Genomic DNA, 57671 nt, shown 5'->3' with positions numbered 1-57671 from the left:
CCGCCGCGTACCGCAGGCTGCGGGCGGTCGTCACGGAGCTCGAGGAACTGACCACCCGGGCCCGCGAACGGGCCCAGGAGGCGGACCTGCTGCGCTTCGGGCTCGACGAGGTGGCGGGTGTGGAGCCGCTGCCGGGCGAGGACACCGATCTCGCCGCCGAGGCCGAGCGGCTGGGCCACGCCGAAGCGCTCGCCTCCGCCGCCGCCCTCGCGCACACCGCGCTGGTAGGTGACCCGGAGGACCCCGAAGGCGTGGACGCGACGACGCTGGTCGCCGGGGCCGGCCGGGCACTGGACGCCGTGCGCTCCCACGACCCGGCGCTCGCCGCGCTCGCCGAACGCATCGGGGAGATCGGCATTCTGCTCTCCGACGTGTCGGGGGAGCTGGCAGGGTACGCCGACCGTCTCGACGCCGATCCGCTGCGGCTGGGCGCCGTGGAGGAGCGGCGGGCCGCGCTGACCCAGCTCACCCGTAAGTACGGCGAGGACATCTCAGCCGTGCTGGCCTGGGCCGAGAAGGGCGCGGCGCGCCTCACCGAGCTGGAGGGCGACGACGAGCGGATCGGTGAGCTGACGGCGGAGCGCGACGCGCTGCGGGCCGAGCTGTCTCTGCTCGCCCAGGCACTCACCGACGCCCGGACCGAAGCGGCCGACCGATTCGCCGACGCGGTGACGGAGGAGCTCGCTTCGCTCGCCATGCCGCACGCCCGGGTCTCGATCGATGTCCGCCAGACCGAGGACCCGGAGGGCATCGAGGTCGGCGGCCGGCTGGTCGGGTACGGCCCGCTGGGCGTGGACGAAGTCGAACTGCTGCTCGCACCGCATCCCGGTACCGCCCCGCGGCCGATCGCCAAGGGAGCGTCGGGCGGTGAACTCTCGCGCGTCATGCTGGCCGTCGAGGTGGTCTTCGCGGGGGCCGACCCCGTACCGACCTACCTCTTCGACGAGGTCGACGCCGGGGTGGGCGGCAAGGCCGCCGTCGAGGTCGGCCGCCGGCTGGCCAAGCTGGCCAGGTCCGCCCAGGTGGTGGTCGTCACGCACCTGCCGCAGGTGGCCGCGTTCGCCGACCGGCAACTGCTGGTGGAGAAGACCCACGACGGTTCGGTCACGCGCAGCGGCGTCACCGTCCTGGAGGGTGAGGACCGGGTGCGGGAGCTGTCCCGCATGCTGGCGGGCCAGGAGGACTCGGAGACGGCGCGTGCGCACGCGGAAGAACTCCTTGCCACGGCCCGGGGGGACGCGGGCTGAGCGCCCGGCCCGGTGGCCTCGATCGCCGGGCCCGCCACGCACACCGCGGACTGTAGCGGCCCCGGGACCCGGGGCGGGCCCCCGCGCCCCTAGGGTGGCCGTATGAGCAGACACGGCGCCCGCACCACCGCATTCCTCGCCGCCTACGCCGCGACCCGTACCGTCGCGACCGCGCTGCGGCGCCGGCCCCCCGGCGGCTCCGAGCGCTGGCAGCGGACGAACTACGCGGGCCGAGTCGTCGACCTCTGCGCGGGACCGGCCACCACGCTCGGCGCGGCCGCCGGGACCCTCCCTGCCGGAGCCCGTGGAGCCGCCGCGCTCGCGGTGCTCGTCGCCGGTGCCTGCGGCGGATACGACGACATCGTCGGCGCGGGCGACCCCCGCCGTGGGTTCCGGGCGCATCTGTCCGCGTTGCGGCAGGGCGAGATCACCAGCGGCGCGGTGAAACTGTTCGGCATCGGCGCGGCCGGTCTGGCCGTCGGTGCGGTACTCAAGGAACGGCCCGTCGACCGGCTGCTCGCCGGAATCGTCGTGGCCGGCAGCGCCCACCTCGTCAATCTGCTGGATATGCGCCCCGGACGAGCCACCATCGCCGTGCTCGGGCTGGCCGGCCCCGGCCTGCTGCGGCGCGTCCCGGGCGGTGCGGCCGCCGCCGCCCCGATGGGGGCGGCGGCGGCCGTGGTCATCGACGACCTGGGCGAGCAGACCATGCTCGGGGACGCGGGAGCACACGCGCTGGGGGCTGCCCTCGGAGTGGCCATCGTCGCGGGGAACGGCCGGGCGGGACTCGCCGCCCACGCGGCAGCTCTGGTCACCGCGGCAGCGTACGGTGACAAGGTGAGCCGCGCGGCGGCGAGTTGAGTTGCGGCCCGGTCCGCGACAGTTCGACCCAGCACCGCGTAACCAGTGGACTGCTCACCCAGACGAGTGACACCCCTCGGCGTTGACTCGACCGCGTCGGCCCTCACCCTCCGGGAGAGCGCCGGAACGCGCGTGCGGGCTGGCATCCTGGGGCGCGACATCCCGCCCGACGCCGACTCAGGAGCTCCGGTCAGTGAGCAGTACCCAGGTCCCGCCGTACGGCCGATCGCCGCTGCGTGCCGTCCAGGTACTGGGCGGAGGCAGCGCGGGCAGCAGCGCCCACGTCCGGTCGATCGCCGGGGGACTCGTCGAGCGGGGCGTCCAGGTCACCGTGTGTGCTCCCGTCGAGTTGGAGCAGTCCTACGGCTTCGGCGGCGCCGGTGCGCATTTCCTGCCGGTGCCCCGGAGCAGCGACCCGGCAAGCGTCGCCGCGCTGCGCTCCGCCTGCGCCGGGGCCGACGTCGTCCACGCGCACGGGCTGAACGCCGCCGTCCGCACCGCGCTCGCGCTGAGCGGGCAGCGGCTGCCGTTGGTCGTCACCTGGCACACCCGCTCGCACAGCGAGGGCGTGCGATGCCACCTGTTGCGGCTGCTGGAGCGAAGGGCGGTCCGGGCGGCCACCGTGGTGCTGGGCGCCTCATCCGATCTGGTGGACCGGGCCCGTAACCGGGGGGCGCGCGACGCGCGTCTCGCGCCGGTCGCTGTCCCCGCACCCCGAGCGGCGGCCGGCCGGGACGGGAGCAAGGTGCGCGCGGAACTCGGCGCCGTGGGACGGCCCTTGCTGATGGCCGTGGGCAGCCTGGAGCCGCACCGTGGATACCGGACGCTGCTCGACGCGGCCCGGCTCTGGCAGCGACTCGACCCGGCGCCGCTGCTGGTCATCGCGGGCGAGGGCCGGGAGCGGGCGGCATTGCAGCACCGGATCGAGACCGAGTCGCTTGCCGTCCGCCTGATCGGCAGGTGCGAGGAGGTCACCGAACTGCTCGCCGCGGCGGATCTCGCCCTCCTGCCCAGCCGCTGGGAGGCGCGCTCCCTGCTGGCGCAGGAAGCTCTGCGTCTCGGTGTACCGCTGGTCGCCACCGCCGTCGGCGGAACACCGGAACTGGTCGGTGACGCGGCCGAACTCGTCCCGTACGGTGACCCGTCGGCGCTGGCCGCCCGGGTGACCGCACTGCTAGCCGACCCCGCACGCCGCCGCTCGCTCGCTGCGGCCGGCCGTATCCAGGCGTCGAGTTGGCCGACCGAGGACGAGACCGTCGCTCAGGTACTGAGCGTGTATGACGAGTTGCTGCAGTCGGCTGTCACGCGCTGACGCGTCAGGAGGTGTGCCGACGGGCCCGCAGGGCCAGGCTCAGCGCCAGCACGGTCTGCGGATCCTCCAGATCGGTGCCCAGCAACTCGGCGATCCGGGCCAGTCGGTTGTACAGCGTCTGCCGGTTGAGATGCAGCTCGCGTGCCGTCTCCGCCTTGCGGCCTGCATGCGCCAGATAGCTCTCCAGGGTCGGCAGCAGCGCGGGCCGCGAGGTGCGGTCGTGCTCGCGCAGCGGACCGATCGCCCGGTCCACGAACGCCGCCAGATCGGGTTGGTCCCGCAGCCGCCACAGCAGCAGATCGATGTCGAGGCGGCGCGCGTCGTACCAGGGCCGGTCGGGGAGCCCCTGGGCCGCCGTCGCGGTCTCCGCCGCGTGCCGCAGCCCCGCCGAAGCCGCGGCCCAGCCGCCCGCCTCGCCGACCACCACAACCGGTGCATGGCCACCGGCCCGCTCCAGGCCGGCCCGCTCCACACCGGCCCGCAGCGCCACCGCGACCCGGTCGGCCACCGCGGCACGTTTGGATTCAGTACAGCCGGATTCGGTACGGAGTCCGACGAGGAGCGGCACCCGGCCCTCCACCGGACGGACACCGAGCAGGACCGGCACGCCCACCGCGCCGAGCTCCTCGAGGACGGCGCGGGCCAGCACCGCCCAGTTGCCCGACGGCGACAGCTCGGCGGCCAGCCGCATCACCACCGGCAGCAGCGGCCCGTCGCCGGGCTTGAAGCCCAGCACCCGGGCCTGGGCCGGCGCGTCCTGCGCGGTGATCCGGCCCTCCGCGAGGTCGGTGAGGAAATCGCCCCGGCCGCGGGCTGCGAGCTCCTCCTCCTGGCGGGCCTGCATCAGCACGACGGCGAGGATGTCCGCCGCCTGCTCGGCCGCCATCCTGTGCACCGGCTCCGGCGGCGCCGACACCGGCAGCAGCGCCAGCCTGGCCCGGACGGAGCCCGGACCGGACCCGCCGCCCGGCACCTCGACCAGCACGGCACCGGCCGGCCGGTGCCCGCGCAGCCCTTCCCACACCTGCAGCGGCTCACCCTCCCCCGCGGCGTAGAGCAACTGTCCGTCGGGCGTCTCGAGAAAGACCGGATTCCGGGCGAAATCCGCCAGCACGGAGAGCACCTGGGGCACCCCACCGCCGTCGAGCAGCGCCCGGGTGCACCTGCGGTGCACCTCTTCGGCCTGCTGCAGGAGGGCGTAGTGACCGTTGACGATTTCGGTGTGCACCTCCTCCGTCACCGAGACGAAGGGCACCTCACGGTGCAGCTGGACCAGCGGTAGCCCGGCCGACTGCGCGGTCTCCACCAGCGGGGCGGGCAGTCGGCTGAAGCGCGGACCCAGCTCCACCACGAGCGCCGCGATCCCGCGCTCGGCGAGCCTGCGCACGAACGCCCGCTGCTCGGCGGGCCGGGTACCGAGCGCCAGACCCGTGGTGAGTAGCAGTTCACCGCCCTTGAGCAGTGCGGCGATGTTCGGCGCCTCACCGGCGTGCACCCAGCGCACCGTACGGTTCAGCCGGTCGGCGCCCGCCAGTACCTCGGGCAGACCGGCACGCAGCCCCGGTAGCTCGAGCGCCCGTCGCACCGTGATCCCGCCCTGGTTCTCCACAGTCCGACGCTACAGGGCCCCGGAGGCTGCCCGGAAGCGTCCGGCCGCAGGTCAGCCCCCGTACGCCCCGGATGCGGTCAGCCGCAGAGCCGTGTCGATCAGCGGCACATGGCTGAACGCCTGCGGGAAGTTGCCCACCTGCCGCTGAAGCCTCGGGTCCCATTCCTCGGCGAGCAGGCCCAGATCGTTGCGGAGCGACAGCAGCTTCTCGAAGAGCCTGCGCGCCTCATCGACCCGGCCGATCATCGCCAGATCGTCGGCGAGCCAGAAGGAGCAGGCCAGGAAGGCACCCTCGTCACCCTCCAGGCCGTCGACCCCGGCCGCGGTGCCGGCCGTCGGATAGCGCAGCACGAATCCGTCGCTGGTGGACAGCTCGCGCTGGATGGCCTCGACGGTGCCGATGACCCGCTTGTCGTCCGGCGGCAGAAAGCCCATCTGCGGGATGAGCAGCAGGGAAGCGTCCAGCTCCGTCGACCCGTACGACTGGGTGAAGGTGTTGCGCTCCTTGTCGTAGCCCTTCTCGCAGACATCGCGGTGGATCTCCTCGCGCAGGGCGCGCCAGCGCTCGAGCGGGCCTTCGGCGTCGCCGGACTCGATCAGCTTGATGGTCCGGTCGACGGCGACCCAGGCCATCACCTTGGAGTGCACGAAGTGGCGGCGGGGCCCGCGCACCTCCCAGATCCCCTCGTCGGGCTGGTTCCAGTGCCCCTCGAGGTAGTGGATCAGCTTGAGCTGCAGGAGCGAGGCGTAGTCGCTGCGGGCCAGGCCCGACATGTGGGCGAGGTGCAACGCCTCGGTCACTTCGCCGTAGACGTCCAGTTGCAGTTGGCCCGCCGCCCCGTTGCCGACCCGGACCGGGGTGGAACTCTCGTAGCCGGGCAGCCAGTCGAGCTCCGCCTCGCCCAGTTCCCGCTCGCCGGCGATCCCGTACATGATCTGCAGGTTCTCCGGGTCACCGGCGACCGCCCGCAGCAGCCACTCGCGCCAGGCACGGGCTTCCTCGCGGTAGCCGGTGCGCAGCAGCGAGGAGAGAGTGATCGCGGCGTCGCGCAGCCAGGTGTAGCGGTAGTCCCAGTTGCGGCTGCCGCCGATGTCCTCGGGCAGCGAGGTGGTCGGCGCGGCGACGATTCCGCCGGTCGGTGCGTAGGTGAGCGCCTTGAGGGTGATCAGCGAACGGACCACGGCTTCCCGGTAGGGGCCGTGGTAGGTGCACTGCTCGACCCACTCACGCCAGAAGTCCTCGGTCGCCGCCAGGGCGTTCTCCGGCTCCGGAAGCGCGGGCGGTTCCTTGTGCGAGGCCTCCCAGCTGATGGTGAAGGCGACGCGCTCCCCGGGGCCGACGGTGAAGTCGGAGTAGGTGGTGAGGTCCTCGCCGAAGGTGTCCACCGTGGTGTCGAGCCAGACCGAGTCGGGGCCGGCGACCGCGACCGTACGGCCGTCGACCTTGTGCACCCACGGGGTCACCCGGCCGTAGCTGAAACGCTCCCGCAGGGCGGAGCGCATCGGGACCCGTCCGGTGACGCCCTCGACGATCCGGATCAGTTGCGGGGCGCCGTCGCGGGGCGGCATGAAATCCGTCACACGGACGGTGCCGCGCGGCGTGTCCCACTCCGATTCGAGGATCAGCGAGTCCCCGCGGTAGCGGCGCCGGTCGGCGTCCGGAGGGCATGCCGAAGAGGCATGTGCCGGCCCCAGGCGCCAGAAACCGTTTTCCTCGGTTCCCAGCAGCCCGGCAAAGACGGCGTGTGAGTCGAAGCGGGGCAGGCACAGCCAATCGGCCGTGCCGTCCCGGCAGACCAGGGCGGCGGTCTGCATGTCTCCGATGAGTGCGTAATCCTCGATGCGCCCGGCCACGTGCAATCTCCAGTCGAACGGCCACGTCGCCCCTGGGGGCGCTTGCGTTGCAGTCAAGGGATCGTTGACGAGCGCTTGTTCCGGGAACGGGCGGGGTGGTGCCGGTTTCCGGCCGTCTCGGCAGCGAGTGTCCGAGCAGGATACGACGCACCCTAGTGATCTGCATGACCGGTCCGGCAACCTGGCTGGGCCGAACGAGTGAGCGTCGGGTGAGTGATATGTGACCTCCCGGTGAACGCGGTGGCTCGCGTGCCCGGACGCAGCCTCCCGCTGCCGCTGATACCCTGGTGGCCCGTGGCCCGGTGGCTCTCATGCCCCCGAACCGCAGCGGCGGCACCCCCGGAGTCCTCCGGAGCCTCGTGCCGGCACGCACCTCAGATCGCGACCACGGGAGCCCCCTCTTGGCCATGCAGACCGCTGCTTTCCGAAACAGCACCGCCACGACGACCAAGCACATTTTCGTCACTGGGGGTGTCGCCTCCTCCCTCGGCAAGGGTCTGACCGCCTCCAGCCTCGGTGCGCTCCTCAAGGCCCGCGGTCTGCGGGTCACCATGCAGAAGCTCGACCCGTACCTGAACGTCGATCCCGGCACGATGAACCCCTTCCAGCATGGTGAGGTCTTCGTCACCAACGACGGTGCCGAGACCGATCTGGACATCGGACACTACGAGCGGTTCCTCGACGTCGACCTGGACGGCTCCGCCAACGTCACTACAGGACAGGTGTACTCCACGGTCATCGCCAAGGAGCGGCGCGGCGAGTACCTCGGCGACACCGTGCAGGTCATCCCGCACATCACCAACGAGATCAAGCACCGCATCCGCCGGATGGCCACCGACGACGTCGACGTCGTCATCACCGAGGTCGGCGGCACGGTCGGCGACATCGAATCGCTGCCCTTCCTGGAGACCGTCCGGCAGGTCCGCCACGAGGTCGGCCGGGACAACGTCTTCGTCGTGCACATCTCGCTGCTGCCCTACATCGGCCCCTCCGGCGAGCTGAAGACCAAGCCCACCCAGCACTCGGTGGCAGCGCTGCGCAACATCGGTATCCAGCCGGACGCCATCGTGCTGCGCGCCGACCGTGACGTTCCGACCGCCATCAAGCGCAAGATTTCGCTGATGTGCGATGTCGACGAGGACGCCGTGGTGGCCTGTGTGGACGCCAAGTCGATCTACGACATTCCCAAGGTGCTGCACACCGAGGGCCTGGACGCCTATGTCGTGCGCAAGCTCGATCTGCCGTTCCGCGATGTCGACTGGACCACCTGGGACGATCTGCTCGATCGGGTGCACAACCCCGATCACGAGGTCACCGTCGCCCTGGTCGGCAAGTACATCGACCTGCCCGACGCGTATCTCTCGGTCACCGAGGCGATCCGCGCGGGCGGCTTTGCCAACAAGGCGCGGGTCAAGGTCAAGTGGGTGACGTCCGACGACTGCAAGACGCCGGCCGCCGCCCGGCAGCAGCTCGGTGACGTCGACGCCATCTGCATCCCCGGCGGTTTCGGCGAGCGCGGCGTGACCGGGAAGGTCGGCGCGATCCAGTACGCCAGGGAGAACCGCATCCCGCTGCTCGGCCTCTGCCTCGGTCTGCAGTGCATCGTCATCGAGGCCGCGCGGAACGTCGCCGGCATCCCCGACGCCAACTCCACCGAGTTCGACGCGGCCACCGCGCACCCGGTGATCTCCACCATGGAGGAGCAGCTGGCGTACGTCGAGGGCGCCGGTGACCTCGGCGGCACCATGCGTCTCGGCCTCTACCCGGCGAAGCTCGCCGAAGGCTCGGTGGTCCGGGAGGCGTACGCGGACGAGCCCTACGTCGAGGAGCGCCACCGCCACCGCTACGAGGTCAACAACACCTACCGCGCGGAGCTGGAGAAGAAGGCCGGCCTGGTCTTCTCCGGTACGTCTCCCGACAACAAGCTCGTCGAGTACGTCGAGTACCCCCGCGAGGTGCACCCCTACCTGGTGGCCACCCAGGCCCACCCGGAGCTGCGCTCCCGGCCCACCCGGCCGCATCCGCTCTTCGCGGGGCTGGTGAAGGCCGCGGTGCAGCGCAAGACCGGCGAGTAGCCGCCGGCGATACAGCGATACGGTTGACCGGGGTGGGAGTCCCACAGGACTCCTGCCCCGGTTTCTTTTGTGGAGAGGACGCTTTCATGGCCAGCAGGGACGCCATCAAGGACACCGCCGAGGAATGGCAGGTGGTCGCGACCGCCACCCCCTTCACCGGCAACAAGACCAGCGTCCGCACCGACGACGTGGTCATGCCGGACGGCGCGGTCGTCCACCGCGACTACCAGGTGCACCCCGGTTCGGTCGCCGTCCTGGCACTCGACGAGGCGGGCCGTGTCCTGGTGCTGCGCCAGTACCGGCATCCCGTGCGCCACAAGCTCTGGGAGATCCCGGCGGGCCTGCTCGACGTCCCGGGCGAGAACCCGCTGCACGCCGCGCAGCGCGAGCTGTACGAGGAGGCGCACGTCAAGGCCGAGGACTGGCGGGTGCTGGCCGACGTCTACACCACGCCGGGCGGGTGCGACGAGGCCGTACGGATCTTCCTGGCGCGGGGCGTCTCCGACATCGAGGGCGAGCGTTTCGAGGTCGCCGAGGAGGAGGCCGACATGGAGCTCGCGCGGGTCGAGCTGAAGGATCTCGTACGAGGTGTACTGGCCGGCGAGTTGCACAACACGTGCCTGGCCGTAGGAGTCCTGGCACTGACCGCAGCGCTGAATGGCGAGGGCCTCGACGGGCTCCGCCCGGCGGACGCGCCCTGGCCGGCCCGCCCGTTCGAGGCCTAGCGGTGGTTCGGCGGACCGAGGCAGGGCGGTCCCAGGATCGGCGGGTCCGGTGATCCGCCGATCCGCCAGTCGGATGATCGGCTGATCCGAGTGGCGGATTCGGCCCCAACGGTCCGCCGGACCCGTCTGGCTACCTGAACTACGCTCGGCACTGTCCGGTCCGGGCCCCCGGCGGACTGGTGCGCTGGCGGACGGAGCGAGGCCCGTGACGGATCAGGCGGTGGAGTCGGTCGGCCGGGCCGCGACCTCGAAGGCCGCGCCGGCAACGGGGCAGTTCCTGGGCCGGCGGCGGGAGTTGAAGGCGCTGCGGGCCGACATCGAGCGCGCGGGCCTGGACACCATGGCCGGCCGCAAGGGTGCCGGGCCCCGGGTCCTGCTGATCGCCGGACGGCCCGGTTCGGGCCGCAGCGCCCTGGCCGGGGAACTGGCCGGGCAGCTCGCAGCCGACTACCCGGACGGTTTGCTGCGGGCGCGGCTCAGTACCCCCGGTGGCGACGCGGTCAGCACCGCGGAGACGGCCCGTGAGCTGCTGCACGGGCTCGGTGTACCGGCCCCTCCGGGAGCAGCCGAGGAGGAGCTCACCGAGCTGGTGCGCGCCGCCCTGGCAGAACGCCGGGCGCTGCTGCTCCTCGACGACGCGACCGACGCCGAACAGGTCGAGCCGTTGCTGCCCGACGCGTCCGCTTCGCTGGTGCTGGCCACCTCGACCGGCCCGCTGACCGGTCTCCCCGATGTCCGCCCCTGCACGCTCGGCGGCCTCGACACCGGCTCCGCGGTCGAGCTGCTCAGGCGCTTCGCCGGCACGGTGCGCGTCACCGTGGACCCGCGGACCGCCGAGACACTGGCCGAGGAGTGCGGAGGCCAGCCCGCCGCGCTCGTCCTGGTAGGGGGCTGGCTCGCAGCCCGGCCCAAGGCGTCGGTCGCCGATGTCACCAAGCAGCTGTGGATCCTGCCCGACGGCGCGGAGGAGCCGCGGACCGTCTCCAGGCCGCTGGCCCGCGCCTTCCGGTTCGTCCACGGCTCGCTGCCGCAGCCCGCCGCGCGGATTCTGCGCCTGCTGTCCCTGGCACCCGCCGGACTCGCCGACGCGCACACCGCTTCCGCCCTGGCGGGCTGTTCGATCCCGGCGGCGCAGGCCGCACTGGAGGAGTTCGCCGCACTGGGACTGCTGCGGGCGCACGGCCCGCAGTTCGAGGTGCCGGGCTGCCTGATGCCCCTGCTCGGCGCCCTGGTGACGAGCCAGGATCGTCCGGCCGAGGTGGAGTTGGCCCGCGCCCGGATGCTGGAGCGGACCGTCCGGCTGCTGCAGTCCTGCTGGGCGATCACCGAACCGGACGGATCGGTCGTCCGCAGGAAGCTCGCCGGGCTGCCGCGCTCGCTGCGGTTCACCAGTGCCCCGGCCGCCGCCGCATGGCTGCGGCAGATGCTGCCCGCACTGCTCGCGTCGGCTCGGCTGGCTGCCGCCGACGGAGAGCTCGACACCCTGGCCAGGCGGCTGGTGGCCGCGCTGGTGAGGGCGCTCGCGGCCCACCGGGGCACGGACGCCGCGGCGCCCGAGCGGTACGCACTCCACCAGCTGCTCCTCAAGATCGCCGAGCGGCGCGGGCTGCACCGGGAACGGGCCGCCGCGCTGCTCGATCTGGGCGATCTGGACGCCGGCGCCGGCCGTATCCAGCAGGCGCTGGCCCGGTACAGGGCCGCGCTGGACGCCGGGCGGTCCGCCCGTGACCCGTACACGACGGGCCGGGCGACGGAATCCGTCGGCGGCGCCCACCAGGAACTGGGCGACCTGCAGCGGGCCGCCGACTGGTACGGCAGGGCCCTGGCACATCGGCAGTCGCGCGGCGAACAGGCGGACGAGTCGCGGCTGCACGGTCGGCTCGGGACCGTCCAGGCCCGGGCCGGACAGTACGTCGATGCGCTGCGGAGCTGGCGGGCGGCCGTGGCCGGGCACCGCCGGCTCGGAGACCTCGCCGGCCAGGCCCGGGCGCTGGGCGAGCTCGCCGGGGTGCAGGAGTCCGGAGGGCAGCCGGACGAGTCGCTGCGCACCCGCACGGAGGCGGTGGAGTGCGCCCGCCGGGCGGTTGACGTGCGGCTTCAGGCGGCGCTGGAGCTGCGGCTGGCCGATGCCCTGGACCGGCGCGGGGACGCCGCGGCGGCTCGGCTGCACAGGGGTTCGGCCGAGAGACTGCTGGTCGATTTGAAATCTGCCTACGAAATCCGTGGTGTATCTGCGGAAGATTGATGCTTTGAAAGGCTAGACAGGGAGAAGTCCTTCATTAGACTGGGTTCGTCGCGTGTATCCGTGGTGCCTCCAGCTGTGCTGGGCATGTTCGGGTATGTCTGGCATTGCCCGAGTTATCCTCCTGAGCCAAGGACCGTGATCTACGTGAAGGTCGGCATCCCCCGCGAAGTCAAGAACAACGAGTTCCGGGTGGCGATCACCCCCTCCGGTGTGCACGAGCTGGTGCGCCACGGTCACCAGGTCGTCATCGAACAGAACGCCGGCGTCGGATCGGCGATCCCGGACGAGGAGTACGTGGCGGCGGGCGCCCGGATTCTCCCCACCGCGGACGAGGTCTGGGCCACCGCCGACCTGCTGCTCAAGGTGAAGGAGCCGATCGCGGAGGAGTACCACCGGCTCCGCAAGGACCAGACGCTCTTCACCTACCTGCACCTCGCCGCGTCACGCGAGTGCACGGACGCCCTGCTCGCCTCCGGCACCACCGCCATCGCGTACGAGACGGTCGAGACCGCCAACCGTCAGCTGCCGCTGCTCGCCCCGATGTCCGAGGTGGCCGGCCGGCTCGCTCCGCAGGTCGGCGCCTACCACCTGATGCGTTCGGTGGGCGGCCGCGGGGTGCTGCCCGGCGGTGTGCCCGGCACCGCGCCGGGCAGGGCGGTGGTCATCGGCGGCGGTGTCTCCGGCTGGAACGCCACTCAGATCGCCGTCGGCATGGGCTTCCACGTCACCCTGCTCGACAAGGACATCAACAAGCTCCGCGAGGCGGACAAGGTCTTCGGTACGAAGGTGCAGACCATTGTCTCCAATGCCTACGAACTGGAGAAGGCGGTCGTCGAGGCGGACCTCGTCATCGGTGCCGTTCTCATTCCCGGAGCCAAGGCGCCGAAGCTCGTCAGCAACGCGCTGGTCGCCAAGATGAAGCCCGGAAGTGTACTTGTCGACATTGCGATTGATCAGGGTGGCTGCTTCGAGGACTCCCACCCGACCACGCACGCCGAGCCGACCTTCCAGATCCACAACTCGGTGTTCTACTGCGTGGCGAATATGCCGGGAGCGGTGCCGAGCACGTCCACCTATGCACTGACCAACGCCACCCTGCCGTACATCGTGGAGCTGGCGAACCGCGGCTGGGCGGACGCGCTGCGCCGGGATTCCGCGCTCGCGCTGGGCCTCAACACCCATGACGGGCAGGTCGTTTACGGCTCGGTGGCCGAGGCGCACGACCTTCCGCACACCGAACTGAGCACGCTGCTCGGCTGACGCGTCAACACGCGCCGTCAATCTCGCGCAACCGGCCGGACCTTGCTCCCAGAGGTCCGGCCGGAGTCGCTTACGTCCTCTTTGTTCCGCTCGCTCAACTCGCCGCGAACATAACGCTTCAGGCGATTCGTACACCCGCGAATCGTGCTCTGTGCCCCCTGTGCGCCCTTGACAGAGGGGTGTTCGGTTGCCGACACATGGGGTCGGGTCCGGCGGATTGTGTTGCTGCGAAGCGGTGACACGCCATAGAGTCGCCCATCGTCGGCATGATGCCACGCTGACCTATCGATAAAGTTTCCTGGTCACGTCCAAGGAGGTAAGACGACTTGTGAATGAGTCGACATTTACTCCCGGGGGTGGTCACCCAGGAGCGCCTGCTCGGAGCCATGGCCCTGCGGGGCGCGAGGCTGTCGGCTCCGTCGCTGTCCGCGCCTTCGCAACACAAGAGCACATGACGACAGCCCACCAGAGTATGGACGGCCAACACGTGAACGCCAGGGCCGGCGACCGGAGTGGCGATACGACCACCCATCTCGCCGTCTACAACGAGGTACCCGAGGGTCATTTCTACGACCCGGACGCCGAGTACGAGCCCGACCCGGAGTACGCGGCCACGCTCGCCCCGGACGCTGCCCGCCAGCGCCGCGAGCGGATCGGCCCGACCGGACGGCCGCTGCCGTACTTCCCGATCCCAGGACCGCTGACCGACCACGGGCCGGCCAAGATCATCGCGATGTGCAACCAGAAGGGCGGCGTCGGCAAGACCACGTCGACCATCAACCTGGGTGCCGCGCTCGCGGAGTACGGACGACGGGTCCTGCTCGTCGACTTCGACCCGCAGGGCGCGTTGTCCGTGGGTCTCGGCGTGAATCCGATGGAGCTCGACCTCACCGTCTACAACCTGCTCATGGAGCGGGGCATGGCGGCGGACGAGGTGCTGCTGAAGACCGCGGTTCCCAACATGGACCTGCTGCCGAGCAACATCGACCTGTCGGCCGCGGAAGTGCAGTTGGTCAGCGAGGTGGCCCGGGAGTCCACGCTGCAGCGGGCACTCAAGCCGCTGATGCAGGACTACGACTACATCGTGATCGACTGCCAGCCGTCGCTCGGTCTGCTGACCGTCAACGCGCTGACCGCGGCGCACAAGGTGATCGTGCCGCTGGAGTGCGAGTTCTTCGCGCTCCGCGGGGTGGCGTTGCTGACCGAGACCATCGAGAAGGTCCAGGAGCGGCTCAACCCCGAGCTCGAACTCGACGGCATCCTCGCCACGATGTACGACTCCCGCACGGTGCACAGCCGTGAGGTGCTCGCACGCGTGGTCGAAGCCTTCGACGACCACGTGTACCACACGGTCATCGGGCGGACCGTGCGCTTCCCGGAGACGACCGTCGCCGGCGAACCCATCACGACCTACGCCTCCAACTCGGTCGGCGCGGCCGCTTATCGTCAGCTCGCCAGGGAGGTGCTCGCCCGGTGTCACGCCGAGTGAGTCTGCCGGGCGCCGACGAACTGTTCCGTACCACCGGAGGAACGGCACTCCAGTCGTCGTCCCCGAGGCGTCCGGTCAACGGCGAGCAGCCCCGGGTACCCGCGCCCGCGGGGGAGAGCGATTCGGTGGCCTCCGCCGCCGAACGCGCCGAGCCGCAGGCCGCCGAGCACTCCACCGCGGGGGCGGAGGCGCCGGAGTCCCGCACCAGGAACAGCGAGGCGGAAGCCGCCGCGGGCGGCCGCCGGGCGCAAGAGGGGCGCACAGCCCCGGCGCCCGCCCCGCAGACCGGACAGCAGCAGCGCCGCCGTGGTGGCGGCCGGGGGGCCAACCGGCGTCCCACCGGTCGGGAACGCCACGACGAGAAGATCACCGTGTACGTCTCGGCCGAGGAGTTGATGGACCTCGAGCACGCCCGGCTGGTGCTGCGCGGGGAACACGGCCTCGCCGTGGACCGCGGGCGTATCGTCCGGGAGGCGGTCGCCGTGGTCCTGGCGGACCTGGAGTCACGCGGTGACGCCAGCATTCTGGTGCGGCGGCTGCGCGGGCGCTGAGCGGCTGCGCGCCGGTGACCCCGCCGCGCCCGTACCTCCGTACCCTGGACCCGATGCCCACCGACGACTCCGCTCAGCCCCGCCGCCGCGCCCTCGGGCGTGGCCCGGGCGCAGCTCCCGTGGCGTCGGGGGCACCGGTGGCGCACCCGACGCCGGAACGGCCGGCCCCGGCGCCGGAACCCGTACCGGCAGTACCGGCCGCACCCGCACCGGCCCCGGAACCCGTACCGGCAGTACTTCCACCCCTACCCGAACCCGCGCCGGACACCGCACCGGCTCCGGTCCCGGTGGAAGACACCGCAGATGGCCGGTTCAAGGTCCGACTGGCCAATTTCGAGGGCCCTTTCGATCTGCTGCTGCAGCTGATCTCCAAACACAAGCTGGACGTCACCGAGATCGCGCTGTCCAAGGTCACCGACGAGTTCATGGTGCACATCCGTGCCATGGGTGCCGACTGGGACCTCGACCAGACCACCGAGTTCCTGGTGGTGGCCGCCACGCTTCTCGACCTGAAGGCCGCACGGCTGCTGCCCGCCGCCGAGATCGAGGACGAGGAGGACCTCGCCCTGCTGGAGGCGCGCGACCTGCTCTTCGCCCGGCTGCTCCAGTACCGCGCCTACAAGCAGATCGCGGAGATCTTCAGTGAGCGGCTGGAGGCCGAGGGCCGGCGTTACCCGCGGACCGTGGGCCTGGAGCCGCACCATGCGGCGCTGCTGCCCGACGTCGTCATCCGTATCGGAGCCGAAGGCTTCGCGAAACTCGCCGTCAAGGCGATGCAGCCCCGGGCCCGGCCGCAGATCTATGTGGACCACATCCATGCGCCGCTGGTCTCCGTGCAGGAGCAGGCGGAGATCGTGATGGCACGGCTGCGGGAAGGTGGTGACGTGAGTTTCCGCACGCTCACCGAGGACGCGGCCGACACACTCACGGTGGTGGCGCGCTTCCTCGCCCTGCTGGAGCTGTACCGGGAGAAGGCCATCTCCCTGGACCAGCAGGAGGCGCTCGGCGAGCTGCTGGTGCGGTGGACCGGGGGAGACGGAGCGAAGCCGGCCGTCACCGACGAATTCGATCAGTTCGACCACCTGGTGGAGGAGAAGGCGTGAGTGATCTCAAGCCCGCGCTGGAGGCGGTCCTGATGGTCGTCGACGAGCCGGCCACCGAAGAACACCTGGCCAAGGTGCTCGACCGGCCCCGGCGCGAGGTCGCCGACGCGCTGCGCGCGCTGTCCGACGAGTACACCGTCCAGGGGCGCGGCTTCGACCTGCGTCTGGTGGCGGGCGGCTGGCGGTTCTACACCCGTCCCGAGTACGCCGAAGCGGTCGAGGGATTCGTCCTGGACGGGCAGCAGGCGCGGCTCACCCAGGCCGCTCTGGAGACGCTCGCGGTGGTCGCGTACCGCCAGCCGGTGAGCCGTTCCCGGGTCTCCGCGGTCCGCGGGGTGAACTGCGACGGGGTCATGCGGACCCTGCTGCAGCGCGGTCTGGTCGATGAGGCGGGCGCGGAACCCGAAACAGGTGCGATCCTGTACAGGACGACGAACTACTTTCTGGAGCGAATGGGCCTGCGAGGCCTGGACGAGCTCCCGGAGCTCGCGCCCTTCCTTCCCGAGGCGGAAGCGATCGAGGCCGAGACACAGGAAGGTGTGCCGTCGTTCGATCCGGATGCACCGGACGGTCCGGACACCGACGCAGACGACAAGACGGAACTTTGATGCGAAGCAACGGCAGGAACAGCGGAAGCGGCAACCGGGACAACCGGGGTGCGGGCGGGAAGACCCCGTCCTCCCGGCCCAGGTCCGGCGGAGCGCGCGGCGACAAGCAGGAGGAGCGTCCGCGCCGGCCCCGCCCCGAGGAGCGCCGTTACGACGTCGGCACCGGTTCGTCCGAGGAGCAGGGCCGCAAGTCCGGCGGCGGCAGCCGCGGCGCTTCGGCGCGCGGTGGCGCCAAGGGCGGCCCGAAGAGCCCGAAGAGCGGGGGCGCCCCGCGCCGTGGCCCGCACGGGCAGCGGGAGACCTCCAGGCCGCGCGAGCTCGACGCCAAGATCGAGGAGCGCAACCGGGAGCGGCACAACAAGCCGCAGGTGAAGACCCCCAAGACCTTCCCCGGTGCCGAGGAGGAGGGCGAGCGCCTGCAGAAGGTGCTGGCCAGGGCCGGTATGGGATCGCGGCGCGCCTGCGAGGAACTGATCGACCAGGCCAGGGTCGAGATCAACGGTGAGATCGTCATGGAGCAGGGCCGGCGGGTCCTGCCGAAGGACGAGATCAAAGTGGACGGCCTGACCGTCGCCACCCAGTCGTATCTCTTCTTCGCGCTGAACAAGCCGGCCGGCGTCGTCTCCTCGATGGAGGACCCGGACGGGCGTCAGAACCTCGGTGACTACGTCACCAACCGGGAGACCCGGCTGTTCCACGTGGGCCGTCTCGACACGGAGACCGAGGGCATCATCCTGCTCACCAATCACGGCGAGCTGGCTCACCGGCTGACCCACCCCCGGTACGGCGTCAAGAAGACCTACCTCGCCGCGATCCAGGGCCCGCTGCCGCGCGACCTCGGCAAGCGGCTCAAGGACGGCATCGAGCTGGAGGACGGATACGCCCGCGCCGACCACTTCCGGGTCGTCGAGAACACCGGGAAGAACTACCTGGTCGAGGTGACCCTGCACGAGGGCCGCAAGCACATCGTTCGCCGGATGCTCGCGGAGGCCGGGTTCCCGGTCGAGAAGCTGGTCCGGGTCAGCTTCGGCCCGATCCCGCTGGGCGACCAGAAGTCGGGCTGGCTGCGCCGCCTGACCAACACCGAGGTCGGCATGCTGATGAAGGAAGTCGGCCTGTAGGCCCGCACCCGCAGGCCCGGCCCCCGCTTTCGCGGGGGCCGGGTTTTTTGCTTGTGGCGGCCCCTCGCCTCCTTTATAGTCATAGTGACCATAAAGGAGGCGGGCGTGAGTCTCGCAGACGTACTCGACCCGTTGCAGCAGCCACTGGTGACCGTCCTGAACACCCCGGTGAGCTGGACGGAGGTGCTCGGCTTCGGCAGCGGTGCGCTCTGTGTCCGGCTCGTCGCCCGGCAGCACATCGCCAACTGGCCGATCGGCATCGCCAACAACGCCTTCTTCATCCTGCTGTTCCTGCAGGCAGGCCTGTACGCCGACGCAGGCCTCCAGTTCGTCTTCATCGCCCTCGCCGCCTACGGCTGGTGGACCTGGACCCACGGGGGTGGACCAGGCCCCGAGCTGCCGGTGCGGCGTACCGACCGCACCGAGTGGGGCCGGCTGCTCGCGGCGGGGGCGGTGGGGACTCTCGGCCTGTGGGCCCTGCTGGCAGGTGCGACCGACTCGACCGTCCCCTTCTGGGACGCCCTGACGACCGCGCTGTCGCTGATGGCCACCTACGGCCAGTGCAAGAAGCTCGTCGAGTCCTGGTGGCTCTGGATCGCGGCGGACGTGGTGTACATCCCGCTGTACGCGTACAAGGACCTCTATCTGACCTCGCTGCTCTACGTCGGGTTCCTCGCGCTGTGCGTCGTGGGTCTGCGCAACTGGCGGGGCGACGAGGCACGGCAGTCGGCCGGGGTGCCGGCATGAAGAAGCACGGACACGGCCTGGTCCTCGGCAAGTTCTATCCGCCGCACGCCGGGCACCACCATCTCGTCCGGACCGCACAGGACCGCTGCGAGCAGCTGACCGTCCTGGTCTGTGCCGCCGCCGTCGAGTCGCTCTCCCTCGCGGACCGGATGGCCTGGATGCGTGAAGTGCACCCGCAGGTACGGGTGGTGGGTGCCGTCGACGACATCCCGATGGACACCGGCGACCCCTTGATCTGGGACGCGCACATGGCGGTCTTCCGCGGCGCGGTGCCCGAGCGCGTGGACGCCGTGTACACCTCCGAGCGGTACGGGGACGAGCTGGCCCGCCGGTTCGGCGCGGAGCACGTGCCGGTGGACCCGGACCGTACGGTCTTCCCGGTGTCCGGGACCGCTGTGCGCAGGGCCCCGGCGGACTGCTGGGACTTCCTGGAGCCGCCGGTGCGCGCCGGACTCGTCCGCCGGGTCGTGGTGCTGGGCGCGGAGTCGACCGGGACGACCACTCTGGCCCGGGCCCTGACCGAGACGTACCGGCGCCGGGGTGGGGTGTGGGCGCAGACCCGGTATGTGGCCGAGTACGGGCGGGAGTTCAGCGAGCAGAAGCTGGCAGACCTACGGGCCGTACGACCGGACGCCGACTGGCAGCAGGTCACCTTCCGAACGGAGGACTTCCCGCTGATCGCCCAGGGCCAGGCCGAGCGGGAGAACGCGGCGGCCCGCACCGGATCGCCCGTGCTGTTCTGCGACACCGACGCCTTCGCCACCACTCTCTGGCACGAGCGCTACCTGGGCGGACGCAGCGAGCAGGTCGCCGCACTCGCCGCACGGGGCAGACAGCACCTGTGGCTGCTCACCGACCATGTGGGCGTCAGTTTCGAGGACGACGGGCTGCGCGACGGCGCGCATCTGCGGCCCTGGATGACAGGCAGGTTCCGCGAGGAACTCACCCGCGCCGGGCGGCCGTTCCGCATGCTCAGCGGCTCGCACCGACAGCGGCTCGATACCGCGGTCGCCGCCGTGGACGCGCTGCTGACCGACGGCTGGAACCTCGCCGACCCGCTCCCGGAACGCCATCGGGAGGCCACCGGATGACGGGCGGCGCGATGCACGGCTATGACCCGCACGCCTTCGAGCCGTTCGCCGTCACCGTCGACCTCGCCGTCTTCACCGTCAGGGACGCCGAACTGCAGGTGCTGCTGATCCGGCGCGGCCAGGAGCCCTACCGGGGCGCCTGGGCGCTCCCCGGCGGATTCGTCCTGCCGACGGAGTCCGCCGAGGAAGCCGCCGGGCGCGAACTCGCCGAGGAGACCGGGCTGTCCGACGCGACCCTGGCCCACCACCACCTGGAGCAGCTGCGGACCTACAGCCGGCCGGACCGCGACCCCAGGATGCGGGTCGTCTCGGTCGCCTACACCGCGCTCGTACCGGACCTGCCGGAACCGCAGGGCGGCGGCGACGCGGCGCACGCCCAGTGGATGCCGGTGGACAGCGCGCGCGAACTCGCCTTCGACCACGCACGGATCCTCACCGACGCGCACCACCGGATCGGCGCCAAGATCGAGTACTCCTGTCTCGCCACCTCCTTCTGCCCGCCCGAATTCACCCTCGGCGAGCTGCGGCAGGTGTACGAGACGGTCTGGGGCACCGCACTCGACCGCCCCAACTTCCGGCGCAAAGTCCTTGCCACACCGGGCTTCGTGCAGGCCGTGGCCGGCGCCGCGCGCCTGACCGGCGGCCGGGGCAAACCGGCCGCCCTCTACCGGGCGGGCCCTGCCACCGCCCTGCACCCACCTCTGCTGCGCCCGGAAGGACGAACCGAATGAGCCCCACGAGCAAGCCCGTCACCACCACGGAACGCGCCGCGACAGGCGCGCTGATCGGACTCGCCCTCGGAGACGCACTCGGTTTCCCGACCGAGTTCAACGACGTCCCCACGATTCTGGCCAAGTGCGGCCCCTGGCGGGAGATGGAGCTGCCCAGGCCCGCCTTGGTCACGGACGACACCCAGATGACGCTCGCGCTGGGCAAGGGGCTGCGGACCGCGACGGAAGCCGGACCGCCGGCGCCGGCGACCCTGGTGCCGCCGGTACGCGCGGAGTTCGTGACGTGGTACCACTCGCCGGAGAACAACCGGGCCCCCGGCAACACCTGCCTGACCGCCTGTGAACTGCTGGACAGCGACCGGCCCTGGCAGCAGGCGAGCCGGATCGGCTCCAAGGGCTGCGGTGCCAACATGCGGGTCGCGCCGATCGGTCTGATACCCGGCCTCAGCGAGGAACAGCGCGCCGGAGCGGCGCAGCTGCAGTCCGCCCTCACCCACGGCCACCCGACAGCCCTGGCCGCGAGCGATCTGACGGCCCGGGCGGTGTTCCTGCTGGCCCAGGGCACCGAGCCGACCGGGCTGGTGGGGCAACTGCGTTCGTACGCACTCGAGAACCGCACCCGTTACCACGAGCGCTGGCTGGGCGATCTGTGGACGCACTCCCAGGACGCGACCCCCGACGCCTTCATGGCGCGAGGCTGGGACGACTGCCTGGCCGCCCTCGACCGGCTCGTCGGCGCCCTCCGCGCTCCGTCCCCCGAGACGGACCCCTGCCTGGCGACGGGCGACGGCTGGATCGCCGAAGAGGCCCTGGCCACAGCGCTGCTGTGCTTCCTGCTCTTCCCGGACGAACCGGTCACGGCGCTGCGTCGGGCGGCCTGCACCCGGGGCGACTCCGACTCGATCGCCTGCCTGGCGGGCGCGTTCGCCGGCGCCCACCTGGGGCCTGGCGGCTGGCCGGAGGAATGGGCAGAACGCATCGAGTACCGGGACGAACTGCTGGCACTCGGCACGCTCTGGGACGCTTGAGCCCTTTCGACGTCGGGTGCGCGGCCTCAGTCCACGACGCGCTCCACGACTTCGCCGTACGGACCCGGCCGGCGTGCTGACCTCTGCCGGGTCCGGAAAAGGAAGTCATCGATCCGCGCACGGTCCGGCTCCGGCGGAAGCGCGGTCCGGGCGGCCGCCTCGTCGCACTCATCGGCGAGGCGGGCCATCCGGCGCTCGATCTCCGGCCACGGCACCTCGCCGCGTTTCACCGCGAGCAGCCGCTCCCGGTCATCGCCGACGTCGATCACCAGGGAACCGGTCCGCAGCAGGTCCCAGCAGCCGGCCATCAGCCGCAGCAGATGCATGGCGTGCTTCCAGCGCGGGGCGCCGTACTGCCGTACATCGGCCGTCAGCTTTTTGCGCTGGCCCAGCGCGTACCGGGTGAAGGTGCGGTGAACGGTCCGGGAGAGGAACGCGTCGCGCAGCGCCAGCAGCTCCCGGCCGGTGGCGTCGACGTGCTCGATGAGCGGGGAGTGCAAGCACTCCAGGATGTTCGGGTTGGCCCGCAGGGCCAGCTCGCAGAAGCGCTCCAGTTCCCAGGAGAACTGCTCGTCGGCCGGTCCCTCCACATGGGTCGGCGGCTTGTCGAAACTCCAGAACGACGGGGTCGGCGCGAGGAAGACACCACGGCGGTCGGTGTCACTGGAGTCGGTGGCCAGACCGAAGGCGCGCGAACCCATCACGCAGGAGTAGACGGTGTGGTCGCGCACCAGCGCTTCCGGGGTGAGTCGCATGCGCGAGAGGCTACGCGAGCCGCCCGGCCGTCTCGGAGGGCGGTCGCAGACGCCGCACAGCTGGTCGGCTGACTACTCTGAACCGAGCAGCGCAGCACAGAACAAGGAGCACGACGTGGCGGTACGAGCGGTCCGGGGCGCGGTCCAGCTGGAGCGGGACGAGGCCGGACACCTGGAGGAGCAGGTCGGCGCCCTGCTCACGGCTGTACTGGAACGCAACGACCTCACCCCGGACGACCTGATCAGCGTCTGGTTCACCGCCACCCCCGACCTGCACAGCGCCTTCCCGGCGGCCGCGGCCCGCAAGCTCGGCATGGTCGACGTCCCGCTGATCTGCGCGCAGGAACTCGACATCGCCGGCGCCATGCCGCGCGTCGTGCGGGTACTGGCGCACATCGAGAGCGACCGGCCCAAGGCCGACATCGCGCATGTCTACCTCGGTGCGGCCGGGGCGCTGCGCAAGGACATCGCCCAGTGAGGACCGCCCTCGTCATCGGAACCGGCCTGGTCGGTACCTCCGCGGCGCTGGCACTGGCCGGGCGGGGGATCACCGTGCACCTCGTCGACCACGACGCGGCCCAGGCACGGACCGCGGCCGCGCTCGGCGCCGGCACCGACGAGCCGCTCGAAGGGCGGGCGGACCTGGCCGTCGTCGCCGTGCCGCCCGCCCACGTCGCCAGGACACTGGCCGACGCGATGCGCAGGGGCGTGGCCCGGGCCTACCTGGACGTCGCCAGCGTCAAGGGCGGACCGCGCAGGGAACTGGAAGCCGTGGGCTGCGACCTGGCTCCCTACATCGGTACCCACCCGATGGCCGGGAAGGAGCGCTCCGGCCCGCTGGCCGCGACCGCGGACCTCTTCGAGGGCCGGCCCTGGGTGCTCACCCCGACCCGGGACACCGACACCGAGGTGCTCAATCTGGCGCTGGAGCTGGTGGCGCTCTGCCGGGCGGTACCGGTGGTGATGGACGCCGACGCACACGACCGGGCTGTGGCACTGGTCTCGCACACTCCGCAGCTGATCTCCTCGATGGTCGCCGCCCGCCTCGAGGAGGCGGACGAAACCGCCGTGCGACTGTGCGGCCAGGGCATCAGGGACGTCACCAGGATCGCCGCGTCGGACCCGCGGATGTGGATCGAGATCCTCTCGGCGAACCCGGGCCCGGTCGCTGACGTGCTGGCCGGTATCGCCGATGACCTGGACGAGACGGTCCGGTCGCTGCGGGCGCTGCAGTCCTCGGACGAGCAGAAGCGGCGCAGCGGTGCCGGCGGCATCGAGGACGTACTGAAGCGGGGCAACGCAGGCCGGGTGCGGGTGCCGGGCAAGCACGGTGCGGCGCCCGCTTCGTACGAGGTGGTGGCCGTCCTGATCAGCGACCGGCCCGGCGAGCTGGCCCGGATCTTCGCGGATGCAGGCCGGGCCGGGGTCAACATCGAGGACGTGCGGATCGAGCACGCGACGGGCCAGCAGGCGGGCCTGGTCCAGCTGATGGTGGAGCCGAGCGCGGCCTCCGTGCTCTCGGCGTCGCTGAGGGAGCGGGGCTGGTCGCTGCGGCAGTAGCGGGGGCTGCGCCGGACGGCGTAACGGGGTGGTCGGTCCAGCCAGTAACCTTGGGCTGGGCGCATCGGCGTCCCAGCCAGACTCCCCGTGAAGCAGGAAGGTGTCCGTCACCGTGGAAACCGCCGCCCGGATCGCCCCGGCAGCAGTGATCGTCGCCATCGACGGCCCCTCCGGCACGGGCAAGTCCAGCACCTCGAAGGCCGTGGCCGCCGCGCTCGGGCTGAGCTACCTGGACACCGGCGCCCAGTACCGGGCGATCACCTGGTGGATGATCAGCAACGGCATCGACGTCCAGGACGCGGCAGCCGTCGCGGTGGCCTCGGCCAAGCCGTCGATCGTCTCGGGTACCGACCCGCTGTCCCCGGCCATCACGGTCGACGGGGTCGACGCCTCCGGGCCGATCCGCACCCAGGAGGTCACTGCCAAGGTCAGCGCGGTCAGCGCGGTTCCCGAGGTGCGGGCCCGGATCACCGAGCTGCAGCGTTCCATCGCCGCCGCGGCGGCCGACGGCATCGTGGTCGAGGGACGCGACATAGGCACCACGGTCCTTCCCGACGCTGACCTGAAGGTCTTTCTCACCGCCTCTCCGGAGGCCCGGGCGGCCCGCCGCAACGGCGAGCTCAAGGGCAAGGAAGCCGCTGACCTGGCCGCCACCAAGGACGCGCTGATCAAGAGGGACACGGCCGATTCCAGCCGCAAGACCTCGCCGCTCGCCAAGGCGGACGACGCGGTCGAGGTGGACACCACGGAACTGACCCTGCAGCAGGTCATCGAGTGCGTCGTCACCCTCGTCGAGGAGAAGCAGGCCGCCAAGTGACGGCACCCGCGCTACGTGGCGCCGCCGTAGGGCGGGGTATCGGCATCGGGCTGATGTACGGGCTCTGGCGGCCCCGCGTCCTCGGTGCCTGGCGGGTCCCGGCGAGCGGCCCGGTCATCCTGGCGGTGAACCACGCGCACAACATCGACGGGCCCATGGTGATGGGGACGGCGCCCCGGCCGGTGCATTTCCTGATCAAGAAGGAGGCGTTCGCCGGCCCCCTCGACCCGTTCCTGCGCGGGATCGGTCAGGTGAAGGTGGACCGTACGATCGCCGACCGGGCAGCGATCACCCAGGCGCTCGGCGTGCTCGCCGACGGCGGGGTCCTCGGGATCTTCCCCGAGGGCACCCGAGGCGAGGGCGATTTCGCCTCACTGCGGGCGGGGCTCGCGTACTTCGCGGTACGCGGCGGTGCGCCCATCGTGCCCGTCGCCGTACTCGGCAGCCGGGAGCGCCGCGGCGGACGGTCGGCGCGGAGCCCGCTGCCGCCGCTGCGCAGCAGGATCGACGTCGTCTTCGGGGATGCCTTCGACGCGGGGGACCCGCACGGGCGGCGTACCCGCAAGGCGCTGGACGACGCCACGGTACGGATCCAGCAGCGGCTGACCGGCCACCTGGAAAGTGCCAGGCGCCTCACCGGGCGCTGAGTGAGACTTGAGTAGTGGACCGCGCAACCGCGGTCCATCGATGACGTACAAGAGGAACGGACTTCATGAACGACCAGCACGACCACGGAGCACTCGGCGACGCCGAGTACGCGGAGTTCATGGAGCTCGCCGCGGAAGAGGGCTTCGACGTCGAAGACGTCGAAGGCGCTCTCGAAGAGGCCTCGCACGGCCCCCTGCCCGTCCTCGCCGTCGTCGGCCGGCCGAATGTCGGCAAGTCGACCCTGGTGAACCGCATCATCGGCCGCCGTGAGGCCGTGGTGCAGGACAAGCCGGGCGTCACCCGCGACCGGGTCACCTACGAGGCCGAGTGGGCCGGACGCCGGTTCAAGGTCGTAGACACCGGTGGCTGGGAGCAAGACGTACTGGGCCTCGACGCCTCCGTCGCGGCCCAGGCCGAGTACGCGATCGAGGCATCCGACGCGGTGGTCTTCGTCGTCGACTCGACGGTCGGCGCCACCGACACCGACGAAGCCGTCGTCAAGCTGCTGCGCCGGGCCGGCAAGCCCGTCGTGCTCTGCGCCAACAAGGTCGACGGCCAGAGCGGCGAGGCGGACGCCACCGCGCTCTGGTCGCTGGGCCTCGGCGAACCGCACCCGGTCTCCTCACTGCACGGCCGGGGCACCGGCGACATGCTGGACGCGGTGCTCGAAGCGCTCCCCGAAGCGCCGGCCCAGACCTTCGGCAGCACCGTCGGCGGCCCGCGCAGGATCGCGCTCATCGGCCGGCCGAACGTCGGCAAATCGTCCCTGCTGAACAAGGTGGCGAAAGAGGACCGGGTGGTCGTCAACGAGATGGCGGGGACCACCCGGGACCCGGTCGACGAGCTGATCGAGCTCGGCGGCGTCGTCTGGAAGTTCATCGACACGGCCGGTATCCGCCGCCGCGTGCACCTCCAGGAGGGCGCGGACTACTACGCGTCGCTGCGTACCGCCGCCGCCGTCGAGAAGGCGGAGGTCGCCGTCGTGCTCATCGACGCGACCGAATCCATCAGCGTGCAGGACCAGCGCATCGTCACGATGGCCGTCGAGGCGGGCCGGGCGATGGTCCTCGCGTTCAACAAGTGGGACAACCTCGACGAGGAGCGCCGGTACTACCTGGAGCGCGAGATCGAGACCGAGCTGGGCCAGGTCGCCTGGGCACCCCGGGTGAACATCTCCGCGCGCACCGGACGGCACATGGAGAGGCTGGTCCCGGCGATCGAGACCGCCATCGAGGGCTGGGAGACCCGGATCCCGACCGGCAGGCTGAATGCCTTCCTGGGCGAGATCGTGGCCGCGCACCCGCACCCGGTCCGCGGCGGCAAGCAGCCGCGGATCCTCTTCGGAACGCAGGCCGGCACGATGCCGCCGCGTTTCGTGCTGTTCGCCTCGGGCTTCCTGGAGGCGGGGTACCGGCGCTTCATCGAGCGCCGGCTGCGCGAGGAGTTCGGCTTCGAGGGCACGCCGATCCACATCTCGGTGCGGGTGCGCGAGAAGCGCGGGCGCAAGAAGTAGTTCAGGTGGCCCTGCGCGGGCCGGGCGGCAGCGCTGCCGGGACATGGGTCCCGGTGGACTGCCGCTGCCAGAACCCGACGTTCTCCGCGGGCCGGTGACCACTGCTGTGCGGGCCGCTGCCGTGCAGGCCCGCGCTGTGCGGGCCGGCGCTGTGCAGACCGGTGGTGTGCAGACCGGTCCCGTGGGGACCGCTGCCGTGCTGCCCGGTGCCGAAGGCGGTGAAGCCGGTGTTCTCCTCGTTGCTTCGGTCGCCGGGGAGGGTCCGGAAGGCTCTGCGGTACTCGGAGCAGAGCGCGTCGTAGATCGGCGTGGCCGAGCGGCTGCTCGACGTGTCCTGCGACGGGCGCATGGCGGGAATCTGATGGTACGGCTGGCGGCTCGGCTCGTATGGGTGCACATAGGGGAAACGATCAGGTCGCTCGTGGGATGCGGTGCGGCGCGTAATGGTTTCTTCCGCCCGAACATGCCGATAACCCCCGGTACCGGCATGCGGCGGCCGGGGGTTACCGGAAGGGCCGCTCAGGTACCGGCCAGCGGCAGGGCGGCGGCGACCAGCGCGCCGCGCATCGCCGCTCGGTCCAGGGCGTCCCGCAGCAGGTCCTCCCGCCCCTGCTGGCCGATCGAACCCACCGGCGCCGCATAGACGAGCACGGTGTGCGACTTGTTGGCGGCCGAGCGCCAGTCATCGGTGACATGCAGCGGCTGGTGGGCCTGCCACCAGGACACCGGGCTGCCGCCGCCGGAGCCCGGCTGCAGGATGGCGTGCAGCTGGCCCATGGCGAGCAGCACGGACCAGCCGGGCAGAGCGGCCGGCACCTGGTTCAGATCACCGATGGCACGAAAGCCCTGTTCATTGAGGAGCTGGAGGAACTCGTCCCCGGTCTCCGGTGAGCCCGGGCGGACGACGGGTGCGGTCGGTTCGACGACCAGCGCGGGATGGAGTTCGCCCTTGATCAGCACCAGGCCACTGGTGATGCCCAGCACGGCCTGCTCCGCACCGGCGGCGACCGGGGATGCGTGCGCCGGTCCTGCTGCCGCCGCCGAGCCTTCGCCGGTGATGCTCCGTACGGCACCCTGCAGCTGCGTCTCGGAGACCCTGACCACCTGCGAGGGGATGCAGGTGGCGTGGGCGAAGGCGAGCACAGCGGTTTCGTCGCCGACGAAGAGCACGGTGCTGGTGCGCTCCTGCGCGGAGTCTCCCGGGGTTCGGCAGGAGGTGCAGTCGTAACTGCCGGAGGCGGTGTCGCCGGCGAGCAGCTGATCAGCTTCTTCGTCGCCGATCTCGGCACGTACGTCCTGGCTGACGTCGAGCATGCGCGGCACGGGTGGCTCCTCGAACTCGGTTCGTGCGCCGGGCAGTTCCCGGCTATCAAGAGAACAACGGGCGATCCGTGGCCGGGGTCACGCGTAAAGGCGAACGGAATCGAAAGTCCCCGGCTGCCCAGGTACAGTCCATTCACAGCAGTCACATGAGAAACACGGGGGATGCGGCGGCGACATGCACATTTCGTTCATGCTTCACAACGCCTACGGCATAGGCGGCACCATCCGGACCACCTTCACGCTCGCCGAGACGCTCGCCGAGCAGCACGACGTGGAGATCGTGTCGGCGTTCCGCCATCTCGACCGGCCGACCCTGGGCGCACCCGCCGGCGTGCGGATGAGTCACCTGGTGGATCTGCGGAAGGACAGCAAGAGCTACGACGGCGACGACCCGGAACACTCCAGACCGGCGACCGTCTTCCCGCGCGGCGACAACCGCCACCGGCAGTACAGCCGCCTGACCGATGCCCGGATCGCCCGTTACCTGAAGACCCTGGACGCCGATGTCGTGGTCGGTACCCGTCCCGGCCTGAACGTCCACATCGCCCGTCAGGTGCGGCGCGGGCCGGTCCGGGTAGGTCAGGAGCACCTCACCCTGGACAGCCATGGCGGGCTACTGCGCCGCGAGATCGGACACCGCTACGGGCTGCTCGATGCCGTCACCACCGTCTCCGAGGCCGACGCGGAGTCCTACCGCCGCCGACTGGCGATCTCCGGTCTGCGTGTCGAAGCCATCCCGAACAGCGTTCCCGAGCCCAGACTCCCGCCCTCCGATTCCACGGCCCGGTGGGTGGTGGCAGCGGGGCGGCTCACCGAGACCAAACGGTTCGACCTGCTGATCCGGGCCTTCGCCGAGGTGGTCGCGGTGCGCCCCGACTGGCGTTTGCGCATCTACGGCAGCGGTGACGCGAGCGGGAACGAGAAGAGCAGTCTGCGCACGCTCATCAATGAGCTGGGCCTCTACAACCACGTGTTCCTGATGGGGCCGGCCAACCCGATCGAGCCTGAATGGGCCAAGGGATCGGTGGCCGCGGTCACCTCACGTCTGGAGTCCTTCGGGATGTCCATCGTGGAGGCGATGCGCTCCGGACTGACCGTCGTCTCCACCGACTGCCCGCACGGCCCCCGCGAGATCATCAGCGACGGCGTCGACGGCCGGCTGGTGCCGGTCGGCGACACCGGGGCGATTGCCGCAGCGCTCCTCGAGCTGATCCAGGACGACGGGCTGCGCCGCCGGATGGGCCGGGCCGCCAGGCAGAACGCGGCCCGCTTCGATCCGGCCTTGATCGCCGGGCGTCATGAGGCCCTGTTCGCCGAACTTCTGGCCGCCCGCGGAGGCGCCCGGCCGCGCAGCGCCCTGAACGACGGCCTGAGCCGTGCCCGGGGCACTCTGCTCGGCAAGGGATACGCACTGAGTAGCCGGGTTGTCGCACGGGCACGTAAGGGGAGAGTCGCATGAGCCGGTCCGATGCCGCACCACAGCTGTCCGCTGACTGCACGGCCGACGCCGACGGCGCGCTCACCTTCGAACTCGCCGTTCCCGACCGCGCCGGTCCCGGCGTCACCGCCTCCCGCCCCGCGGCGCTGGTGCTGAAGCGCCGCGGCAGCGACGACCGGCTCACGCTGGCGCTCACCGTGGCCGGTGACGGACGGCTGCGCACCGTCCTGGGCGCCGGTGCCGAACTCGCGGAGGGCCGCTGGGACGTGTTCGCGGAGTGCGGCTCCGAGGGCGAGCGACGCATCGAGCCCGGCCTGCGGGACCTGCGGACGCTCGTCGACCGGGTGCCGCCCGCCGCTGCCCGGACGGTCGTCGCCCGGGTGCCGTACCGGACCGTCAACGGGAAGCTCTCGCTACGCTGCTGGATGCGCGCTCCGCACGCGGAAGCGGGCGAGCTCACCGTGCGGGACGGGGCGCTGACCGTGCGGGGACAGCTCTACGGGGCGGTATTCGGCCCCCACGCCACCCTGGAGGCCCGGCTGCGCGGCGCGCGCGGCCAGGTGCACCGGGAGGCTGTGACGGGTGGTGCGGAGGGCGGCTTCAGCTGCACGCTGCCGTACCGGCCGCTGGCCGGGGACGGTCCGGCGGAGTCCCGGTTGTGGGATCTGTGGCTGCTGCCCGAGGGGTCGAACGGACCGGACATCCGGATCAGCAGGATCCTCGACGACCTCGCCGACCGGAAGAGCGTCTTCGTCTATCCGCCGTCGTTCTTCGCCCTCACCGGCAGCGGCAGTGGCAGTAGCAGTAGCAGTGGCGAGGGTGGCAGCGGTGATGGTGGCGACGGGCAGGGCGGTGCGGACACGGCCGCGAGGGCGGCCCCGTACTACACCGTGGACAACGACCTCAGCGTGCGGGTGGACCCCCGGCCGCGCTGACCGGGCACGCATGCCGAGCGGCGGCGTCCGGCATGTGGGCGGTGCGGATTTTTATGCGAGGCGTGAGGATCGTGTAGGGGATCCGTGAATTCATGCCGGGCCGGTCTGCGTCTGCGGCATTCCGGAGTGGTGGGCCGGCGAGAAATTGAGCGCTGTCTTCCTCGGTATGCCGCCGGGCGCTCGCGGTCGAATTACCGGAGAGTAATCCATGCGGTGTTCGCCCGATGTCCCCTTGGATTTTTCTTTGTCCTGAACGCCCATTCGAGTGAAGCCGTCGAGGCCGAAGAGGGTCGTGGTCCTGTGACAGAAGTGTGACGCGTCAGCCGTACCGTCGTGCTGTCGCGGCCGGGGCGCCGCGCTTTTCCCGTGGCGTCGGGGCGCCTACGGTGGGTGCCATGGCACCCATTCCGGCTCCTCCCGTACAGCCAGACGACGACCCCGACAGCTATCTGGGCCTCGACGGCGCACGCGCCGAGGAACGGGCCCGTGAGCGCGGCTGGACCACGGTGAGATCCCTGCCGCCGGGTTCGGTCATCACCATGGAGTTCCTGTGGGGCCGGCTCAACTTCGAGGTCACCGACGGCACGGTCACCCGCTGCTGGCCCGGCTGACCCACCGGACCGACAAGCCAGGTCGGCCCGCTTCTCGGCGGAGCCCTACGCGGGGCCGCCCGGCACCGGGCGGGCCTGACTGCCCCGTGCCGGGCGGTCGGCGTGCGAGGGCCGGCGGCTGACCACCGGAGTCCCCGGTGCCCGCTCGGAGCGGGGCGTATGCGGCCGCGGCGATTGCGTCGTGGTGGGATACGGCGCAGTGGCATGGGGCGCCGCGAGGTGCGGTGCGGTGAGGTGCGATGAGCCTGTGGGGCCGGACGAGCGCCCGGCGGCGCCCGCCGGCTCCAGGACCGGTTCCTCCCCGGCGGTCGCAGCGGAGCGGGAGTCCCCGGCAGGGGACAGCGCGGACCCGACGGCGACCGGGACGGGCACCGGGGCCGGGGTGGTGGTCCCGCGAAGCCGCCCGCGTTCGCGCAGCCGTGCCCGGAAGGCGAGCACCGCCGTCTCGGTACGGCCGATCAGCGGCTCGCACCAGGGCAGTCCCAGCAGGATCAGCAGCCCGGCGGCCCAGCCGAGCAGTACGTCGCTCAGCCAGTGGGTACCGAGATAGACGGTCGTCGCGCCGACGCCGAGCGCCAGCGAAGCGGAGCCCACCGAAAGCCAGCGCCTGGCCGTGGGCGTGGTCGCCAGGTACGCGAGGATGCCCCAGGTCACCACGGCGTTCGCGGTATGACCGGAAGGAAATATATCGCCGCCGGCGAAGAGCTCGGCGGAACCGATCTGGGTGGCGTAGTGCGGGCCGAGGCGCCCGAGCCCGAGCTTGACCGCGCCCACGGTGACGTTGAGCAGCAGCAGCGCGGCGCCCAGGGTCAGCAGGGGGCGCAGCGTGTGCTGGCGCCAGGAACGCCAGCCCAGCCAGGCCATGACCATCACCGCGGTGGGGCCGCGCTGGCCGAGCACCACGAAGTAGTCGAGGAAGGCATGCAGCTGCGGCCACTGCTGGTAGGGCCGGAAGAGCATGACCTTCCAGTCCAGCTCCACGAGCCAGGACGTGGTCAGCACGGCCACCACGATGGCGAGATAGAACGCCAGCGTCGCGCCCAGCAGGGCCACCCGGTGCCGGCTCATTCGCGGGATCTCCAGCCGCGGCGGCTCGGGCTCCCGGTCCAGGCGGGCAAAGATTCGGTCGATACGCACCCAATCGACGTTACAGCGGGCGAGTGTCGCGCCTGGCCGTTCCGGTCTCTTTGTGATGACGATGTGATGTGGACTATGTCTCACAGCCCGGCTTATTCCAACGCAATGTCGAATAGTGGGCGGCGATTGTCGCCTTATGTGAGAAAGCTTCTTACATTCGCTTTATCAGACCTGCGGTAAAGGCCTTTTCTGGCGGGGATTCACGCGGAATTCTCCCGGTCGTCCGTGCTCGGCGCGGTGAGTTTTCAAGATCACCCGCACCCTGCCGTACGGCGTACGGCAGGGTGTCGAGGCCGCCCGATGAGAGATGGGCCACAGGACACCGGCAAGGTGTCGCGTACGCTGGCGACTCACTCGCCCGTCGACGCCGGGCCCCGGTGGACGCACGCCGTCCCCGCAGGTCCGCCGGGTGCGAGGGAATCACTGTGGGAGGTACGTGCATGCCAGGGACGTCCATGACCGGCAGGCGCACAGGCGCCGGCGCCGCCGGCGGTGCCAACCGCTGGACCGTCCTCGTCGTCCTCTGCGTCAGCCTGCTGCTGGTCGCGCTGGACGCCACCGTCCTGCATGTCGCCGTTCCGGCCGTCACCGAGGACCTGCGTCCCAGCGCCGTCCAGCTGCTCTGGATCGTCGACGCCTATCCGCTGGTCTGTGCCTCCCTGTTGATCCTCTTCGGCACCCTGGGCGACCGGGTGGGCCGCCGGCGCGTTCTGCTGATCGGCTACGGGCTCTTCGGTGCGGCTTCGGCCGTCGCCGCGTTCGCGGCCGGCCCGGAGATGCTGATCGGGGCCCGTGCCCTGCTCGGCATCGGCGGAGCGATGATCATGCCGGCCACGCTGTCGATACTCCGGGCGGTCTTCCCGGACCGCCGGGAGCGCGCGGTGGCCATCGGGGCCTGGACCGCGGTGGCCGCGGTCGGTGCCGCCATCGGACCGGTCCTCGGAGGTTTCCTGGTCGAGAACTTCCGGTGGGGTTCGGTCTTCCTCATCAACGTCCCGCTGGTGCTCGTACTGGTGCCGGTGGCCCGCTGGCTGCTGCCCGAGTCGAAGGGCGGCGCCGACGGCCCGTGGGACGTGCTCGGTGCGCTGATGGCAGCGGCCGGGGTGCTCGGTGTGGTGTTCGGCGTGAAGCGCATCGGCGCCGGCGAGGAACTCCTCGGCCCCGAGACGCTGGCCCCGCTGGTCCTGGGCCTGCTGTTGCTCGTGCTGTTCGTCCGGCGGCAGGAACGCCGGGCGCACCCGCTGATCGACATGCGAATGTTCTCCCGGCCCACCTTCACCACGGCGGTCGGCTGCATCGTCCTCGCCATGCTGGCACTGGTCGGCCTGGAACTGATCGCGGTCCAGTACCTCCAGCTGGTGCTCGGCCTCAGCCCCCTCGCCACCGGCCTGCGGCTGCTGCCGCTCACCTTCGCCGCCATCACCGCGGGCGTCACCGGCTCCTGCGCGCTGCGCCGGATCGGGCCGCGCCGGATGGTCAGCCAGGGCTTCGTGCTCACCGCCGCCGCGGTGCTCTGCCTGGTGACCATGGGTGACCACGACCGGCCGTGGCTGCTCACCGTCGCCTTCGTGCTGCTCGGTTTCGGGCTGCAGGCCACGCTCTTCGGCGCCTACGAGTCGATGCTCAGCGACGCGCCCGCGGACCGGGCGGGCGGCGCCGCGGCGATCGGCGAGACCGCCTACCAGCTCGGGGCCGGTATGGGCATCGCCCTGCTCGGCAGCGTCATGAATGCGGCCTACGGGCCCGCGCTCGCCACGGTGCCCGGCGTCCCCGCGCCCGCCAGCGATCAGGCATCGAACTCGCTCGGTGAGGCCTACCAGGTGGCCGGGCATCTCGGGGGCCCGGCCGGCGAGACGCTGCGCAACGCGGCGCGCGGAGCCTTCGTGCACGGGTTGCATGTGACACTGCTGGTCAGTGCGGGGCTGCTGCTGTGCGGCGCGCTGGCCGCGCTGCGGCTGCCGCGCGTGATGGAATGCGGGGCTGCGGACGAGCCCGCCGCCCAGGCCTCCGCGCCGGCCGACGAACCCGCCGCCAAGGCATCGGTGCCGGCCCAGGCAGCGCCCCGGCTGCGACGGGCGCCCGCCGAGGCGGCCGGCTCTGGACGGGCGGGGCGTTGAGCCGTAACGTCGACCACAGGCTGTAACTAACACTGCTAGTTTTATCCGCGCGAGCCGCCGGAGGCATCCCCGTGTCCGCATCTTCGAAGCTGCCGCCCTTCGACCCCACCGACCCCATCGGTCTGGACGACCTGCTCGGTGACGACGACCTCGCGATCCGCGACACCGTCCGGTCCTGGGCGGCCGACCGCGTCCTGCCCCATATCGCCGAGTGGTACGAGCAGGGCGAGCTGCCCGGCATCAGGGAACTCGCCAGGGAACTCGGTTCCATCGGCGCGCTCGGCATGTCACTGCAGGGGTACGGCTGCGCGGGCGCCAGCGCGGTCCAGTACGGCCTCGCCTGCCTGGAACTGGAGGCGGCCGACTCCGGGATCCGCTCACTGGTCTCCGTACAGGGCTCGCTCGCCATGTACGCGATTCACCGCTTCGGCTCAGAGGACCAGAAAAAGCAGTGGCTGCCCGGCATGGCGGCCGGCGAGGTCATCGGATGCTTCGGCCTCACCGAGCCCGACCACGGTTCCGACCCCGCCGGCATGCGGACATCCGCACGGCGCAGCGGTGACGACTGGGTGCTGACCGGCCGGAAGATGTGGATCACCAATGGATCAGTGGCGGGCGTCGCGGTCGTCTGGGCGCAGACCGACGACGGCATCCGCGGATTCGTCGTGCCCGCCGGCACGCCCGGCTTCTCGGCCCCGGAGATCAAGCACAAATGGTCACTGCGCGCCTCGGTCACCAGCGAGCTGGTGCTGGACGACGTGCGGTTGCCGGCCGACGCGGTGCTGCCCGATGTGACCGGGCTCAAGGGGCCGCTCAGCTGCCTGAGCCACGCGCGCTACGGGATCGTCTGGGGGGCGATGGGGGCCGCCCGGGCGAGCTTCGAGGCGGCGGTCGAGTACGCGAAGACCCGGGAACAGTTCGGCAGGCCGATCGGGGGCTTCCAGCTCACCCAGGCCAAGCTCGCCGACATGGCGGTGGAACTGCACAAGGGGATTCTGCTCGCGCATCACCTGGGGCGCCGGCTCGACGCCGGGAGGCTCCGGCCGGAGCAGGTCAGTTTCGGGAAACTCAACAACGTGCGGGAGGCGATCGAGATCTGCCGTACCTCGCGCACCATCCTCGGCGCGAACGGCATCTCGCTGGAGTACCCGGTGATGCGGCACGCCACCAACCTCGAGTCGGTCCTCACCTACGAGGGCACGGTGGAGATGCATCAGCTGGTGCTGGGCAAGGCGCTCACCGGTCTCGACGCGTTCCGGTAGCCACACACTCCGGTAGCCACACACTCCGGCGGCCGGACCGACCGGCGAGCGCCCTGCTCAGCTCTGGTTGAAGAAGCCGCCCTCGGTGGGCCGGCCCGCGGCGTCCCCGCTGACGATCCGGGTGTCGGCGGGCGTCAGCAGGAAGACCCGGGTCGCGACCCGGTCGATGGAACCGCGCAGGCCGAAGATCAGTCCGGCGGCGAAGTCCACCACCCGCTTGGCGTCCGCGGGCTCCATGGCGGTGAGGTTCACGATCACCGGTACGCCGTCGCGGAACATCTCACCGATGCTCCGGGCGTCCCGGAAGCTGTCCGGAGTGATCGTGGCGATCCGGCGGCTCTTCTCCTGTGCCGACTCGGCGGCGACGCGGACCCGGGGGTCGGTCACCCATGCCTCGGCGGGGGCAGCGGTCGCCGCTCCCTCCGCGTACTCGTCGTCGTAGTAGCGGTCGTCGTCGTTGTCCTCGACAAGGCCCAGCCAGGCACTCGCCTTGCGTACCGATCCCATGGACGCCTCCTTTCACCCGCGGTCCGTCTGCGTTCCGCATCCCTATGGTCGTCCATGATGCGGATCGCGCGCCAAGCGGATAAGCAGAGCGGAGGGCATTCGTGACGGTACTGGTGCAGAACTTGTGGCGGTTCGTCAGGATTATTCCTACGCAGGACTGCTGACGTAATGAAAATAAGATCTTTCGGGACCGTCTGGGTGACGGCTGAGACGTACGGGTGACGGAAGGGTGGAGCGCATGGGCGCGGGCGCGGACGACGCGAACAGCACGGGCGGCGCCGGCGGTCCGGGTGGCGGTCAGGACACGGCGGCCGCTGACTGGGCCGACTGGCACGAACAGCGCACCACGACCGTCTCCGCGCCGTACGGCCCGCTCGCGCTCACCGGCACCCACTGGCTCGACGACGCGGCGGAGGGACTAATTCCGGCCGTTGCGGGCCATGGGGAGGCGGCCCGCGACGCGGTGGTGCTGACTGCCACCGCGGAGGACGGACTGACCCTGGACGGAGAGCCGTTCACCGGCCGGGCAGTGCTCACCGCCGACCACGTACCGGCCGCATCCGCCCGTCTGGCCCAGGGGGAACGGCATCTGGTCGTGGTGTACCGCGAGGGGCTCTGGGCGATACGGGGCTGGGATCCCTCGTCCGCGGCCCGGCGGGCCTTCGCCGGGATCGATGCCTCCGCGTACGAGCCGAGGTGGGTGCTGCCCGGGGTCTTCCGGCCCTACGCCGAGCGCCGCACCGTCCGGGTCCCGAACGCCGATGGCCGCGACCGCGGGCTCGGCCTCACCGGTGAACCGGCCTTCCGCATCGGGGGCGACGAGCACGCGCTCCAGGTCGCCACCGAGGACGACGGTTCGCTGTGGCCTGTCTTCGCCGATGCGCACGTCATCTGTCCTTTCCCACCACCCGGCAACACCCTCCCGATTGACGTCCCGGCAGGAGAACGCACGGTTCTCACCGGGCAGCACGGGCGCCGCTGTGCGTCGCCTGTGCGCCCGGCCGAAAGGCGCCCTTGCGCCTGATGGCCGGTTCGCGTTGTACTCCCGGAAAGCGCTTGTCAGGGGCACGGCGGAAACACACCGTCCGGTCCTGCTGGCTGCGCCTCCGGGTCCCCCCACCCTGACGGACCCTCGATTCCCTTCGGAAGGAACTGAAGTGAGGATCAAGCTCACCACCCCCCAAAGCGGCTCCGCGAGACGTGCACGGCTGATCGCCGTCACCTCCGGCCTGATCGTCGCGGCCGCGCTGACCGTACCCACCGCCCACGCCGACCAGGCCAAGACGTACAGCCCGCAGCAGCTGGCCGCAGCCAGCACCGCGGTACAGAGCGCGAATGTGGCAGGCACCGCCTGGTACGTCGACAAAGCGACCGGCAGCTTGCACGTCACCGCGGACAGCTCGGTCTCCCAGGCCGAGATCTCCGGGATCATGCACGAGGCCGGCGCCAACGCCGGTGCGGTGCACGTCGAGCGCGTGCCCGGCACCTTCAACGAGCTCCTGTCGGGCGGCGACCCGATCTACACCACCCAGTGGCGCTGTTCGGTCGGCTTCAACGTCCGCAGCGGCTCGAACTACTACTTCCTCACCGCGGGGCACTGCACCGAGGGCTCACCCGCGTGGTACACGAACGCGTCGGACAGCACCAGCATCGGTCCGACGGCGGGCACCAGCTTCCCGGGCAATGACTACGGCATCGTGAAGTACAGCAACACCTCGCTGGCCCACCCGGGCACCGTCGGCGGTCAGGACATCACCAGTGCGGGCAACCCCACCGTGGGGCAGACGGTGACCCGGACCGGCTCCACCAGCGGCACCCACAGCGGCAGGGTCACCGGGCTGAACGCCACCGTCAACTACGGCGGCGGTGACGTGGTGTCCGGCCTCATCCAGACGACCGTCTGCGCGGAGCCCGGTGACAGCGGCGGTCCGCTCTACGCCGGTTCCAAGGCCCTCGGTCTCACCTCCGGCGGCAGCGGCGACTGTACGTCGGGCGGCACGACCTTCTTCCAGCCCGTCACGGAAGCGCTCAACGCCTACGGAGTCAGCGTCTACTGACGGTCCGCCGACGGGTGGTCCGTACTCCGCAGTGCTGCCGGCCGCAGCTGGCCCCCGCCCGGTCCTCCGGGTGGGGGCTCTTGCGTACTTTTGAGAGGATGTCGGAGGGAGAGCCGGGGGGCTCGGAAAAGGCGGGGGCGTATGAAACGCATCGGAGTGACCGGGCACCGCAGCATTCCGCACGAGGCTGTCACTCATGTGAAGGACGCGCTGCACGCCCTGCTGTGCGGCCATTCGGGCTCCCTGGAGGCGCTCTCCAGCCTGGCGGCCGGCGCGGACCAGCTCTTTGCCGGCATCGCGCTCGAATGCGGTGCGGAACTGACGGCGGTCATCCCCAGCGGCGACTACGAGCTGGGCTTCGACGACGAGGGCGAGCTCGCCCGCTACCAGTGGCTCAGAAGCCGGGCCACCCAGGAGGTCCGGATGGCCTTCGCCCATTCCACGGACGAGGCGTACTACGCGGCGGGCACCTATATCGCCGACAACTGCGACCGCCTGGTGGCGGTCTGGGACGGCCGGCCGGCCCGCGGGCGCGGTGGTACCGGCGACATCGTGAGCTACGCCATCGGGAAGGGCAGACCGGTGACGGTCATCTGGCGCGACGGAGTCCAGCGCGACTAGCGGGAGGAGCCGCGGCCGGGCGGGTCAACTCCCGTGCCGGGCCAGCCACTCGGTGTACTGGGGCGAGACGATCCGCTCGGTCTCGTACACCACCGACGACCACTGCTTCTCGGTGAGCCGGCCCTCCATCGCGATGTGCAGCGCCCTCAGCTTCTCCTCGACCAGCGCATGAGCGGAGATCAGCGGCTGATGGCGGCGGAACTCGCCCCAGGCCACCCCGGAGGCGGCCGTGGCGGAAAGTACCCCGGCCACCGCGGTGTTCTCGGTCACCGAAAAGGCCCGCAGCACCCCCAGGATCAGCGCGACCAGGACGAGCAGGGCGAAGGCGCTCGACCACAGCGCGGTCGCCAGCAGGGACACCTCCTGCTTGCGGCGGTACCAGTTGCGCTGCTCGATCAGCCGGTCCCGTACGTAGGTCTCCTTGCGCACCTCGAACGACTTGGCGCGCAGCACCCGCATCTGAGGTGTTATCAGGTCGTCGTCCGGTGACTCGAGGGTCCAGCCCACCGTCCGCAACTCCTCGAGCTGTTCCTCGACCCGGGAGGTGAACAAGACGTCGGCGTCAGGGGATTCGGCGTCGAAGGGCGCACCGTGCACGGCGTAGCGCCAGCACATCGACTTGATGAAGTCCGCTGCGGAACGGTTGAGTTGCCACTGGGACTTCGCCTTGCGCCGGGACGTGCTGAAGGTCAGCAGCAGCACCCCGGCGTACGCCACCGCGGGCAGCACGCCGAACGCCTGCAGTCCGCCGCCCAGCTCCACCTGCCAGGGCACCGCTGCCAGCGCGGCCCCCACCACCAGAAGAACCAGTTGAGCGCGGGTGGAGCCCACCGCCTCTCCTTGTCTGGCGATGGCCAGACCGTCGGCGCGATGGAACAACGCGGGCAGATCGGCATTCCGGAAGACCATGCTCCGTCCGGGACCGGGTAACGCCGTCACGTGAACCCCCGTCTGCGACTTCGGACCGCCCGGCCCAAGTCTTCACTCTTTAGGTGGAATGGTGACTTCCATATTTCCGGAAGGCATGCGACGCAATGCGCTTGTTACCGCTGGTGGCGCTCAGTTGCCTTCGGTCTGCATGAGAGTAAAGTCGACCCGCCGACACTGCAACGGTGCATGTATCGGTATTCCAGCCCATGTCCGGAAAACATCCTTCAAGGACGGTCGCCACCATGTCCGTAACTTCCGCCTCCTTCGCCGCGGCGAAGAAGCCACGCGTTCCGCTGTCCGAGATCGATGTGCGCGGGGCCGAGGCCGCCAAGCAGCTCGGCAGGGTGCTCGTCACGTCGAACGGCCGCCCGATGAGGACCTCGACCTTCAACTCGGCGCTCTAGACCGGTCGGCCCTCTAAACTGGCGGAATGACAGGACCCCTGGTCCCCTTCCGCGAGATCGTTCTCAAGGTCCACAGCAGATGTGATCTGGCCTGTGACCACTGCTATATCTACGAACACGCAGATCAGAGCTGGCGTACTCGCCCGAAAGCAATCTCTGACGAGGCGATTCACTGGACGGCTCTGCGACTGGCGGAGCATGCCAGGACCCATGCCCTGCCCTCCGTGTCAGTGATCCTGCACGGAGGGGAGCCACTACTGGCGGGTCCCGCGCGACTGCGCCGCATCTGTGAGGAGCTCACCGAGGCCCTGGAGGGCGTCGCGGAGCTCGATCTCCGGATCCACACCAACGGGCTGCAGCTCAGCCCGCGCTACCTCGAACTTTTCAGCGAATTCCAGGTCCGCGTCGGTATCTCTCTCGACGGCGACCAGGAATCCAACGACCGCCACCGTCGCTTCGCCGACGGCCGCAGTAGTCACCCACTCGTGCTCAGAGCCGTGGAACTGCTGCGTCAGGAGCGGTACGCCCACCTCGATCTCGGCCTGCTCTGCACCATCGACGTGCGGAACGATCCCGTCGCCGTATACGACGCACTGACCGCTCTCGCCCCGCCGCGTATCGACTTCCTGCTTCCGCACGCCACCTGGGACGACCCTCCGCACCGGCCTGCCGGTTCACCCACCGCCTACGCGGACTGGATCCTGACGGTCTTCGACCGGTGGGATGCGCAGGGGCGGCAGATCCCGGTCCGGCTCTTCGAATCGGTGCTCTCCACGCTGAACGGCGGCCCCAGCCTCACCGAGTCGCTGGGCCTCGCCCCCACCGATCTCGTGGTGGTCGAGACCGACGGCACGCTGGAACAGGTCGACTCTCTGAAGAGCGCCTACGAGGGCGCCGCGTTCACCGGGTTCGACGTGTTCACCCATGCCTTCGACGAGGTCGCCGCGCACCCCGGGATAAGGGCCCGCCAGCTGGGTCTCGCGGGGGTCGGCGAGAAGTGCCGGCAGTGCCCGGTCGTCCGGTCCTGCGGGGGAGGCCTCTACACCCACCGCTACCGCGACCGGTCCTTCGACCACGAGAGTGTCTACTGCACCGACCTGGCGGCGCTGGTGCACGGTATCGAGACCCGCACCGCCGCCGCGATGACCGCGCCGGCCATCGCGGACCCGGTCGAACTGGACGCCGCGCAACTGTCCCTCTCCCGCACGCTGCTGGCTCATCTGCACGCCGATCTGGACGGCCGGGGCGGCGAGCGGTGGGCGGAGGCCTGGGAACTCGCGGGCCGGGTGGACCAGCGCTCCGACGGCATCTTCGACACCGTGATCGGCCATCCCTACGCCCGCAGCTGGCTCCTCGGCGCCGCCGAGGCCGTGCAGCGGGGGGACTTCGGGCCATCGGACCGGCTGGCCGCGTACGTCGCGGCCGCAGCGGTACGCGGTGGTGCCGACACCCCGGTCACCGTGGCCTACGACGACGGCCTGCTCCAGTTGCCCACGCTGGGAGCTTTACGGCTCGCGGCACCGGGGGACAGCGGGCACGCGGTGGTGCGCCGCGTCGAGAAGGGGTTCCTGGTGCGGCTCGGGCACACCGAGCACCGGGTGGTCCGCCCCGAGGAGATCACGGACGGCTGGCAGCCGGTGCGCCGACTCGGCAGGGACGGCGCGCCGGACCTCTTCCTGGACGACCTCGATCCGTACCGCGACTGCTATGGCACACCGGTCACCCCACGCCTCGGCCTGGCCGAGGCCGCCGACTGGAGCCGCCGGCTGGCCGGAGCCTGGTCGGCGCTGCGCGAGGCCGTCCCCGGACAGGCCGATGAGGCGGCGGCCCGGTTGACCACGGTGACCCCGCTGGCCACCGGCGAACCCCGGGTCGGACGGCACGGACCCGGCGCCCTGGGCATCGCCGCGCGGGAGCTCACCCCGGAAGGCCTGCTGCGCGCCCTGCGCCGGGCGAAACTGCGGGCCCTGCTCGACGTCACCGACCTCTACGCCCAGGACGGCGGCTGGCTGCACCCGGTGCCCTGGCAGCCGGATCCGCTGCCGGTCTCCCGGTTGCTGGCCGGGGTGTTCGAGGGCGTCGCGCTCGCCGCATACCGCAAGCGCGCGGGAGAAGACCCGGGAGAACAGCGGGGCGGCGCCCGGGCGCAGATCCGGTCCGCGCTGGAAGTTCTCCAGGGGGCGGCCGAGCTGACGGTCAGCGGCAAGAGCCTGGTGGCCGCCCTCCGGGACGAGTGGGAAGGGACAGTTCGTGACTGACCGGGCCCGGCTGGCCGACGAGCTGAGCGCCCTCGGGGTGACACGCGGCGCGACGCTGCTCGTGCACGCATCCCTGGGCGGCACCGCACTGCGCGCCGGAACGCTGCGCGACGCGCTGCTGGACGTCCTGGGGGACCAGGGCACCCTGGTGGTACCGGCCTTCACGCCGGAGAACTCCACGACGTCCTCGGCCCATCTGCGGCAGGTGACGGGCCTGACCGCGCGTGAACGGGCCGCGTTCCTGGCCTCGATGCCGCCTTTCGATCCCGGCCTGACACCGTGCCTGGGGATGGGCCGGCTGGCTGAATGCGTCCGGCGTACCGAAGGCGCACGGCGCAGTGCGCACCCGCAGACCTCGTTCGCCGCGCTGGGCGCGCAGGCCCGGGAGCTGGTAGAGGGGCATCCGCTGGACAGCCACCTCGGTGAGAAGTCACCACTCGGGAAACTGCTGGAAGCCGGGGCCGACGAACTGATGATCAATGTGGGATTCGAGGTGTGCACCTCGTTCCACCTGGCCGAATACCACCTGGCCGAATACCGCATTCCGCATATCCCGCTGACGACGTACCGCTGTGTGATCCGCAGGAACGGACGGCGCGCATGGTTCGAATACCAGGACATCGCACTCGACGACAGCGATTTCGAACTGATCGGTGCGGACTTCCCCCGGATGAAGGTCCGGGAGGGAAAGCTGGGCAATGCGGCGGCCATGGTGGTGCGGATCGGGGAGGCCGTGGACCACGCGGTGAAGTGGATGACTGAAAAGCGGCGTTGATTGACCGAACGTCGACGGGGTGGAGCCGGTCCGCTCCGGAATGATGTCTTCTTGGAGGACGGGGGGCCAGTTGGCAGCAACAGAACAGCCGAGAGCGGCGAACCACAGGCCGTACTTCTTTCTCAGCTATGCGCACACGCCCAAGCACGGCGCCGTGGGGCCGGATCCCGACATGTGGGTCGAGCGGCTCTACCGTGACCTCTGCGGCCATGTGATGGCCATGACCGATCTGCCCGCCGGAGCCCCGGCCGGCTTCATGGACAGGGAGTTACGTTCTGGAGAGGGCTGGTCCGAGCGGCTCGGTGAGGTCCTCGCCACCTGCCGGGTGTTCGTCCCGCTCTTCTCGCCGCGCTATTTCGTCAGTGAGATGTGCGGCAAGGAGTGGTACGCCTTCGCCCAGCGGGCCATCCAGCACCAGGCCCGTTCCAACCGCACCACCGAGGCGATCGTGCCTGCCCTCTGGGTGCCGGTGCCGCCGCACCAACTACCGGGCCCCGCCGAGCGTTTGCAGTTCAACCACCGGGCCTTCGGCGACCGGTACGTGACCGACGGCCTGTACGGACTGATCAAGCTCCGGATATTCGCCGAGGAGTACGAACGGGCCGTCTACGAACTGGCCAAACGGATCGTGAGTGTCGCCGACGCGTCGGACGTCGGCCCCGGCCGCCCCGTCGACTACCGGCTCGCGCCCAGCGCCTTCGGCCCGCCGAGTCCCGGCCCGCGCCCGATGCAGCTGACCGTCGCGGCGCCCACCCGGCACGATCTGCCCGACGGGCGGCACGCCGAGTACTACGGGGACACCCCGCTGGACTGGAATCCGTACCAGCCGGACTCCGCCAGACCGCTGGCCAGACTGGCCGAGGATCTGGTGCGCTCGCTCAACTACCAGGCGACGGTGACCTCCTTCGACGAGGAGGTGCTCCATCTCGACGGGAAACAGCCCCCGTCACGCCCCGAGGTCCTGCTCGTCGACCGCTGGGCGCTGCACGACGAGGAGCGGCGCAGGCGGCTCGCCGCCTTCGACTCGGAGAACCGCCCCTGGGTGAGTGTGGTGGTCCCGTGGAACCGCGACGACCACCAGAGCAGAGCATCCGAAGCCGAACTCAGCGCCCGGCTCGAAGCCACCATGCCGTCCAAGATGCAACAGGGCCGCGCGGCATCGCGCGCCGCGGCCAAGGGGGTGCCGAGCATGGAGGCCTTCGGCCAGATCCTGCCCCAGGTCGTGGAGGCGGCCGCCCAGCAGTACCTGAAACACGCCGTGGTCTACCCGCCGGGCGGCGGCGGCCACAGCGAACGACCGCGGCTCATCGGCCCGATGGCCACCGAACAGGCCACCACCCACTTCATACCCGGTACGCACGACAACGCGCTCGATGCGGAGGACACGGATGACGGCAGGGCGTGACGGACGCATCGTCACCTTCTATTCCTACAAGGGGGGCACCGGCAGGACCATGGCCCTGGCCAACACGGCCTGGATCCTCGCCGCGAACGGCAAACGCGTCCTCGCGGTCGACTGGGACCTGGAGGCACCCGGTCTCTACCGCTTCTTCCACCCCTTCCTCGACCCGTCCACTCTCGGCGCGACCACCGGGATCATCGATCTGATCACCGAGTACGCCTGGGCCGCGACCAGCCCAGTCGCCCGGCCCGACGACTGGCACCGGGACTACGCCCGGATCCAGCAGCACGCGGTCTCGCTGACCCCGGAAACGCTCGGCTGGGAGTTCCCCGACGGAGGCACTCTCGACTTCGTGTCGGCGGGCCGGCAGAACCGCGAATACTCCGCCACCGTCTCCACGTTCGACTGGGACAACTTCTACGACCGGCTCGGCGGCGGCCACTTCTTCGACGCTCTGCGCGACGACATGAAGGCCAACTACGACTACGTCCTCATCGACAGCCGGACCGGTCTGAGCGACATCGCCGACATCTGCACGGTCCATCTGCCGGACGCCCTGGTGGACTGCTTCACCCTCAGCGACCAGTCCATCGACGGCGCCGCCGCGGTCGCCCGGCAGATCGACAAGCACGACGGCGGCCGCGGCATCCAGATCCTGCCGGTGCCCATGCGCATCGACGAGGGCGAGAAGGAGAAGGCCGACGCCGGGCGGGCGCTGGCCAGGCTCCGGTTCGACGGACTGCCGCGCGGACTGTCCGGCGAGGAACTCACCGCCTACTGGGGCGCGGTGGAGATCCCGTACCGCCCCTACTACGCCTACGAGGAGACGCTGGCGACCTTCGGCGACGAGGCCGGGCTCACCAACTCGCTGCTCTCCGCCTTCGAACGGCTGGTCGCCGTCGTCACCGACCAGCAGGTCACCGCGATGCCATCGATCCCCGAGGAGACCAGGCTCCGTATCAGGGACGCTTTCACCCGCCGCCGCCCCGCGCTCCCCGCCGATCTGCTGCTCAGCTATGTGGCCGAGAACCGGATGTGGGCCGACTGGATCGAGTCGGTGCTCACCCGGGCCGGCTTCCGGGTGGTACCGCGCGACGTGTCCGCGGAGGCGGGGCCGTCCGACGCGGAGACCGCGGCCGCCGAGGGCGCCGCCCGTACGGTCGTCGTCCTGTCCACCGCCTACCTCAAGTCGGCCCGCGCCGTGGAGGTCTGGCAGCGCTCTGCGGCCGAGGACCCGTCCGGGACCCGCCGGCATCTGCTGCCGCTGCGCGTCGGCGACGTACGGCTGACCACGCCCTACATCGACCGCAACCCGGTGGACCTCTTCCGGCTGGACGAAGTGCACGCCACCGCGGCCCTGTTGCGGGCGGTGGACCGGCCGGTGCAGCTCGCCGACGGTGCGATGTCCCCCGGGCCGCGTTTCCCGGGGACCGTACCGAAGATCTGGAACGCACCACCCCGCAACTCCGGCTTCACCGGGCGTTCCATGGTCCTGGAGCGGATGCGCGACCAGCTCGGCGGCGGCGTGGCTGTGGTACTGCCGCAGCCGCAGACGCTGTACGGACTCGGTGGGGTCGGCAAGACCCAGGTGGCTCTCGAATACGTGCACCGCTTCATGGCCGACTACGACCTGGTGTGGTGGATCTCCGCCGAGCAGACCGACGATGTGGTGGCCGGCCTCGCCGAGCTGGCAGTCCGGCTGGGGACGCAGGGCGCCGACGACATGGCCGCGGCCTCCCAGGAGGCCATCGATCTGCTGCGGCGCGGAGTGCCCACCCCGCGCTGGCTGCTGGTCTTCGACAACGCCGACGACCCGGAGCAGCTCAAGCGGTTCTTCCCGCCGGGCGGCCCGGGCCATGTGCTGGTGACCTCACGGAACCAGACCTGGTCGCAGTACGGGGACGCGCTGCCGGTGGACGTCTTCCTCCGCGAGGAGTCCGTCGAACACCTCCAGCGCCGGGCCCCCGGCCTGTCCGCCGAGGACGCCGCGCGGGTGGCGGAAGCGGTCGGCGACCTGCCGCTGGCCGTCGAGCAGGCGGCCGCCTGGATCGCGGAGACCGCCACCCCCGTCAACACCTATCTGGAGCAGCTCGCCCAGGAGGCCGAGAGCGTCCTCGGGCTCAACCAGCCGGCCGGCTACCCGGAACCGGTGGCCGCCACCTGGAACGTGTCCATCGCCCGTCTCAAGGAGCGCTCGCCCGCCGCGGTGCGACTGCTCCAGCTCTGTGCCTTCTTCGCCCCCGAGCCGATCTCCGCCAAGCTGCTCTACAGCAGGGAGATGATCGACGCGCTCAAGCCGTACGACGCCACCCTCCAGGAGAAGCTGGTACTGGGCCGGGTCATCCGGGAGATCGGCCGCTTCGCGCTGGCCAAGGTGGACCAGGTGGGCGGTTCCATCCAGGTGCACCGGCTGGTGCAGGCCGTCATCAAGGCTCAGCTCAGCCAGGAGGAGCGCAACGAGGCACGGCACGCCGTGCACCGGATCCTCGCGGGCGCCAGACCTGATGGCGACGAACCGATAGACAACCCCGACACCTGGCCGGATTTCGCTCCCATCTGGCCGCACCTGGGCCCGTCCGAGGCGAGGCTCTGCAAGGAACCCGAAACCCGCCGGCTGATGATCGACCGGGTGCGTTACCTGTGGAAGCGGGGCGATTTCGTCACGGCAGCCGCGCTCGCCGGGGAACTGCGTGAGGTCTGGCGCGAGCAACTCGGCAGCAATGATCTGCAGTATCTCTACCTGCGCTTCCACCTCTCCAACATCCTCCGCTCACGCGGCCGTTATGTGGAGGCGATGGAGCTCGACGAGGAGACGCTGGAGCGCCAGCGGGCCCAGCTGCCCGAGCTCGGCCCCTCGCATCCGCACACCTACATGACCACCAGCGCCCTGGCCATGGACCTCGGCGCGCTCGGCGAGTACAGCAGGGCCATGACGCTGGCGACCGAGGCGTACGAGGGGTTCAAGGAGATCTTCGACGAGTCCCATCCGAGGACCCTCGCGGCCGCCAACAACCTGGCACTGAACCTGCGGATCGCCGGGGAGTACGCCCGCGCCCGGGAGATGGACCAGGACGTCTACGACCGGCGCACCGAGGTGCTCGGCCCGGAACACCCGTACACCCTCTCCTCCGCCCAGAACCTGGCACGCGACCTGCGAGAGGTCGGCCGGTACGACGACTCGGCCGCCCTGCTCGCCCGTACGTACGACATCTTCAAGCAGCAACTGGGCAGGACCTTCCCCGGCACCCTCGCCGCCGCCAAGAGCCTGGCCGTTTCGCTGCGCAGGGCCGGCCGGACGGAGGACGCGCGGCGGCTGACCGCGGCCACCCGCGACCGGTACCGCATCAAGTACGCCGCGGCCAACCCGGACACGCTGGCCTGCGAGCTGAACTTCGCGGCCGACCTGTTCGCCGCCGGCGACGCGGTGGCGGCCCGGGACGCCGCCCAGGGTGTGGTGGACGAGTATCTGAAGGTGCCGGGCGAGCGGCATCCGTACACCCTCACCGCCATCAACAACCTGGGCATATACCAGTGGGCCTGCGGCTCGCTCGACAGCGCGGAGTCGCTGCTCTCGGGGGCGATCAGGGCGATGAGCGAGGTGCTGAACGAGCGTCACCCGCAGGTGCTCTTCGCGACGGTCAACCTCGCCAACGTCGTCGCCGACCTCGGTGATCCGGAGCAGGCGCTGCGGATCGAACGGGCCGCCGTCGGCGCGCTCCGCGAGGTCATCGGCGCGCACCACCCGGAGACGCTGGCCAGTGCCTCCAACATGGCGGTCTCGCTGGACGCACTGGGCCGCAAGGAGGAGGCACAGCTGCTGCGGGCGGAGGTCGTGCCGGAACTGCAGCGGCAGCTGGGGGACGACCATTCCTATGTGGCCATCGCGAGCGATGCGCGGCGGTTCAACCGCGATCTGGAGCCGCTTGTCGTGTAGTGGCTGCGGGGGCGGCGCTCAGTCGTCCAGCAGCCAGTTCAGGATGCGGGGGAGAGCGTGCAGCGCGTCGAAGTGCGCGGCGGCCGGTTCGAGTACGGCCGTCGCGCCCGGGATGCGCCCGGCCAGCCAGCGCGAGTGGCCGACCGGCGAGAAGACGTCCTGCACCCCGTGCCACAGCAGGATCGGACCCCGGATGTCGGCGGGGTCGAAGCCCCAGGGGCGGCTGAAGGCCAGCGCGTCGTCGATCCAGCCGTACGGTGAAGTGCGCAGCGCCTCCTGGTAGTTGCGCAGCAGCATGGCCCGTACGCCGGCGTCGTTGACGACCCTGCGGTCGGAGTCGGTGAGATCGCTGAACAACTGGTCGAGCAGCCGGACCGGGTTCTTCCTGATCTCCGCCGAGCGCGGGATGAGCCGGGCCGCGAGGCCGGCGGGATCCTCGGACGCGCTGGTGTACTCCCTGACGTTGGACGCGGCCATGCCCTCGAACCAGTCCAGCCCGTCCGCGTCCCGGGGGGCCAGCGTCACCAGGGCCGCGGCTCTGGTCACCCGCTCGGGCAGCAACGCCGCGCAGGCGAGCGCGTGCGGGGCGCCGCCGGAGCGGCCGGCCACCGCGAACTTCTCGAGGCCGAGCGCGTCGGCGATGTCCCTGACGTCCTGGGCGACGGCGGCGACGTTGCGCCCGGGCAGCCGGTCGCTGCCCCCGTAGCCGGGCCGGTCGAAGGCGATGAGCTGCATTCTGCGCTGATAGAGGACCATGCCGCGTGGTGCGGGCCCGAGTCTGCTGCCCGGTGTGCCGTGCAGCAGAAACACCGGCCTGCCGTGCGGATCGCCGAGACGCTCCACGGTCAGGTGCCGGCCGTCCGTCGCGCGCACCCGTCCACGCAACCCCGGCCCCCCCGCGCTGTATGCATGCGTCGTGTGCACTGGCATCCCCCTTCGCATCGATGATTACCCATGGAGGGTCATGTCCGGGACTCCCTTTGGCGGGAAAGCGGGGTTACCGTCGAAAGGCACGTCCAATTCGGACCCTGGGGGCCGTGATGGTCGAGGAACTGATGTCGGCCGGTGCTGCGGTGGTGGCTGTCGGCGCCGTCTATCTGATGGCGGGGGCCCGGGTCGTCAAACAGTACGAGCGCGGTGTGGTCTTCCGGCTGGGACGGCTGACGGATGCGGTGCGTGGTCCGGGTTTCACCATGGTGGTGCCCTTCGTCGACCGGCTGCACAAGGTGAACTTGCAGATCGTCACGATGCCGGTGCCCGCGCAGGACGGTATCACCCGGGACAATGTCACTGTCCGGGTGGACGCGGTGATCTATTTCAAGGTGATCGACGCGGCCCATGCTCTCGTGGAGGTCGAGGACTACCGTTTCGCGGTGTCCCAGATGGCGCAGACCTCGCTGCGTTCGATCATCGGTAAGAGCGATCTCGATGATCTTCTCTCCAACCGGGAAAAGCTCAATCAGGGCCTGGAATTGATGATCGACAGCCCGGCCGTGGGATGGGGCGTGCAGATCGACCGGGTGGAGATCAAGGACGTGTCGCTGCCGGAGACGATGAAGCGGTCGATGGCCCGGCAGGCCGAGGCGGACCGGGAGCGGCGGGCCCGGGTGATCAACGCGGACGCCGAACTGCAGGCGTCGAAGAAGCTGGCCGAGGCGGCCGGCGTCATGTCGGACCAGCCGGCCGCTCTGCAACTGCGGCTGCTGCAGACCGTCGTCGCGGTGGCAGCCGAGAAGAACTCCACGCTGGTGCTGCCCTTCCCGGTCGAACTGCTGCGCTTCCTGGAGCGGGCGACGCCACCTCAGCAAGCGGGGACGGCTACCGAGCCGGCGCCCCGGCCGGCGGAGCCGGCAGTCGAACCGGTGGCGGGGCCGGATCCTGCGGCTTCCGTGGCGGAGCCGGTGGCGCCTGCCCATTCGTGAACGCCATGCGGTCGGTTTGTTGCTGTCATGTGCGCGTCCTGAAGTCGACCTTGTGTGCGAGCTGTGCCTGTCGGGATAGTGGGCGGCTCAACCATCCTCCGTGTCCGGACACCCCACTGACCGGATGCGGCCCCCACAGGAGGTCGACAGTTGAAGCACCGACGCATACCCAAGCGCCGGGTGGCCATCGCGACGGGCGGCGCTGCGGCGCTGATCGCCGCGGGTGTCACCTTCCAGACGGCCAGCGCCAGCGAGGGGACCCCCACGCCTCTCGCCAGGACGCTGTCCGTGACCGCGGCCGGGAACCTGGCAGCGACGCTGACCCACCGACTGGGCGCCGACACGGCCGGTTCGTACTACGACGCCAAGAGCAAGCACCTGGTGATGAACGTCGTCGACGAGGCGGCAGCCCAGGACGTACGCAAGGCGGGGGGCAGGGCGAGAATCGTCGACAACACCCTCGCCGAGCTGAAGAGCGCCCGTAGGACCCTGGTCGCCAAGGCATCGTTGCCCGGCACCTCATGGGCGGTGGACCCGGTGAGCAACAAGATGGTCGTCACCGCGGACCGCACCGTCTCCGGCGCGGAACTCGGCAAGCTGGACGGAATCGTCAAGGGACTCGGCTCCACGGCCGAACTCAAGAAGAGCTCCGGAGAGTTCAAGCCCCTCATCGCGGGCGGCGACGCCATCTGGGGTTCGAACGCGCGCTGTTCGCTCGGCTTCAATGTGGTCAAGGACGGCCAGCCGTACTTCATCACCGCCGGGCACTGCACCGAAGCCGTCACCAGTTGGTCCGACACGCAGGGCGGCTCCCAGATCGGCACCAACGCGGCCTCCGACTTCCCCGGCCACGACTACGGCCTGGTGAAGTACACCTCGGACACCCCGCACCCGAGTGAGGTCGACCTCTACAACGGCAGCACCCAGCCGATCACCAAGGCCGGCGACGCGACCGTCGGGATGGCCGTGCAGCGCAGCGGTTCCACCACCCACGTGCACGGCGGTAAGGTCACCGGGCTCGACGCCACCGTCAACTACGGCAACGGCGATGTCGTCAACGGGCTCATCCAGACCGACGTCTGCGCCGAGCCCGGCGACAGCGGCGGTGCGCTCTTCGCGGGCGACACCGCGATCGGTCTGACCTCGGGGGGCAGCGGCGACTGCTCGGCCGGCGGTGAGACGTTCTTCCAGCCGGTGCCCGCCGCGCTGGCCGCCTTCGGCGCGTCGATCGGCTGATTATTCCCGCGCGATCCCGGCCCGGCCCGTCCTTGCGGCGGGCCGGGCCCATGCTCGGCGTGCCTCAGACAGCCGGCGCCGGACGTCTGCGGACGGTGGACATCGCGAGGGTGATCACCGTGCCCACCACGGCCCATCCGGAGAGCACCAGCAGCGGCCCGATGACGGCGTTGCCGTCGAAGTACGCGATGGAGCGTGCCACCCAGGTGCCCGCGCCCGGCGGCAGCCAGGGGCCGATGGCCCGCCAGAACGGTGGCAGCATCTGCAGCGGGAAGGCGCCGCCGGCACTCGGATTGCCCCCGATCACCACCAGCAGGACGGCCAGGCCGATCCCCACGATGCCGGTGAGCGCCTGCAGGGCGAGCGTGATCGCTCCCACCGAGAAGACGACCAGGGCGCCGAGCCCCCACAGCCCCAGGACACTGCCGGGCAGGGCGCCGAGCAGTGGTCCGACGATGACCGCGCCACCGAGCCCGCCCGCGATCGAGTAGAGCGCCATACTGGCGAGCCTGATCACCGCGCGGGGGCCGTTGGCGGCGCGGGAACCCGCGCTGATCGCCAGGATCGAGGCGCAGAGGTAACCGCCGACGCACCAGCCGACGACCAGGTAGAACGCGGAGAGCCCGTCGAAGTCCTGCGCGGACGCCGGCGCCACATCCACCACGCGTACGGTGCGCTGCTGCCCCTTCTCCGCCCGGTCGATGAGTGTGGTGAGCGCCGACGACAGTACGGTCCCCCCGCCCGACGCGACCAGCAGGGTGTCCTTGCGGCCGCGGGCGTCGACGATCAGGGCGCCGCCGAGATCGCGGTTCATGACCTGTCGGCGGGCCTCGGCCGCGCCGGCGACCGTACGCGGGTCCAGCGGCCCGCCGGGGAGCGCGTCGAGTCTGCCGACGAGCCGCGGCGCGGCCTGCGCGGGCGCGACGACACCGAAGGGGACGTCCTTCGGTGCGGGGCTGTGCAGCGCCCCCACATAGGACGCGATGAACAACCACTGCAGCACCAGCACGCCGACGACGAGCAGTGCGGCCCGCGGGGTGACAGCGGTCTTCATCTCGTCGAGAAAAGTCATGGGCCCAGGGTCCGGGGGAACGGGTATTTCCGCAGGTGGGGAGCGCCCGAATGGCTGAAGGGCCGAGGCGCGCCCAGTGAATCGTACGCACGTTCGAAACTTGGTCTATGGTGGAGAAGAAGGAGGCTGGGGGTCCCTCCGGCCGGTGGCCGGGGAGGCTCGAATCACTGGATCAGGAGGTGTGGCGGATGTCCGGTTTCACGCATCTGCACACCGTTTCCGGCTTCTCCCTGCGGTACGGGGCCTCGCACCCGGAACGGCTCGCCGAGCGTGCCGCCGAGCGGGGCATGGACGCCATCGCCCTGACCGACCGGGACACCCTCGCGGGCACCGTCCGTTTCGCCAAGGCGTGCGCCCGGGCGGGGGTGCGGCCGTTGTTCGGGGCAGAGCTCGCGATCGGCGGTCGGGTCCGCGAGGAGGGGCCCACCCACCGGACGCGCGCCCCGGTGCGCGGGGGGATGTTCGTCGACGAGTCGGCGCCCCGTGCGACCTTCCTCGCCCGTGACGGGGCGGCGGGCTGGGCCGGCCTGTGCCGACTGGTCACCGCCTCGCACGCCGGTACGGGCCGGCCCCTGCTGCCCTGGGCGGGAAACCACGGCGAAGGTCTTGCCGTGCTGCTCGGCCCGGACTCCGAGGTCGGCAGGGCGCTCGCCGCGGGCCGCCCCGACCGGGCCGCCGGCCTGCTCGCCCCCTGGCGGGAGATCTACGGCGACGCCCTGCGCCTCGAAGCCGTCCACCATGGTCTGAAGGGCACCGGCGCGGGATCGCTCAGGCTCGCCGCTCGCACGGTCGGCTTCGCCGCGGAGCAGGGCGTGCGCCCCGTGCTGAGCAATGCCGTCCGTTACGCCGACCCCGGCCAGGGCCCCGTCGCCGACGTCCTCGATGCCGCGCGCAGGCTGGTGCCGGTCGATCCGCGCAAGGGGCTCGACAGCGGCGAGCGCTGGCTCAAGGGGGCCGGCGAGATGCTTCGCGGCGCCGAGCGGATCGTCGAAGCGGCAGGCTTCCGCCGGGACACCGCCTACCGACTGCTGGACGAGACCCAGGCGCTGGCCGCCTCCTGCGTCGTCGATCCCGAGGACGACCTCGGCATGGGCACCGTCCACTTCCCCGAGCCGCACCTGGTCGGCGCCGCGCGCCGCACCGCGCAGCGCGTCCTCGCCTCCCGCAGCGCCGCCGGTATGGTGCTGCGCGGCTATGACGGGCGCCGCGACTACTGGGAGCGGATGCATCACGAGCTGGACATCATCGCCTTCCACGGGCACGCCTCGTACTTCCTGACCGTCGCCCAAGTGGTGCGCGACGTGAAGGAGATGGGCATCCGGGTCGCGGCCCGCGGCTCCGGGGCCGGTTCCCTCGTCAACCATCTGCTGGGCATCAGCAACGCCGACCCGGTCGAGCACGGGCTGCTGATGGAACGCTTTCTGTCCAAGCGCCGGACCGCGCTGCCCGACATCGACATCGACGTCGAGTCGGCCCGCCGGCTGGAGGTCTACCGCGCGATCATCGGCCGCTTCGGCACCGAACGGGTCGCCACCGTCGCCATGCCCGAGACCTACCGGGTGCGTCATGCGATCCGGGACGTGGGCGCGGCCCTGTCCCTGGACCCGGCCGAGACCGACCGGCTGGCCAAGGCCTTCCCGCACATCCGGGCTCGCGACGCCCGCGCCGCCATGGACGAACTGCCCGAACTGCGCGCCGTGGCGGCCGACAAGGAGAAGTACGGGCGGCTGTGGGAGCTGGTCGAGGCGCTGGACGCACTGCCGCGGGGGATCGCCATGCACCCGTGCGGGGTGCTGCTCTCCGATGCCTCCCTGCTGCGCCGCACGCCGGTGATGCCGACCAGCGGCGAGGGCTTTCCGATGTCCCAGTTCGACAAGGACGACGTGGAGGACCTCGGGCTGCTCAAGCTCGACGTGCTGGGGGTGCGGATGCAGTCCGCGATGGCGCACGCGGTCGCCGAGATCGGCCGGGCGACGGGGGAGCGCCTCGACCTGGACGACCCGAAGCAGGTGCCGGCCGGCGATCCGGCGACGTACCGGCTCATCCGTTCGGCCGAGACGCTGGGCTGCTTCCAGATCGAATCGCCGGGTCAGCGCGATCTGGTGGGGCGGTTGCAGCCCGCCGGCTTCCACGATCTGGTCGTCGACATCTCGCTCTTCCGGCCGGGGCCGGTCGCCGCCGACATGGTCCGCCCCTTCATCGAGGCCAGGCACGGTCGCGCGCCCGTGCGCTATCCGCATCCCGATCTGGCCGGGGCGCTGAGCGAGACCTACGGGGTGGTCGTCTTCCATGAGCAGATCATCGAGATCCTGCGGATCATGACGGGCTGCGGCCGGGACGAGGCGGACCGGGTGCGCCGGCTGCTGTCGGAACCCGAGTTGCAGGGACAGATCCGTGCCTGGTTCGCGGAGCTGGCCGAACAGCGGGGTTACCGGGCCGAGGTGATCGCCCGCACCTGGGAGATCGTCGAGGCCTTCGGTGCGTACGGCTTCTGCAAGGCGCACGCGGTGGCCTTCGCCGTGCCGACGTACCAGTCCGCCTGGCTGAAGGCGCATCACCCCGCGGCTTTCTATGCCGGATTGCTCACCCATGACCCCGGGATGTATCCGAAGCGGCTGCTGCTGGCGGACGCGCGACGGCGCGGGGTGCCGGTGCTGCCACTGGATGTGAACCGGTCTGCGGTCGCTCACCATATCGAACTGGTGTCTGGCACATCCAGTGCATCCAGTGCTTCCGGCGTATCCAGCACATCCAGCACATCCAGTACCTTCGGTATCCGGCTTGCGCTGTCCGACGTCCATGGCATCAGCGAGGCCGAGTCCGCCCGGATCGTGGCCGGGCAGCCCTACTCCTCGCTGCTGGACTTCTGGCAGCGCGCCCGGCCGGGGAAGCCGGTCGCCCAACGGCTCGCTCAGGTCGGCGCGCTGGACGCGTTCGGCGCGAACCGCCGTGATCTGCTGCTGCATCTCTCCGAACTGCACGCGGGGCGGCGGGGCTCCGCGCACAGTGGTCAGCTCGACATCGGCGAGGCGCAGCAGGATCCGGGGCAGCAGGTGGCATCGGCCGGCCTGCCCGATCTCAACGACGAGGAACGCCTCAGCGCCGAGCTGGGTGTCCTCGGCATGGACTCCTCGCGTCATCTGATGGAGGACCACTACGCCTTCCTGAAGGAGCTGGGCGCGCTCTCCGCCCAGCGGTTGCGGTCCGCCGAGCACGGACAGAGCGTCCTGGTCGCGGGCGCCAAGGCCGCCACCCAGACGCCGCCCGTACGGTCGGGGCGCCGGGTCATCTTCACCACCCTGGACGACGGTACGGGCCTGGTCGACCTGGCGTTCTTCGACGACAGTCACGCCGCCTGCGCGCACACCGTCTTCCACTCCTGGCTGCTGCTGGTGCGCGGGGTGGTGCAACGGCGCGGGCCGCGCAGCCTCAGTGTGGTCGGTTCAGCGGCCTGGAATCTGGCCGATCTGGTGGAACTGCGGCGTACCGGCGGGCTCGAGGCGGTCGCCGCCGCGCTGGCCGCGCCTGCGGTGCCCGAGGCGGAGCCCGGGCCGGGGGCCGAGCCCGGGTCCGAGCGCGAGCCCGGGGCCGGGGAAGAAGCGGGGTCCGGCGCCGACCGCCGTATCCAGCTGCCCACCGGCTATGAGATGCACCCCTGGGCGGATCTCAAACCCGCCGGCGACCAGGTCGCCACCGGGCGCAAGCTCTGGCACTCCAGCCCGGGGAGCGCGGGATGATCCTCTACGTACGGTTCACGCCCGAAGCCCTGCCGCTCGGCCTGATCGAGGACCTCACCCCGGTCGTCCAGGCGTTCCCGCCCGACGCCGCGCTCATCGACGTGCGCGGCGCCCAGCGGTATTTCGGGCGGAGCGCCCCCGAGATCGCCGCCCTGCTGCGGGTGCGGGCGCTCGCCCACCACGGCCTCGACTGCACGATCGGGGTGGGCCCCAACCCGCTGCTGGCCCGGATGGCCGCCCGGGAGGCCCGGCCGGGGACGACCCTGGTGGCGGCTGACGCGGTGGCCTTCCTCGCGGACCGGCCGGCCGGCGCGCTGTACGGGGTCGGGCCGAAGCTGGCCGGCACCCTCTGCTCGTACGGGCTCGACTCCATCGGCAGGATCGCCGAAGCGCCGCCGGCCACGCTCCAGCGGATCCTCGGCGCGCGCGCCGGACGTGAGCTCCAGGAACGGGCCCGCGGCATCGACCGTACCCAGGTCGTACCGAACGCGGCGGCCCGCTCGGTCGCGGCCGAACGCGCCTTCCCCCGGGACGAACTGGACCGCGAAAGGCACCGCCGAGCCCTGCTCTCGCTCGCCGGTGAACTGGGGGCCCGGATGCGTGACGACGGCCAGGTGTGCCGCTCGCTGACGCTCACCGTGCGGTACGCCGACCGGTCCACCACCACCCGGACCCGTACCCTGCGCGAGCCGACCGCGCACTCGGCGGCGCTCACCGCGACGGCGTACGCGATCCACGAATCCCTCGGGCTGCAGCGGGCCAGGGTCCGGGGGCTCGGGCTGCGCGCCGAAGGGCTGACCCCGGTGGAGCACTCCGCGCACCAGCTGACGTTCGACCCGGCGGACGAGAAGGCGCGCAGGATCGAGGCGGTGGCGGACCGGGCGCGGGCCAAATTCGGCCCCCGGGCGATCCTGCCCGGCGCGCTTGCCGCGTAGAACCCCGGTGACCGGCGAAGATCGACTCCTGATCCCCCATCAGATCTTTACCGACGCGTAACTTCCCCCGCTACCTTACTGGCGCGTAATTTGAGCGATGAAGAACCT

Annotated in this window: 48 protein-coding genes (1 of these 48 cut by a window edge); 38 read left to right on the top strand and 10 right to left on the bottom strand. The window is 70.9% G+C overall.

The window, feature by feature from the left end; genetic code table 11:
• The 3 genes from recN to AB0436_RS26345 form a co-directional block, all read left to right on the top strand.
• Positions 1-1247: the 3' portion of a DNA repair protein RecN gene (recN, locus tag AB0436_RS26355; protein ID WP_366470412.1), read on the top strand. 499 nt of this gene lie to the left of the window's left edge; only the last 1247 of its 1746 coding nucleotides appear in the window; its start codon lies off the left edge, out of view; the stop codon is at positions 1245-1247.
• A gap of 102 nt (positions 1248-1349) precedes the next feature.
• Positions 1350-2108: a hypothetical protein gene (locus AB0436_RS26350; RefSeq protein ID WP_366470411.1), complete on the top strand. Its 759-nt coding sequence runs from the start codon at positions 1350-1352 to the stop codon at positions 2106-2108.
• A 193-nt stretch (positions 2109-2301) separates the two neighbouring features.
• Positions 2302-3420, top strand: a complete 1119-nt coding sequence (locus AB0436_RS26345; protein WP_366470410.1) for a glycosyltransferase family 4 protein — start codon at positions 2302-2304, stop codon at positions 3418-3420.
• Positions 3421-3424: 4 nt separating this feature from the next.
• Here the strand turns inward: AB0436_RS26345 and AB0436_RS26340 are convergent, their stop codons facing one another.
• Complete coding sequence (locus AB0436_RS26340; protein WP_366470409.1) at positions 3425-5029, bottom strand: PucR family transcriptional regulator; 1605 nt, start codon at positions 5027-5029, stop codon at positions 3425-3427.
• Positions 5030-5080: 51 nt separating this feature from the next.
• Complete coding sequence (locus AB0436_RS26335) at positions 5081-6883, bottom strand: glycoside hydrolase family 15 protein (RefSeq protein ID WP_366470408.1); 1803 nt, start codon at positions 6881-6883, stop codon at positions 5081-5083.
• 407 nt (positions 6884-7290) lie between these two features.
• Between AB0436_RS26335 and AB0436_RS26330 the strand changes: the two genes are divergently transcribed.
• From AB0436_RS26330 to AB0436_RS26270, 13 genes are all read left to right on the top strand, one after another.
• Positions 7291-8958 (top strand): CTP synthase, encoded by a 1668-nt coding sequence (locus AB0436_RS26330; protein WP_365857884.1) that lies wholly within the window; start codon positions 7291-7293, stop codon positions 8956-8958.
• Between the two features lie 86 nt (positions 8959-9044).
• On the top strand, positions 9045-9683 hold the full coding sequence (locus tag AB0436_RS26325; RefSeq protein WP_366470407.1) for an NUDIX hydrolase: 639 nt from the start codon (positions 9045-9047) through the stop codon (positions 9681-9683).
• Between the two features lie 205 nt (positions 9684-9888).
• Complete coding sequence (locus AB0436_RS26320; protein WP_366470406.1) at positions 9889-11928, top strand: tetratricopeptide repeat protein; 2040 nt, start codon at positions 9889-9891, stop codon at positions 11926-11928.
• 144 nt (positions 11929-12072) lie between these two features.
• Complete coding sequence (ald, locus tag AB0436_RS26315) at positions 12073-13188, top strand: alanine dehydrogenase (RefSeq protein ID WP_366470428.1); 1116 nt, start codon at positions 12073-12075, stop codon at positions 13186-13188.
• 328 nt (positions 13189-13516) lie between these two features.
• Complete coding sequence (locus AB0436_RS26310) at positions 13517-14677, top strand: ParA family protein (protein WP_365857891.1); 1161 nt, start codon at positions 13517-13519, stop codon at positions 14675-14677.
• Entirely contained in the window at positions 14674-15228 is a 555-nt protein-coding gene (locus AB0436_RS26305; protein ID WP_366470426.1) for a hypothetical protein, read from the top strand. The genes AB0436_RS26310 and AB0436_RS26305 overlap by 4 nt, the downstream gene beginning before the upstream one ends.
• Before the next feature lie 53 nt (positions 15229-15281).
• Positions 15282-16331: a ScpA family protein gene (locus tag AB0436_RS26300; protein ID WP_366470405.1), complete on the top strand. Its 1050-nt coding sequence runs from the start codon at positions 15282-15284 to the stop codon at positions 16329-16331.
• A gap of 32 nt (positions 16332-16363) precedes the next feature.
• Positions 16364-16939, top strand: coding sequence for an SMC-Scp complex subunit ScpB (gene scpB, locus AB0436_RS26295; protein ID WP_366470425.1), 576 nt, complete (start codon positions 16364-16366; stop codon positions 16937-16939).
• Positions 16939-18060 (top strand): pseudouridine synthase, encoded by a 1122-nt coding sequence (locus tag AB0436_RS26290; RefSeq protein ID WP_366470404.1) that lies wholly within the window; start codon positions 16939-16941, stop codon positions 18058-18060. Before scpB ends, AB0436_RS26290 begins: the two co-directional genes overlap by 1 nt.
• A gap of 105 nt (positions 18061-18165) precedes the next feature.
• Positions 18166-18807, top strand: coding sequence for a nicotinamide riboside transporter PnuC (gene pnuC, locus AB0436_RS26285; protein WP_366470403.1), 642 nt, complete (start codon positions 18166-18168; stop codon positions 18805-18807).
• Positions 18804-19898, top strand: a complete 1095-nt coding sequence (locus tag AB0436_RS26280) for an AAA family ATPase (RefSeq protein ID WP_366470402.1) — start codon at positions 18804-18806, stop codon at positions 19896-19898. The genes pnuC and AB0436_RS26280 overlap by 4 nt, the downstream gene beginning before the upstream one ends.
• Positions 19895-20629 carry an NUDIX domain-containing protein gene (locus AB0436_RS26275; protein ID WP_366470401.1) on the top strand — a complete coding sequence of 245 codons (735 nt, stop codon included), beginning with the start codon at positions 19895-19897 and terminating at the stop codon, positions 20627-20629. Before AB0436_RS26280 ends, AB0436_RS26275 begins: the two co-directional genes overlap by 4 nt.
• Positions 20626-21657: an ADP-ribosylglycohydrolase family protein gene (locus tag AB0436_RS26270; protein ID WP_366470400.1), complete on the top strand. Its 1032-nt coding sequence runs from the start codon at positions 20626-20628 to the stop codon at positions 21655-21657. The genes AB0436_RS26275 and AB0436_RS26270 overlap by 4 nt, the downstream gene beginning before the upstream one ends.
• 26 nt (positions 21658-21683) lie before the next feature.
• Here the strand turns inward: AB0436_RS26270 and AB0436_RS26265 are convergent, their stop codons facing one another.
• Positions 21684-22412: a nucleotidyltransferase domain-containing protein gene (locus AB0436_RS26265; RefSeq protein ID WP_366470399.1), complete on the bottom strand. Its 729-nt coding sequence runs from the start codon at positions 22410-22412 to the stop codon at positions 21684-21686.
• Between the two features lie 115 nt (positions 22413-22527).
• On the opposite strand from AB0436_RS26265, the gene aroH reads away from it, so the two are divergent.
• The 5 genes from aroH (at position 22528) to der (ending at position 26950) form a co-directional block, all read left to right on the top strand.
• Entirely contained in the window at positions 22528-22890 is a 363-nt protein-coding gene (gene aroH / locus AB0436_RS26260; protein WP_366470398.1) for a chorismate mutase, read from the top strand.
• On the top strand, positions 22887-23972 hold the full coding sequence (locus AB0436_RS26255; protein ID WP_366470397.1) for a prephenate dehydrogenase: 1086 nt from the start codon (positions 22887-22889) through the stop codon (positions 23970-23972). Before aroH ends, AB0436_RS26255 begins: the two co-directional genes overlap by 4 nt.
• Positions 23973-24072: 100 nt before the next feature.
• Positions 24073-24789 carry a (d)CMP kinase gene (cmk, locus tag AB0436_RS26250; protein ID WP_366470396.1) on the top strand — a complete coding sequence of 239 codons (717 nt, stop codon included), beginning with the start codon at positions 24073-24075 and terminating at the stop codon, positions 24787-24789.
• Positions 24747-25436: a lysophospholipid acyltransferase family protein gene (locus AB0436_RS26245; RefSeq protein WP_366470395.1), complete on the top strand. Its 690-nt coding sequence runs from the start codon at positions 24747-24749 to the stop codon at positions 25434-25436. The genes cmk and AB0436_RS26245 overlap by 43 nt, the downstream gene beginning before the upstream one ends.
• A 65-nt stretch (positions 25437-25501) precedes the next feature.
• On the top strand, positions 25502-26950 hold the full coding sequence (gene der / locus AB0436_RS26240) for a ribosome biogenesis GTPase Der (protein ID WP_366470394.1): 1449 nt from the start codon (positions 25502-25504) through the stop codon (positions 26948-26950).
• A 1-nt stretch (position 26951) separates the two neighbouring features.
• Here der and AB0436_RS26235 read toward each other — a convergent pair whose 3' ends face one another.
• Positions 26952-27299: a hypothetical protein gene (locus AB0436_RS26235; RefSeq protein WP_366470393.1), complete on the bottom strand. Its 348-nt coding sequence runs from the start codon at positions 27297-27299 to the stop codon at positions 26952-26954.
• Positions 27300-27469: 170 nt separating this feature from the next.
• Positions 27470-28273 carry a hypothetical protein gene (locus tag AB0436_RS26230; protein WP_366470392.1) on the bottom strand — a complete coding sequence of 268 codons (804 nt, stop codon included), beginning with the start codon at positions 28271-28273 and terminating at the stop codon, positions 27470-27472.
• A 175-nt stretch (positions 28274-28448) separates the two neighbouring features.
• On the opposite strand from AB0436_RS26230, the gene AB0436_RS26225 reads away from it, so the two are divergent.
• The 3 genes from AB0436_RS26225 to AB0436_RS26215 all read left to right on the top strand — a co-directional run bounded on the left by AB0436_RS26225 (position 28449) and on the right by AB0436_RS26215 (position 31257).
• Positions 28449-29732 (top strand): glycosyltransferase family 4 protein, encoded by a 1284-nt coding sequence (locus AB0436_RS26225; protein WP_366470391.1) that lies wholly within the window; start codon positions 28449-28451, stop codon positions 29730-29732.
• Entirely contained in the window at positions 29729-30646 is a 918-nt protein-coding gene (locus AB0436_RS26220; RefSeq protein ID WP_366470390.1) for a transferase, read from the top strand. Before AB0436_RS26225 ends, AB0436_RS26220 begins: the two co-directional genes overlap by 4 nt.
• 395 nt (positions 30647-31041) lie before the next feature.
• On the top strand, positions 31042-31257 hold the full coding sequence (locus AB0436_RS26215; RefSeq protein ID WP_366470389.1) for an I78 family peptidase inhibitor: 216 nt from the start codon (positions 31042-31044) through the stop codon (positions 31255-31257).
• Positions 31258-31302: 45 nt separating this feature from the next.
• Here AB0436_RS26215 and AB0436_RS26210 read toward each other — a convergent pair whose 3' ends face one another.
• Positions 31303-32394 (bottom strand): phosphatase PAP2 family protein, encoded by a 1092-nt coding sequence (locus AB0436_RS26210; protein ID WP_366470388.1) that lies wholly within the window; start codon positions 32392-32394, stop codon positions 31303-31305.
• 440 nt (positions 32395-32834) lie between these two features.
• Between AB0436_RS26210 and AB0436_RS26205 the strand changes: the two genes are divergently transcribed.
• Together AB0436_RS26205 and AB0436_RS26200 are read left to right on the top strand one after the other, a co-directional pair.
• On the top strand, positions 32835-34511 hold the full coding sequence (locus AB0436_RS26205; RefSeq protein ID WP_366470387.1) for an MFS transporter: 1677 nt from the start codon (positions 32835-32837) through the stop codon (positions 34509-34511).
• A 71-nt stretch (positions 34512-34582) separates the two neighbouring features.
• On the top strand, positions 34583-35773 hold the full coding sequence (locus AB0436_RS26200) for an acyl-CoA dehydrogenase family protein (RefSeq protein WP_366470386.1): 1191 nt from the start codon (positions 34583-34585) through the stop codon (positions 35771-35773).
• Positions 35774-35830: 57 nt separating this feature from the next.
• Here AB0436_RS26200 and sepF read toward each other — a convergent pair whose 3' ends face one another.
• Positions 35831-36280, bottom strand: coding sequence for a cell division protein SepF (gene sepF / locus AB0436_RS26195; protein ID WP_366470385.1), 450 nt, complete (start codon positions 36278-36280; stop codon positions 35831-35833).
• A gap of 238 nt (positions 36281-36518) precedes the next feature.
• On the opposite strand from sepF, the gene AB0436_RS26190 reads away from it, so the two are divergent.
• The 3 genes from AB0436_RS26190 to AB0436_RS26180 all read left to right on the top strand — a co-directional run bounded on the left by AB0436_RS26190 (position 36519) and on the right by AB0436_RS26180 (position 38958).
• Positions 36519-37304 (top strand): DUF1684 domain-containing protein, encoded by a 786-nt coding sequence (locus AB0436_RS26190; protein WP_366470384.1) that lies wholly within the window; start codon positions 36519-36521, stop codon positions 37302-37304.
• Between the two features lie 133 nt (positions 37305-37437).
• Positions 37438-38337 (top strand): S1 family peptidase, encoded by a 900-nt coding sequence (locus AB0436_RS26185; protein ID WP_366470383.1) that lies wholly within the window; start codon positions 37438-37440, stop codon positions 38335-38337.
• A 141-nt stretch (positions 38338-38478) separates the two neighbouring features.
• Positions 38479-38958, top strand: coding sequence for a hypothetical protein (locus AB0436_RS26180; RefSeq protein ID WP_366470382.1), 480 nt, complete (start codon positions 38479-38481; stop codon positions 38956-38958).
• A 24-nt stretch (positions 38959-38982) separates the two neighbouring features.
• On the opposite strand, the gene AB0436_RS26175 is transcribed toward AB0436_RS26180, so the two are convergent.
• Positions 38983-39867 (bottom strand): DUF4231 domain-containing protein, encoded by an 885-nt coding sequence (locus tag AB0436_RS26175; RefSeq protein ID WP_366470381.1) that lies wholly within the window; start codon positions 39865-39867, stop codon positions 38983-38985.
• Positions 39868-40130: 263 nt separating this feature from the next.
• Here AB0436_RS26175 and AB0436_RS26170 point away from each other — a divergent pair, with 263 nt between their 5' ends.
• The 5 genes from AB0436_RS26170 to fxsT are packed head-to-tail and all read left to right on the top strand — an operon-like array spanning position 40131 to position 48661.
• A complete protein-coding gene (locus tag AB0436_RS26170; protein WP_366470380.1) occupies positions 40131-40292 on the top strand; it encodes an FXSXX-COOH protein in 162 nt (53 codons plus the stop codon).
• Between the two features lie 26 nt (positions 40293-40318).
• On the top strand, positions 40319-42550 hold the full coding sequence (gene fxsB, locus AB0436_RS26165; RefSeq protein WP_366470379.1) for a radical SAM/SPASM protein FxsB, inactivated metallohydrolase extension form: 2232 nt from the start codon (positions 40319-40321) through the stop codon (positions 42548-42550).
• Positions 42543-43325 carry an AAC(3) family N-acetyltransferase gene (locus AB0436_RS26160; protein WP_366470378.1) on the top strand — a complete coding sequence of 261 codons (783 nt, stop codon included), beginning with the start codon at positions 42543-42545 and terminating at the stop codon, positions 43323-43325. The genes fxsB and AB0436_RS26160 overlap by 8 nt, the downstream gene beginning before the upstream one ends.
• Before the next feature lie 40 nt (positions 43326-43365).
• Entirely contained in the window at positions 43366-44730 is a 1365-nt protein-coding gene (fsxC, locus tag AB0436_RS26155; protein ID WP_366470377.1) for an FxsC protein, read from the top strand.
• Positions 44714-48661, top strand: coding sequence for an FxSxx-COOH system tetratricopeptide repeat protein (fxsT, locus tag AB0436_RS26150; protein ID WP_366470376.1), 3948 nt, complete (start codon positions 44714-44716; stop codon positions 48659-48661). The genes fsxC and fxsT overlap by 17 nt, the downstream gene beginning before the upstream one ends.
• A gap of 18 nt (positions 48662-48679) precedes the next feature.
• On the opposite strand, the gene AB0436_RS26145 is transcribed toward fxsT, so the two are convergent.
• Positions 48680-49546 (bottom strand): alpha/beta fold hydrolase, encoded by an 867-nt coding sequence (locus AB0436_RS26145; protein ID WP_366470424.1) that lies wholly within the window; start codon positions 49544-49546, stop codon positions 48680-48682.
• 155 nt (positions 49547-49701) lie between these two features.
• On the opposite strand from AB0436_RS26145, the gene AB0436_RS26140 reads away from it, so the two are divergent.
• On the top strand, positions 49702-50583 hold the full coding sequence (locus AB0436_RS26140) for an SPFH domain-containing protein (RefSeq protein ID WP_366470423.1): 882 nt from the start codon (positions 49702-49704) through the stop codon (positions 50581-50583).
• 150 nt (positions 50584-50733) lie between these two features.
• The gene (locus AB0436_RS26135; RefSeq protein WP_366470375.1) at positions 50734-51819 is read left to right on the top strand and encodes a S1 family peptidase; all 1086 of its coding nucleotides are present in this window, start codon (positions 50734-50736) and stop codon (positions 51817-51819) included.
• Positions 51820-51883: 64 nt separating this feature from the next.
• Here AB0436_RS26135 and AB0436_RS26130 read toward each other — a convergent pair whose 3' ends face one another.
• Entirely contained in the window at positions 51884-52891 is a 1008-nt protein-coding gene (locus tag AB0436_RS26130; RefSeq protein ID WP_366470374.1) for a DUF3533 domain-containing protein, read from the bottom strand.
• Between the two features lie 188 nt (positions 52892-53079).
• On the opposite strand from AB0436_RS26130, the gene AB0436_RS26125 reads away from it, so the two are divergent.
• Both AB0436_RS26125 and AB0436_RS26120 read left to right on the top strand, forming a co-directional pair.
• Positions 53080-56628, top strand: a complete 3549-nt coding sequence (locus AB0436_RS26125) for a DNA polymerase III subunit alpha (RefSeq protein ID WP_366470373.1) — start codon at positions 53080-53082, stop codon at positions 56626-56628.
• The gene (locus tag AB0436_RS26120; RefSeq protein ID WP_366470372.1) at positions 56625-57563 is read left to right on the top strand and encodes a hypothetical protein; all 939 of its coding nucleotides are present in this window, start codon (positions 56625-56627) and stop codon (positions 57561-57563) included. Before AB0436_RS26125 ends, AB0436_RS26120 begins: the two co-directional genes overlap by 4 nt.
• Positions 57564-57671 lie beyond the last annotated feature (108 nt).

The organism is Streptomyces sp. NPDC051322 (assembly GCF_040689485.1).
Taxonomy (GTDB): domain Bacteria; phylum Actinomycetota; class Actinomycetes; order Streptomycetales; family Streptomycetaceae; genus Streptomyces.
This window is presented reverse-complemented; position numbering and strand designations above follow the sequence as displayed.

Coding starts and splice junctions, on each gene's coding strand:
- scpB (WP_366470425.1), top strand. CDS start 16,364: ATGGTCGTCGACGAGCCGGCCACCGAAGAACACCTGGCCAAGGTGCTC.
- AB0436_RS26215 (WP_366470389.1), top strand. CDS start 31,042: ATGGCACCCATTCCGGCTCCTCCCGTACAGCCAGACGACGACCCCGAC.
- fxsT (WP_366470376.1), top strand. CDS start 44,714: ATGACGGCAGGGCGTGACGGACGCATCGTCACCTTCTATTCCTACAAG.
- AB0436_RS26120 (WP_366470372.1), top strand. CDS start 56,625: ATGATCCTCTACGTACGGTTCACGCCCGAAGCCCTGCCGCTCGGCCTG.
- der (WP_366470394.1), top strand. CDS start 25,502: ATGAACGACCAGCACGACCACGGAGCACTCGGCGACGCCGAGTACGCG.
- AB0436_RS26205 (WP_366470387.1), top strand. CDS start 32,835: ATGCCAGGGACGTCCATGACCGGCAGGCGCACAGGCGCCGGCGCCGCC.
- AB0436_RS26125 (WP_366470373.1), top strand. CDS start 53,080: ATGTCCGGTTTCACGCATCTGCACACCGTTTCCGGCTTCTCCCTGCGG.
- AB0436_RS26180 (WP_366470382.1), top strand. CDS start 38,479: ATGAAACGCATCGGAGTGACCGGGCACCGCAGCATTCCGCACGAGGCT.
- AB0436_RS26270 (WP_366470400.1), top strand. CDS start 20,626: ATGAGCCCCACGAGCAAGCCCGTCACCACCACGGAACGCGCCGCGACA.
- AB0436_RS26175 (WP_366470381.1), bottom strand. CDS start 39,867: ATGGTCTTCCGGAATGCCGATCTGCCCGCGTTGTTCCATCGCGCCGAC.
- AB0436_RS26275 (WP_366470401.1), top strand. CDS start 19,895: ATGACGGGCGGCGCGATGCACGGCTATGACCCGCACGCCTTCGAGCCG.
- AB0436_RS26300 (WP_366470405.1), top strand. CDS start 15,282: ATGCCCACCGACGACTCCGCTCAGCCCCGCCGCCGCGCCCTCGGGCGT.
- AB0436_RS26265 (WP_366470399.1), bottom strand. CDS start 22,412: ATGCGACTCACCCCGGAAGCGCTGGTGCGCGACCACACCGTCTACTCC.
- AB0436_RS26220 (WP_366470390.1), top strand. CDS start 29,729: ATGAGCCGGTCCGATGCCGCACCACAGCTGTCCGCTGACTGCACGGCC.
- AB0436_RS26225 (WP_366470391.1), top strand. CDS start 28,449: ATGCACATTTCGTTCATGCTTCACAACGCCTACGGCATAGGCGGCACC.
- sepF (WP_366470385.1), bottom strand. CDS start 36,280: ATGGGATCGGTACGCAAGGCGAGTGCCTGGCTGGGCCTTGTCGAGGAC.
- AB0436_RS26235 (WP_366470393.1), bottom strand. CDS start 27,299: ATGCGCCCGTCGCAGGACACGTCGAGCAGCCGCTCGGCCACGCCGATC.
- AB0436_RS26130 (WP_366470374.1), bottom strand. CDS start 52,891: ATGACTTTTCTCGACGAGATGAAGACCGCTGTCACCCCGCGGGCCGCA.
- AB0436_RS26325 (WP_366470407.1), top strand. CDS start 9,045: ATGGCCAGCAGGGACGCCATCAAGGACACCGCCGAGGAATGGCAGGTG.
- AB0436_RS26330 (WP_365857884.1), top strand. CDS start 7,291: ATGCAGACCGCTGCTTTCCGAAACAGCACCGCCACGACGACCAAGCAC.
- AB0436_RS26190 (WP_366470384.1), top strand. CDS start 36,519: ATGGGCGCGGGCGCGGACGACGCGAACAGCACGGGCGGCGCCGGCGGT.
- AB0436_RS26280 (WP_366470402.1), top strand. CDS start 18,804: ATGAAGAAGCACGGACACGGCCTGGTCCTCGGCAAGTTCTATCCGCCG.
- fxsB (WP_366470379.1), top strand. CDS start 40,319: ATGACAGGACCCCTGGTCCCCTTCCGCGAGATCGTTCTCAAGGTCCAC.
- AB0436_RS26350 (WP_366470411.1), top strand. CDS start 1,350: ATGAGCAGACACGGCGCCCGCACCACCGCATTCCTCGCCGCCTACGCC.
- AB0436_RS26170 (WP_366470380.1), top strand. CDS start 40,131: ATGTCCGTAACTTCCGCCTCCTTCGCCGCGGCGAAGAAGCCACGCGTT.
- AB0436_RS26140 (WP_366470423.1), top strand. CDS start 49,702: ATGGTCGAGGAACTGATGTCGGCCGGTGCTGCGGTGGTGGCTGTCGGC.
- fsxC (WP_366470377.1), top strand. CDS start 43,366: ATGATGTCTTCTTGGAGGACGGGGGGCCAGTTGGCAGCAACAGAACAG.
- AB0436_RS26290 (WP_366470404.1), top strand. CDS start 16,939: ATGCGAAGCAACGGCAGGAACAGCGGAAGCGGCAACCGGGACAACCGG.